Genomic DNA, 50,167 nt, shown 5'->3' on the forward strand with positions numbered 1-50,167 from the left:
CGGAGCTGCGCAAAGCAAGGGCTTGAGCTGCGAATCCCTCGTAACGCATGCGTGCCATGCGTTACGAGGCGGATATCCTCTTTGTGAGTGACTTGACGAACGCCCGGGCGTGCCCGGGCGTTTTCGCTGCTACTATGGCAGCGTTCATATGAGGGAAGGCGAAACATCATGGGATACGTCCTCGCATTCGATACGGCGAACGAGGCTGTCGTCGTCGGCATTGGATCCGTCGATGCGGATGGAGCAGAAGCGGGTCGCATCGTGTTGAAGGAGGCCCCTGCGCGCCTCGTTGCCGGAGAGGCGCGCGCCGCCCATCGCGCGAGCAACACCGTGCTCATCCCTATGATCGATGAGCTGATGGCCGGGGAGAACATCGAGAAGGACGACATCGCCGCCATCGTGTGCGGCCGCGGTCCGGGCAGCTTCACGGGCGTGCGCATCTGCATGGCCGCCGCCAAGGGAATCGCGTCGGGTCTTGAGGTCCCGCTGTTCGGCGTTTCGACACTTGATGCCGTGGCTTGGGGCGTGTGGGAATCGGGGTACCGGGGAGCTATGATCGTCGCTGCCGACGCGATGCGCAAGGAGGTCTATCCGGCGCTCTTCATGATCGATAGTGCAGGCGCGCACCGCCTGACGTCCGACGCCGTCGTGTCCGCGCGCGCGGTGCAGGACTGGATCGACGAGGCCCTCGCCGTCGCGCTTCCCGATGCGACGCCTGCTCGCTCCGACGTGCTCGTCTGCGGCGATGCGCTCGTGAAGTATCGGGGTTCCTTCGCCGAAGCGGGTTTTCCCGTCGCCGACGATGCCCTCTGGGCTCCGAGCCCCGAAGGCCTTCTGCGCGCCCGCCGCATCGGAGGCGACGCGGCGACGCTGCTTCCGGTATACACGCGGCTGTCCGATGCGGAGGAAAACGAACGGGTAAGGCTTTCCGCGCCGGAGGTGCGCAACCTCGCGTCGGGCGTGCAAGCCGAAGGCGCGCTCACGTTCCGTCCCCTCGATGCGGCGCATGCGTCCGATGTCGCGTCGCTTGAATCCCACGCGATGGGCACGGACGCCTGGAGCGAGGCATCCGTGCTCGATGAGCTTCCGCGCAAGGATCGTACCTGGTGGGCCGCGTTCGTAGGGGAGCGGCTCGTCGGATATTGCGGCGGTCTTGTCGTAGACGGCCAGGTCCAGGTGCTGAAGATCGCCGTCGAAGACGATATGCGCCGTCGGGGAATCGCGCGGCACCTGATCGGTCTCGTGGCGTCCGATGCGCGCGACCTCGGTGCGACCGAGATGACGCTTGAGGTGCGTGCATCGAACGAAGGCGCGCAGCGCTTCTATGGGGCGCTCGGGATCGAGCGCATCGGGGTCCGTCCCTGCTATTATTCCGATCGCGAGGATGCCGTCATCATGACGGGGCCGTTTCCGATGGTCGCGCGCGATGTCGCCGGCATGTCGCTTAAGATCGACGAGATCTCTCCTGCGGGGCATGCGGGCGCTTCGAACGGCGACGTCTCGGAAACCGATTCGGCCGCAGATGCCGCAGTGCCTGCGACCGTACCCGTTTCTACTCCTCTCATCTGCGCATTCGAAAGCTCATGCGACGAAACGGCCTCATCGATCATCGCAGGAGACGGCACGATCCTTTCGGATGTCGTGGCGTCCCAGGTCGATTTCCACGCACGGTTCGGCGGGGTGGTTCCCGAAATCGCGAGTCGCAAGCATATCGAAGCCATCTGCGGTGTCGCGGACGAATGCCTCGAGCGTGCGGCAGTCGCGCTCGGGCGTCCGTCTTTGCGCTGGCGCGATCTGGACGCGATCGCCGTCACCTATGCGCCGGGGCTCGTCGGGGCGCTCGTCGTGGGCGTCGCCTTCGCCAAGGGCCTTGCCTGGGGGTCAGGGGTTCCTCTTATCGCGGTCAACCATCTCGAAGGCCATCTGTACGCCAACAAGATCGCCGATCCCGCAATCGCTCCGCCGATGGTCGTTTCGCTCGTGAGCGGCGGGCACACGATGCTCGTGCATGTGAAGGACTGGGCGAACTACGAAACGCTCGGCTCAACGATCGACGATGCGGTGGGGGAAGCGTTCGACAAGGTTTCCAAGGCGCTCGGCCTCGGGTATCCGGGCGGTCCTATCATCAGCAGATACGCAGCGAAGGGCAATCCGCGCGCCATCGATTTCCCCCGCGCGCTCATGCATTCGGGCGATCTGCGCTTCAGCCTGTCCGGCCTGAAGACCGCGGTCATCACCTATATCCACAAGCAGCAGGAGGCGGGCATGCCGCTGAACATCCCGGACATCGCGGCCAGCTTCCAGCAGGCGGTTGTGGACGTCCAGGTGGCGAAAGCCCGCACAGCGCTTATCGAGACCGGTTCGCGCACGTTCTGTCTGGGCGGCGGCGTCGCCGCCAATCCCGCCTTGCGTGCGGCCTATGAGAAGATGTGCGCGAAGAACGGGTTCCGTCTGGTCATGCCTCCGCTGTCGGCCTGCGGCGACAACGCCGCCATGATCGCGGAGGTCGCGCTCGACCGCTTCGCGCAGGGCAAGCTCGCCGATTTCACGCTCGACGTGAAGGCCCATGCTCCGCTCGATGAGGCGTATTAGGCGCGTCCGCCATGTCAATCTGATGCCACGGCCTATCGCCTCGCACCAGATCTTCCGCCATTTGGTCAAAAGAAGAAAGGGGCCCGCTCGATCGAGCGGGCCCCTTCGCAATCTCGGATGAGATCGAAGTTACTTGAGCTGGGAGAGAGCGTCGTCCACAGCGGCCTTGACGCCGTCGGTGGTGATGGTGGCGCCGGAAACGCCCTCGATGTCGGAACCCTGGGCCTTTTCGATCTGGGCCTTGTAGGTGCCGTCCTGGATGGCCTCATAGCCGCCGATGCCCTGGGTCTCGTTGTCGCCCTTGATCTCGGAAACGGTGATGGTGCCGTCGGAAGCCTTCGCGAGGGTGACGGTGATCTCGCCGCCCTTGCCCTGGCCGGTGCCGGTTGCGGTCTGACCGTCGGCAGCGCCCGAGCCACCGCCGCAGGCGGTAAGGGCGAGGCAGCTCACGACGGCAGCGGATGCAGCAATCTTCGTAATCTTCATCCTAGATCCTTCTTTCGAATCGCCAACAGTAGGATGCGGGCAAGTGTATAGCATCGTTGCCAAGGTGCGTTCTGAAAAGGACGAAATCTCGACAATTATGGATGAAAAGGCATCACCCGCAGATAATTTCTCTATGCAACCAGGTGAAAAAGCTATTTCGAAGCGCTTGGGACGGTCTTGTCGACGACGTGCGCGACATTGTCGCGGTCGATGAAGACCGCCGTCGTGATTTCCGGCCTTGACCGGGCATAGTCCATGCCGTATTCGATGCCGAGCGCGCAGAGCGTCGTGGAGAATCCCTCGCAGTCGACGCTGCGGGGGCCAACGACCGTCACGCCTTCGACATCGGTTTCGACGGGCATGCCGGTCTGCGGGTTCAGGATATGCGCGAACCTGCGCCCGTCCTTCTCGAACATGCGCTCGTACAGGCCGCTCGTGACCACCGAGCCGTTCGCGATGGATACGGCGCCGAGGATCTGCGAAGCGTCGCGCGGATCCTTCACGCCGATGCGGAACGGCGTGCCGTCGGGGCGCCCGCCATGAACGGCAACATTCCCGCCCAGGTTGACGAAGAGATGCTCGAGCCCTTGGGATGTCATGAGATCGATCAGCCGGTCCGCGATCCAGCCCTTCGCCGTGCCGCCCACGTCGATCGAGGCCTCGGGGTCGGAAAGCGTCGCGATGCAGACGTCGTCGCCGTCCAGAAGCTTCAGCTTCTGCCATCCCACGTGCGCGACGGCTTCGTCGAGGGATTCCTGATCGGGGATGATGCCCCGATGGAAATCCCAGAGCCGCGTGACCGAGCCCATCGTGATGTCGAGCATGCCCTCGGACAGCTCGCAATAGCGCAGGCTGTGCGCCAGCACGTCGTAGGTGTCGCGTGCGATGACGACGCTTGCGCCGCGCGATTCATTGATGCGCGCGATGTCGCTGTGGGGAAGGAATCGCGAGAAGAGGCGCTCGTACGTTCGGCACGCATCGCGGCCGGCGAGAAACGCCGCCTCGACGGCGTCTCGGTCGCCTGATGCCTTGAAGGTGACGATGGTGTTGAAGGCGTAGAAATTCGCTTCATGGTAGCGATGCGGGTCGTCCGCGGATGCTTCCTTGAAGCGCCAGTCCTCTTCGCGCGGGATTATGTCAAGCGTGGCGTCGTTGGTGTCCATGCATCCATTGTAGGGTGCAGGGTATGCGAAGAGTTTACGAAAAGAAAACCATATCGAATTCCCTCAGGGGAAAGCGGGTATGCTTTTCGCACATGCGCATTTCTCGGGCGATTTCATGGTATGACGTGCGAGAAGCCGGATGCCGTCCCGCAGCGGGGCGCGTCCGCGCATCGAAAGAGGAAGTGGCAGGACGAAGGCGGATCGCGTCGTTCCAAGATGCCGGTCGTGCGTCTCGGATCGCGTCGTCCCCGGAAGGACGCTAGGGGAGTTAGGCTAGGACATGCAACTGTATTCGCTCGAGTTCGTCTGCTTTCTCTGCACGCTGCTCGTCGCATATTTCGCCGTCGGACGGCTGTTCGGACGCGGTCAATGGATCGTGCTTCTCATCGGATCGCTCGGGTTCTACATGGCCACGGGCTGGCAGCACCTCTTCTTCATCCTGCTGACGGCCGGTTCCACCTGGCTCGTCGGCCTGGCGTTCGGCAAGCTCGACGCGCGCTGCAAGGAACTGCGCAAAGCCGCGGAGAAGTCCGAGAAGAAGAAGATCAAGGCGAAGTTCGCCCGCCGCAAGTGGTACTTCCTGCTCGCAGCGCTCATCTTGAACTTCGGCGTGCTTTCCTACATCAAATACTGGAACACGTTCCTCGATACCGTGGGCGCGGGCGACAGCTTCCTGGCATCCAGTCTGCTTCTGCCGCTCGGCATCTCGTTCTACACGTTCCAGTCCGTCGGATACCTGATCGACACCTACAACGGCAAGGGCGAACCCGAACGCAATTTCGCGAAGTACCTCCTGTTCGTTTCGTACTTCCCGCAGCTTATCCAAGGCCCCATCAACCGCTTCGACGCGCTCGCCCACCAGCTGTACGAGCGCCATTCGTTCGACGCGGACAACGCCAAGCGCGCGCTTCTGCTCATCGGCTTCGGCATGATGAAGAAGTTCGCGATCGCGGACCTGCTCGTACGTTCGATCAATGGCTGCCTGAACCACATCGACGGCTCCACGCCGGGCTCCATCGTGGTGTTCGGCATCCTGCTCTACTCGGCCCAGCAGTATGCCGACTTCTCCGGCGGCATCGACATGGTGCGCGGCGTCTCCCAGCTCTTCGGCGTCAAGCTCGCCGAGAACTTCCGTCAGCCGTACTTCTCCATCTCGCTCGGCGACTTCTGGCGTCGCTGGCACATCACGCTGGGCGCATGGATGCGCGACTACGTCTTCTATCCGTTCGCGCTGCGTCCCTCGATGCAGAAGCTGGGCAAATGGTCCGGCGACAAGCTCGGCCGCCACTGGGGCCGCACGCTGCCGGCATCTATCGCGAACATCCTCGTGTTCTTCCTCGTGGGCCTCTGGCATGGCGCCGACGCCCACTTCATCTGGTGGGGCCTGTACAACGGCATCGTCATCGCGGCGGCCGACCTCGCATCGCCTCTGTTCGAACGCATGATCAAGCTATTCAGGGTGAATACCGAAACCGCGTTCTGGCACGTCTGGCGCATCCTGCGCACGTTCATCGTCGTCAACATCGGCTGGTACTTCGACCGCATCGAGGATTTCGGCGACGTGCTCACCGGCTTCTACAACACCATCTTCAACTTCAGGGCCGATCTGTTCATGTCGGTGCTGAAAAGCTACAGCGTCAATTACATCGGCATGTCCTTGCGCATCGCCATCATCGGATGCCTCATCATCTTCGTCGTGAGCGTCCTGCGCGAACGCAAGGTGGATGTGGCCGGCGAGATCCTGAAGCTCAACGTCGTCGCTCGCTTCGCGATCTATACGTTCGTGCTCGTGCTGACCATCGGATCGTTCGCGTATGCGCCGAGCGCAGGAGGATTCATCTATGCGAATTTTTAAGGCAGGGGCGAAGATCGTCGCCGTTCTCCTCTTCATCGTCCTTGTGAACTGGGGCTTGACGTTCGTGATCGAGCCGACCGGCTCCAAGAGCCAGGTCATGTGGCATGACTACTACGAGCAGTCCGATATCGACACCGTCTACGTGGGCACGTCCCAGGGCGAGCGCGGCTTCGATCCCGCGGTCATCGACAAGGAATGCGGCACGTCCTCGTACAACATGTGCACTCCCAGCCAGCTGATAGAGGAGTCGTTTCTCGGCATCAAGCAGGCGTACAAAGACCATCATATCAAGCGCGTGGTTCTGAGCTTCGAGGTGTCGCTCGTGCAGAGCGAGGACTCTCCGAGCCCGGGCGGCGCCTATATCCGCAACAAAGACCGCGGCAAGCCGCTGCAGTTCGCCAAAGACGCGCTCCCGTGCCTGACCGACGATCGCTTCTATGGCAAGAAGGATTCGATCAACTGGATGTTCCCTTGGGTGATCAACCATGTCGACGCGAAGCCGCAGAAGCTGTATCGCAACATCAAGATGAAGCTCGACGGTACCTCGATCGCCGATGCGGCCATGGAAAACGAGAAGGGCTGGACCTACTACGGCAAGGGCTACGGCAACTACGACAGGGTCTACGACTACAATCCCAAAGTCTATCGCAGCTACCTGGATACCTACGGCAAGAGCAAGCCGAACGACCGCAAGATGCAGACGCTTGCCGATATCTGCGACTATTGCGCCGATCACGATATCGAGCTCGACGTCATCTGCACGCCCCTGCCCGCTTACGACATCCTCGAGTACGACGGCTATTTCGACAAGCTGGTCGGCATCAAAAGCCTCGTCGAAGAGCATGGCGCGCACTACTACGACTTCAACCTGGCGCGCCCCGAGCTCTTCGATCAGAAGCCGGAGTATTTCGCCGACTATCAGCATATGAACACCGAGGGCGGCAGGATCTTCAGCGAAGGCGTCGCGAAGCTGTTCCAGCATATCGATGCGGGCGACGACGTGGACGGCCTCTTCTATGCGCCGGAGGACTACGCCTCGCACATCGACTATATCGACATGGTCACCTACAAGACCAAGAACAACGACGACGGCAGCACCAAGATCGACGCCAGCGTGCTTGCCGGCGAAGGCGTCCAGGCCGAATACCAGTTCCTCGTGAAGAACAAGGACACGGGCAAGTGGGACGTGCTGCAGGATTACTCCGATGAGTCGAGCTACACCTTCGACCCCGACAAGCCCGGCACGTACCGCGTCTGCGTCAATGCGCGCAAGGTCGGATCGACCGCCGAATACGAGCGCTGCAGGACGTTTTCCATCACGAAATAAGATAGGAGAAGGCATGAGAAACGTACTTGAGTGGCTGGAGTCCACGGCCGCCGTCTCCCCTGACAAGACGGCATTCGCCGATCCCGATTCGACGGTGGGCTTCGCCGAGCTCGTGGCGCGTGCGCAGGGCGTGGGAACCTACCTCGCCGCGCGGCAGGCGCCATGCACGCCGGTCGCGCTGTTCCTCGAGAAGAGCACCACGGCCATCTGCGGCATGCTGGGCGCCACGTACGCGCGCTGCCCGTATTCCGTGCTCGACGTCCGCCAGCCTCGCGAACGTCTGCTCGGCATCGTCGGAACGCTCGAGCCGGGCATCGTCCTGACCGACGCCGCCTATGCCGATGCCGCGCGCGAGGCATTCGAAGGCACGTCGCTCGATGTGGTCGAGCTGGAAGGCATCCTCGGCACCGCGGCCGACGCCGATGCCATCGCCGCTCTCCGCGCGTCGGCGCTCGACGTCGATCCGCTCTACATCAACTTCACGAGCGGTTCGACCGGCACTCCCAAGGGCGTCGCCGTGTGCCACCGTTCCGTCATCGATTTCATCACGCACTTCACGAGCCTTTTCGGCTTCACTGCGCACGACGAGATCGGCAATCAGGCTCCGTTCGATTTCGACGTGTCCGTCAAGGACATCTACAGCGGCCTTCTGACGGGCGCGACGGTCCACATGATCCCGCGCGATTACTTCAGCCAGCCGGCGAAGCTGATGGATTACCTGGTGGAACGTAAGATCACGACCTGCACCTGGGCGGTAAGCGCCATGTGCTTCGTCTCGATCATGGGCGGCTTCGACTACAAGGTTCCCGAGACGGTGAACAAGGTCATCTTCAGCGGCGAGGTCATGCCGGTCAAGCAGCTCAACGTCTGGCGCGCGCATCTGCCGCACGCCACGTACGTCAACGTGTACGGCCCGACGGAGATCACCTGCAACTGCACCTACTACGTCATCGACCGCGAGTTCGCGCGCGACGAGGTCATTCCTGCAGGTCGCGCGTTTCCCAACGAGAAGGTCTTCCTGCTCGACGAGGACGATGCCGAAGTCGTCGGCGCGGGGGAGCACGGCGAAGTGTGCGTGAGCGGAACCGCCCTTGCGCTCGGGTACTATAACGACCCGGCGCGCACGACCGAGGCATTCATGCAGAATCCCCTGAACGCGCGCACGCTCGAGATGATGTACCGCACGGGGGACATCGGCATGTGGGACGAGGCGGGCAACCTTGTCTACGTCGGGCGCAAGGACCATCAGATCAAGCATCTCGGCCAGCGCATCGAACTCGGCGAGATCGAAGCGGGCGCCCAGGCGGTCGACGACGTCGAACGCGCCTGCTGCATCTATAATGCGAAGAAGAAGCGCATCCTGCTCTTCTACACGGGCGGCATCGACAAGGACGCGCTGCTCGAGGAGCTGAAGTCCAGGCTTCCGCAGTACATGGTTCCGAGCAAGGTCTTCGAGGTCGAAAGCATGCCCATGACCAAGAACGGCAAGATCGACCGCAAGGTCCTGGCGGAGATGGGAGGCGTCAGATAATGATGACGAACGAAGAGCTTTCAGCCGTCGTCGCCGATTACGGCACGCCCGCATTCGTGTTCGATGCAGGCGCCCTCGAGCGCCGCATCGCGGCATGCAGGGATATCGTCGGCGAGACCGTCGGCCTATGCTACGCGATGAAGGCTAACCCCTTCTTCGTGCGCCCGGCCGCCCATGCCGCCGACCGCCTCGAGGTCTGCAGCCCCGGCGAACTCGACATCTGCAAGCGCGCCGCCATCGATCCGGCGAAGATCGTTTATTCCGGCGTGAACAAGCTGCCGGAAGACATCGGGGACGCCATCGACTACGGCTGCGGCGTATTGACCGCCGAATCGCTCCTGCATGTGCGCTACATCAATCAGGTTGCGCTCGAAAAGGGCCTGGTCGTCGACGTGCTGCTGCGTCTCAATGCGGGCAGCCAGTTCGGCATGTCCAAGGAAGACCTCGTGTCCGTCGTGGACGACCTGGGCGCCTGGCCCGGCATCCGTGTGGTCGGCATCCATTATTTCGTGGGCACGCAGCGCAAGAAGCTCACGCACCAGATCAAGGAGCTTGAAAAGATCGAAGCGTTCATCGACGAGCTCGCATCCGAGCACGATTTCGTCGTCGAGCGGCTCGAATACGGTCCCGGCTTGGCTGTCCCGTATTTCATGGACGACGATTTCTCCGACGACCTCGCGCCGCTCAAAGAGATGGCCGACGTGCTGAAGCGCGTGGCGACCAAGGCGGAGCTCACGATCGAGATGGGCCGCTTCTTCGCGGCTCCCTGCGGCGCGTACGTCACGCGCGCGATGGACATGAAGTCCAACAAGGGCACCAATTACTGCATCCTCGATGGCGGCATGAATCATCTGACCTATTTCGGCCAGATGATGGGCATGCACGTTCCGCAGATCGCGAACCTTTCGCACCTCGATCGCACGGTCGATGCCGGCAACGTCGCGGAATGGTGCCTGTGCGGCAGCCTCTGCACGATCAACGACATTCTGACGCGCGCGGTCGAGCTCGAGGACTTCCGTCCGGGCGATGTGCTCGCGTTCTTCAACGTGGGAGCCTATTCCGTCACGGAGGGAATCCATCTTTTCCTGAGTCGCACCATGCCGCGCATCGTCGTGCGCTATGATGACGGGAGCGTGGCGCTCGTGCGCGATTTCATCGAGACGAGCACCCTCAATTGGATCCAGCAGTAGCGAAGGAAAGAAGCATCCATGGAAGAAATCACGCTTGATGCGGTCATCGAAATGCTCGAAGACGTCAAGGAGGGCGTCGACTACCGCAACGCCACCGCGCTCGTGGACAATCGCGAGATCGACTCGTTCGATATCCTTGCGATCATCTCCGCGATCGACGACGAGTTCGACCTTTCGGTTCCCGCGAAGGACATCGTTCCCGCGAACTTCAACAGCGCCCAGTCCCTCTGCGCGCTGATCAACCGTCTCGCCGAAGAGGAATAGCCGCCCGGGCGCGCATGGCGTCTGAAATCGGGAAACGGAGGGCGTTCGGGCCGATGCGGCTCGAGCGCCCTTTCGGCTATGGCCGTTTGGTGGCAGAGCGCATCGCGCTCGGCCGTATCGGGTATACTGAACCGAGTTCATGCAGTGCCTTGGACGGGCATGGGCGGCGATATGTTTCGAACCTGGTCAGGTCCGGGAGGAAGCAGCCATAAGGAACCTCTGACGAGCGCCCTTGCCTGTCCAAGGCACTGCGTTTCTCGGCCTCGCCCGCGGTGCGGTGGCATCCGAGGCCATCCGACACAGGCAGGCGAACGTGGGCATCATCCGATTCTTCATCAATCTGCTGAGCGATCCTCGCACGGCCATCGCGGGATGGATCGTGTCATTGGGTCCGGCGCTCGTCTACGCTCCGCTCTTCCTCGTCGTGTTCGTCGAAACGGGGCTCGTCTTCTTTCCGTTCCTTCCCGGCGATTCCCTTCTGTTCGCCGCAGGCGTCTTCAGCGCCGGCGGCGGCGGGCTCAATATCGTCGCGACGCTCGTCGTCTTCTGGACGGCGGCCATTCTCGGCAACACGTCCAACTACTGGATCGCACGGTTCTTCGGATCGCGCATCGTCGATTCCGGCCGGGTCAAGGCCCTGACGCCCGAGCGTGTCGCCAAACTGGACGGGTTCTTCGCGACATACGGCGGGCTCACGATCGTGATCACGCGGTTCATGCCCTTCTTCCGCACGTTCGCGCCGTTCGTGGCGGGCATGGGGCACATGGGATTCGCGACGTTCACGCTTTTCAACGCCATAGGCGGCGTATCATGGGTCAGTCTGTTCGTGCTGGCAGGATATTTCTTCGGCGGGATTCCGCTCGTCCAGGCCCATTTCGAGGCCATCCTTTTGGGTATTGTGGCGGTGTCGGCCGCGCCGGCGGTCGTCGGCGCGGCGCGGTCTGCGCTCGCATCTCGGAAGAAGCGCTAGCCGACGGTGTTTTCAGATGCGGGACGTGCGAAGATGACGTTCCGGAGGTTCATGGCGAAGGCAGGTTTCTATGACAGAGGCGCTCTATAGGAAGTATCGCCCGCAGACGTTCGACGACGTCGTTGGCCAGATCCATATCGAACGCACGATCAAGAACGCGCTCGAATCCGATCGCGTGAGCCACGCCTATCTCTTCTGCGGCCCGCGCGGCACGGGAAAGACCACGATGGCGCGCCTGCTGGCGAAGGCGCTCCTGTGCGAGAAAGGTCCGACGCCCGCGCCCGACGGCGAATGCGAGCAGTGCCTCGCCATCGCCGAGGGCACGCACCCCGACGTCAACGAGATGGACGCGGCCAGCCGCACGGGCGTCGAGAACGTCCGCGAGGAAATCATCGGCCGCGTTCAGTTCGCCCCGGTCCGCGGACGCTACAAGATCTATATCATCGACGAGGTCCACATGCTGTCCACGGCCGCCTTCAATGCGCTGCTGAAGACGCTCGAGGAACCTCCGAGCCATGTGGTCTTCATCCTCTGCACGACCGATCCGCACAAGGTTCCGGCGACCATCCATTCGCGCTGCCAGCGCTTCGACTTCCACCGCCTCGCGAACGAGGAGATCATCGCTCGTCTCGGCGCCGTCTGCGCCTCCGAAGGCGTGGAGTTCGAGGCGGAGGCGCTCGAGCTCGCGGCCAAGCGCGCCCAAGGCGGGATGCGCGACGCGCTGACGACGCTCGAGCAGCTCATCGCGTTCGGCGAGGGCCGCGTCACGATGCAGGTCGCCCTCGACGTTCTGGGGGCGCTCGACTCGAACGACATGACGGACATCGTCGCGCGCATCGCTCGACGCGATGCGGCCGCGTGCTTCACATGGGTGGCGGAATATGTCGAAACCGGTGCCGATCTCGCGCAGTTCGCGCGCGATCTGGCATCGTACGTGCGGGATCTGTATGCGTTCATCCTGACCGACGGGGCGCTGGAGCCTCGGTCGTCGGCGACGAACGAGCAGCTTGCGGCTCAGGCGGGGCTGTTCGGTCCCGATCGGCTCGCGCATGTCCTTTCGATTCTGGGCGATGTGTGCGCCGAGCTGCGCTCATCGGCCAATCCGCGCCTGTCGTTCGAAATCGCGCTGACGCGCATGGCGCGCCCTGAAAGCGATCTGACGCTCGCATCGCTGGCGGCGCGCGTCGAAGAGCTCGAGCGCGCGTGCGCGCAGGGCGCCCGTCCCGTGGATGCGCCTGCCGTTCGTGTTGCGGCTTCGACGCTCGACTCGACGCCGGTCGCCGACGCGCCGATGGCTGCGTCCGCAGTTGCGGACGCACCTTCCGCATCCGGCCTTTCACCTTCGGTGATCGCGGCGGCGCGCGCGATCAAGGGGGGAGGGGCTCCGTCGTCCGCACCCGTCGTCGATACCGGCGCCCCGGCATCGGCTACGTCCGATGCGCCGGGATCCGGCGCATCTTCCGGCGCGGCTGCGGCTGCGCCTGCAGAACGCATTCCCGCCGTGCAATCGGGGCTCGATTCCTCGCCGGCGCCTGCGGCGGATTCTCCGTCGGCGTCTGAGCCGAAGCTGGCCTTCTCGTCCGCGGAGCCTTCCGAAGCCGTCCGCGCGAAGCTTTCGAATCCCGCCGCCCTGCAGAGAGGATGGCAGGCGGCCGTCGCCGAGGTCAAAAACCTGAGGACGGCATATGGCGCGTTGCTCCTGTCCGCAAGCGTGTCGCCCGTTCAGGGCGCGTCGGGCTTGGCCGTCGAATTCTCGCGCGAGAATTCCTTCGCGTTCTCGGCCGTGCAGAAGCCCGAAGTGTCCGAGATGGTCTCCGCCGCGCTCGCGCATGCGTTCGGAGGAGAGGTGCCCTTCGAATTCACGCAGGGAGGCGGCCGTCCCCAAGGCTCGTCGCGCACGAAGGGCGGCGATTCGGCTTCGTCCGCTTCGGTGTCTGATCAGTCGCGTTCTTCGGGACGTGCGGGCATGAGCGCCGCCGAACGCGCGCGCGCCGCTATGGAAGCGGCCCGTGCGCGCGGGGATATGGACGCATCCGTCGCGCCCGCGTTCGACCGTGCGACGACGCGTCCGATGCCGATTCCGTCCTCTGCGCTTCGGCCGGCCGTCGCGGAAGCGGCTGCGCCGCCCGACGGAGATGCCGTCCCGTATTCGGATGCCGACGCGGAATCCTACGCCGACGAGGCTGCCGCGCACGCCGTCCTGACCGTCGACGGTGCGAAGCCCGTCGATCCCGCCGAGGCAGGCAGGCGTCTCGGATTCGATTCCATGGTTCCCGCGCGCAGCGAGGAGATGCCTCCTCTCGCCGGATGGCCGATGCCCGAAGATGCCGCCGGAATGTCGGGCCCTGCACAGGAAAAGGCATCCGTCCCGGAGCCTTCGGCGAATCGTGCGCCGCATCCGTCTGCGATGCCTGCGAGGAAGGCGCCGGCATCGTCCGCGTCCGCCTCTGCTTCGGCCGATTCCGACCCGGCGGCGCCCGGCGTTTCGGGGCAGCAAGCCGGAGGCCGCTCTCGACCGTCCGATGCGGAGCCTCGGACCAAGAGTCGCCCTCGACCGCCCGCGCCGGCGTCTGAGCCTGCGCAGGATGCGGGGATGGATGCCGCGAGCATCTTCAGTGCGCTCGGCGTTTCCCTCGACGACGTGCAGGAAAGCTCGTAGGTCCGTCGCGACGGCGTGGCTGCCGCCGCGCGTCGTGGCGCGATTGCCGTCGGACGACGGACGATATGAGATAATCCGCTGCGGCGCCTGTCGGCGTCGCAGCCTTGGATCGAGACGAAGGAGCATTCCCATGCCCGATATGAAGCAGATGATGCGTCAGGCCCAGAAGATGCAGGCCCAAATCGCAGCCGTTCAGGACGAGATCAAGGACATGACCGCCGAAGCGACCGCGGGCGGCGGCATGGTCAGGGCCGTCGCGGGCGGCGACATGTCGATCCGCGAGCTCGTCATCGATCCGGCCGCCGTCGATCCCGAAGATGTCGACATGCTGCAGGACATGGTCCTCGCGGCATGCAACGAAGCGTTGCGCGCCGTCACCGCCAAAGGCGAGGCCCGTATGAGCATGGTCGCAGGCGGGATGCATATTCCCGGCCTTATGTAGGAAGGCGGCCGACCAGTGGAGGCCGCTCCTGCCATACAGACGTTGCTCGACGAGCTCGAGCGCATGCCGGGCGTCGGTCCTAAGAGCGCCCAGCGCATCGCGTATTGGATCCTGAATTCCGATAGAGCGACGGCCGAACGTCTCGCGCAGGCCGTGCTCGATGTGAAGAGCTCCGTGCATTTCTGCCCGCGCTGCTTCAACTACGCGCAAGGCGATGTCTGCGATATCTGCGGGTCTGCGAATCGCGATGCGCATACGATCTGCGTGGTGAGCGAGCCTCGGGACATCACGGCCATCGAACGCACGGCGGTGTACAAGGGTCTGTACCATGTGCTCGGCGGGGCCCTGTCTCCCATGGACGGCATCGGTCCCGACGATCTCAAGGTCGCGGAGCTCATGGCGCGCCTTGCCGCCGAAGATGTGACGGAGGTTCTTATCGCCACGAACCCCGATGTCGAAGGCGAGACGACGGCGACGTACCTTGCGCGTCTCATCAAGCCGTTGGGTATCGAGGTCTCGCGCCTCGCGAGCGGCCTTCCGGTCGGAGGGGACCTCGAATTCGCCGATGAGGTCACGTTGGGGCGGGCGATCGAAGCGCGCCGCGCGCTGTGACGGATGCGTTCGCGATTTCGCTCGGGGCGAAGCCTTGCCTGATGTGTAGAAACGTTGTAGAATAATCCTCGTTACAGAGGCGCGAGCTTCGGTAAGTTTGAGGACCTTGCTCATAGGAGGGGAAGCAAGGTCCTCTTCTTGTGTGCGGATGCGTTCGATTTCTTCGGCATGGTCGCATGCATTGAACATTCCATCTCGGGCTATAGGTGAGAATGCGCGCCCAGATCCCATCGGCGATCCGAACGCATCGGACGTTCCGTTCAGAGCGTATGCGATGCATCGAAGGCGTCCGGCGTGCATCCGAAGCATAAGGGCCATAGCCACAGGCCCAGCATGAAACGAAGAACGGCCTCGGAATCGTCCGAGGCCGTTGTGCATGCATGGTGGGCGATGAGGGGTTCGAACCCCCGACCTTGTGCGTGTAAAGCACCTGCGCTCCCGCTGCGCCAATCGCCCATAAGACAATCCATTTTCACATATCCCGACGTTCGTGTCATGGCTTTTCTCGGAACGTGATGAGAAGCGCATCGGATCCGACGGCCTTCTCCGCAAGAAGGGATCGCATCGCGCGGCGTATCCCCTCGTGCTTTCAGCAAGGCTTCGGATAGGGCGGCGCAAGGTCGTCGCGCTACTGTCTCTTCCACGCAACAGGCGAGGAGGAAGCGATGAGGAAACGAAGATCCCTGGCGTTCGGCGCGGCATGCGGGGTCATATGCGCCGCATGCATGGCGGCATATGGCAACCAGCTCGAAAGCGCGGTAGCCGACGAGCGCGCGGAGATGCTCGAAAGGTTCGGAGGCGAGCAGGTGGAAGTCCGCGTCGCGACGCGCGATATCGCGGTCGGCGAGAGGCTGAGCGATGCGAATTCGACGTCGCAGCTCTGGCTTTCCGCCCTTCTTCCCGATCAAGCCGTCATAGACGCGGGCGACGTGGCGGGGCGTTCCGTCACGACGCCCATATTCGAAGGGGAGGTCGTGTGCGCCCAGCGCTTCGACGAGACCGAGGAGAAGCCTCTGCAGGTTCCCGACGGCATGTGCGCGGTGAGCGTTCCGGCCGACACCCTCGCAAGCGTCGGCGGTTCGGTGGCCCCCGGGGCGCTCGTCGACGTGTATGCCTCGTCGGGTTCGTCGACCGATCTGCTCGCCCAGTCCGTGCTCGTGCTTTCGACGAGCGCATCGGGCCAGGCGTCCGCCTCGTCTGCGGCGTCCTCGCCTCTTTCCTGGGTGACTCTCGCGGTGGCGCCCGATCGCGTCGAGGAATTCGTTGCCGCCGCCCAAAGGACCGAGCTGTACTTCACCCTGCCGGCTTCCGGCGTTCGCGGATCCAAAGAGGGCGGTGCGCAGGGCGAAGACGGCGGATCGGCCGATGCCGATGCGAAACGGGAAGAAGGCTCGCCCGGCATGTCGGCCGGGACGGCAGGTACGGAAGGAAGCGCAGGGGCGGCATCGACCGATGGCGAGACCTCGCGCGCCGATGGCAAGGAGGGGAAATGAAGCGGCTCAGGCTTCTGTGCGCCGAGGAGGAAGTTCTCGCGCATCCAGAGATGATGGGGCTCGAAGGCGAGCGTCTCGATGCGCTCGAATGGGTCTTGTGCGTGCATGGCGCCGAAGAATGCCGAAGCGCGGCGGAATCGCTTCCCGATTCGGTCGGCGTATGGATCGTGTCATGCGACGACATGGATGCCGTGAATCTTGCGGCTGCGCTCAAACGGGACGATCCCGATCGAAACGTGTCTTTGGTCTCCTTCTCTCCCGACGGATCGCTTTCGAGCCGTGCATCGCAGGCGGGTATAGACGGCGTGCTCGACGAGGGCGCGTTCAAACGGGAATTCGCCACATGGAAGGCGATGATGCGAGGGTTCGTCGCCGCAGAAAAACCGATGCGCGAAGGCGTGTGGACGGTGGGGGAGCTTGCCGAGGACGATCCGTGCGACGCGCTTGAGGAGCGTACGATGCCTTCGCTCGAAGCCTCGGTGCCGCGCATGCTTTCGCATGCGCCTGATTCCGCCGAGGCTCGCGGCAAGGCTATAGGCATTCTGTCGGCGAGCGGAGGTTCGGGCAAGAGCACCGTCGCGGCCCTGTGCGCCATCCGGGCCGTCCACCTCGGCTTGAGCGCGGCGATCGTAGATGCCGATCTGCAGTTCGGCGATATAGCGTGCGCATTCGGCGTGAAGGGCCCTCTTTCCGCGGACGAGGCTCTGAGACGTCCTGACCTGGTCACGTCTTCGGTCGAGGGCGCACCGGCCGTCGTGGGGCCTCCTGCCTCGATCGAGGATGCCGAGGCGGCGGCCATCTCCCTTCCTGCGCTCGTTCGAAAACTGAAGGCTCGGTTCGACGTCGTCGTCATCAATACCGGCTCGTTCTGGACGGACGTGCATGCAGCGATCCTGGATTGCACGGATGCGGTCGTTTTCGTCCTCGACCAGCGTTCGACGTCGTTGAAGTCGACGGTTCGGGCGGTCGAGCTGTGCGGAAGGCTCGGCGCCGCCACGAGCTCGTTCTCCTTCCTCGTCAATCGATACGAGGAGTCCGGCCTGATCACGACTATGGATGCATCGTGCGCGCTGCACGGTGCGCACGTCGGCGTCCTTCCCCGTGCGGGCCGGGAGGTCGAGGAACTGTTCAGCTCGGGATGCCTCATCGAGCTCACGAAGGAACGCAACGCCCTGTGCGACGCGCTCGCCGAGGCCGTCGATCCGTTGCTTCCCGGCATCGAGCCTCGCGGCGCCCAGGAAGGAAAGGCGAAACGGTGGAGCCCGTTCGGGTTCCTTCGCAAGAAGGAGGCGTGCGCATGAGCCTGGCGCAACGGGTCGAGGAGGCGCGTTCATGCGCGTCCGATTCGGCGGCCGAGGGCGTCGCCGTCGACTTCGCCTTGCTTCGATCCGCCGTGTCTCGATTGCTCGATGCCGACGAGCTCGCGCGCATGGTGTCCGACAATCCCATGCAGGCGCGAAACGAGATCAGGGAGGCGTGCAGGCGCGTCTTCGCGCGTCCCGATTGGAACGGCAGGTCGACGGCGCTGAACGAAAGCCTCGTCCAGGCGCTGCTCGACACCGTTTTCGGCCTCGGTGCGATCCAGCCTCTTATGGACGACGGGGATATAACCGAGGTGATGGTGAATGCAGGGAGAAAGGTGTTCGTGGAGCGACGGGGCGTTCTTGAGCCCTGTGCTGCCCAGCATCTTGACGAGAAGCAGGTCAGAGCATTGATCGATAGGATTCTGTCGCCGCTCGGCCGTCGTGTGGACGAGTCGTCTCCCATGGTAGACGCCCGTCTTCCGAACGGCCATCGCGTGAACGTGGTCATTCCGCCGATAGCGGTCGACGGTCCGTGCATGACCATCCGCAAGTTCACCGCGCGCGTCATGACGCTCGATGAGATGCGAGGTTCGGGTTCGTTCGGCCGCGAGGAGCAGACGATGCTGGAATGGGCCGTCGCCCTGCGCAAGAACATCGCGGTCTGCGGCGGGACGGGAAGCGGGAAGACCGCGATGCTCAACGCCCTTTCATGCCTCATTCCTCAGGACGAGAGGATCGTGACCATCGAGGATTCTGCCGAGCTGCGATTCCTGGAGCATCCTCACGTCGTGCGCCTGGAAGCGCGGCCGGCGAGCTCGGAGGGGTCGGGCGCCGTCACCATTCGCGACCTGGTGAGAAATGCGCTGCGCATGCGGCCCGACCGCATCGTCGTGGGGGAGTGCCGCGGATACGAAGCGCTCGACATGCTTCAGGCGATGAACACCGGACACGATGGGTCGCTGACCACCCTGCATGCGAATTCGCCTGAGGATATGACGATGCGTCTTGCGGCCATGGTCCGTTTCGGATCCGATCTTCCGGTCGACGTCATAGAGGGCATCATCGCGTCTGCGCTGGACGTGGTCGTGCAGGTGGCGCGTTGGAGAGACGGTCGCAGGTTCGTGTCTTCGATCGCGGACGTCCTTTCTGCGGACGATGGAGCAGGCTGTCGCGTCGTGCGCGCATACGAAAGGGTCTCGCCGGATGCTCCGGGCGCATGGAGGGCCGTGCCGCGATGGCTTGACGAGGCCGCGCACGTGGATGAGAACCTGGGAGGGGAGGTGGAGGCGTGGATGCGCAGGTGCTCTTGGGCGGAGCCTGCCTTGCGGCGGGCATAGCCTGCGGAATCGTTGCGTCCCGCACGTTCGCCTGGGGTTCAGGGGTGCTCGTGCGCGCACGGGCGCAGGCGGATTCCTTTCGCGGTGAAGATCGATCGGGCGTCGGCGGCACGGGCAGGGCGCTTCGTATCGTCGGATACGTGACGCGAAACGGCGTTCCGGCGTTTTCGTGGGCGCGAAGGGCGGTCCTGTCCTTCCCGCGCGCGAGACGGCGCTTCGAAGGGGTCGCGGACATCGTGTCCCGATCATGCGGAGGCGCATCGGTCGAAGGGGTCTGCGAGGCATTCCTTCTGCTCCTGTGCATGCTCGGAACCGTGTCTTTGATCGCCGCGAGGTCCGTGATCTTCACAGTTTGCCTCTGCGCCCTGGCCGTCGCGTGCACCTTCGCGGCTGCGTCTCGTCGAAGGGATGCCGAGCTGCAGCGCATGCGCGAGCTCGTTCCCGATGCCCTGCGATGCATGGAAGCCTGCTTCCATGCAGGCCTTACGGTCCCCCAGGCGTTCGCAGAGGTCGCCCGTGAAACCAAGCCTCCTTTGCGCGACGCGTTCTCCATGGTTTCTCACGACATGGAGCTGGGCAGGTCGGTCGATGAAGCGCTCGAAAGGTTTCGACGGGCGTCGAGCCTTCCCGAGCTGTCGTTCGTCGCCATGGCGCTTGACGTGCAGCATGCATGCGGCGGCGATGCGTCGCGAATCGTGCAGAGCGCGCAGGAAAGCGTGGAGAGGGGAATCGAACTCAGGCGTTCGCTCAGGGTGCAGACCGCGCAGGCGAAGCTGTCCGCCCAAGTCGTCAGCATCATGCCGATCGCCCTGCTCGTCGTTCTGTCGGGCATAGACCCCGGCTTCATGGACCCGTTTTTCGAAAGCGGCGCAGGCATCGCCCTGCTCGTGTGCGCTGCGGCTATGGAGATCGCCGGCATCGCGATCGTGTCGCGCGTGCTTGACGTCGATATAGGATAGGAGGAATCCCATGAACGTGCTTCCGATGGCAGCCGTGCTCTTCGCCGCTGCAGGAGGGGTCGTCGTCTCGACGGAGGCGATGCGCTCTCGCGCGCGAAAAGAGCTCAAGCGTTCCGTGCTGCACGCGTCGTCGCTTCCCGAGCGTCCTGCCGAAGAAGGATCGCTCTTTCGCTTCCGGCCATTCGTCCCCACGTCGGGCGGAAAGCCCGATCTCAGGATCGAGCGGCATGCATCGGAGCTGTTCGATGCCGTTTCCCTTGGCATGAGGGCAGGACTTTCCTTCGATGCGGCCTTCGCCTTGTATTGCACGAGGTTCGACGACGAGCTTGCAGGGGTGTGCCGGGATGCGCACAGGGCATGGTCGACCGGCGTGCTGACCCGCGCCGAGGCGCTTGCCTCCATAGCGTCGAAAGCCCGAAGTCCCACATTGGAGCGCTTCGCCGCGAATGTGGAAAGAAACGCCCGGTTCGGAAGCCCCATGGGGCGCATGCTCGACGCGCTCTCCCGGGAATCGTCGGGCGCGTACCGCACGAAGATCGAAGAGCGCGTCGCAAAGGCGCCGATCGAAATGCTCATCCCGACGGCGACGCTCATACTTCCCGCGATGCTCATCGTGATTCTCGGCCCCGTGCTTCTCGACCTGACATGACGTATGCGTCATGCATCATCACGAATCTCTCAGGAAAGGATCTTCCCATGCATGAGAACCAGCTCCCTCATCTCTCTCCTGCCGCCTCGCGCGATGGAGCATCCTGCGTTTCGGCGCCGTCGCCCGCTCGTGCGCGCACGCGTGCGATCCGCATCGTCCAGAGCCTCCACGCGTCGGCGAAGGTGAAGCTTGCGTGCAGGAAAGGGCAGGGCACGACGGAATACGCGATCCTCGTGGGCGTCCTGGTGGTGATCGCCATCCTTGCGATCACGGTGTTCAAGCCCAAGATCCAGGAACTTTGGGATGCAATCGCGAGCGGCATAAACGGGCTATGAAGCGGTGCGGTGCGGATGCGCGCCGGCGGCTCGCGACGGGCCTGCCGCGCAATCCGATGGGCTTTTTCAGGCGTGCACGTGTCGGAGATGCGGGCCAATCCACCGTCGAATACGCCGTGGCCCTTTCCGTCGCGACGGCGATCTTCATTGCGCTCGGGGTCTTCTGGAGATTCTCTTCAGGGGAGGGTTTGTCCCAAGGGATCGTCGAATCCCTCATGAGCAGGATTCCAGGAGGTCTTGTCTATGCTGCGATGCTCTGACCTGCGTTTTCGATGTCTTGTTGGCGGAGCCTTCGGTCAGGCGACCGTCGAAGCGGCGCTTCTCATACCGGTGCTCTGCATTGCGGCCCTCCTTGTCCTTCAACCTTCGTTCATCCTGTTCGGACGCCTCGCCATGCAGGCATCGGCAGCCGATGGGTGCAGGGTTCTCGAAACCCTCGAACCTGGCCACGAGGCGTGGGCGAAGGATTTCATAGCGTACCGGCTGTCCGGAGTGCCGGATGTCCCGGCGTTTCATGCAGGCCCGTGGGACATCGCGGTCGAAGGGGACGAGACGTCCTCCGTCGTGCATGTGAGCATCGCGCACCGCGTGAAGCTCCTGCCCTTGCTGGGCTTCGCGGCCGGTGCGGCCGGGTTCGCGGATGCGGACGGATGCTGCGAAGTGAGCGTCGAGGATTCATTGACGAAAGACGAATGGCTGGCCGAGGTCGAGTCGGGGCTTGCGCCGTCGGTCTGGGTATCGCGTTGGGAGGAGAAGGTGTGAAGCACCGGTCGAAGCAGCGGCGCGCAGGATACCGCGTAAAAGGGGCGATGGGCCTGTTTTTCAGGGAGGATGGCTACACGACGGTCGGCGCGGCGCTGGCCGTTCTTCTCACGTGCTCGCTCGTGTGCATGTCGGCTTGGGCGTACGAGGCGCAATCGCGCACATCTTCCATCCAGTCGATCGCCGACGCCGCGGCGTTGGCGGCGGAGAACGAGGTCGCCGAGTTCGATAGAGCCGTCAAGGTGGCAGATGCCACGTTGCTGAGCATGTCCCTGACGGGAATCGTCCTGCTGGGAGTCGGCACCGTCTGCTGCTGCGTTCCTGCGGCCGCTCCTCTGGGAGAACGGCTCGTGGAAGCGGGAGCGAAGGTCATAGAGAAGCGTTCCGCGGTTGCGAAACGCTTCTCGGAATCCCTGAACGCGGCCCAGGCCGCGCTGCCCGCCCTCGCCGTCGCATCCGCCGAGGCGGTCATTCTGGAAAACGCTTCGGACGATCTGCATCTGTTGGGATACGTGGAGGTCGTGCCCTGGAAAGGCGAGGCCATAGACGTGCCCGACCCTGCTTCTCTCAAAGACGCCTCCGATACGGCCGAATCGAACGCCGAGGAAGCCGAGCGGCTGGCCAAAGAGGCGGACGAAGCGTCGACGCGCGCGAACGAGGCGCTCGAGCGCGGGTTCGAGGCGGATTGCGGGGCGTACCCAGGCGCATGCATGCGCGAGAGGGCCGAAACCCTGTCGACTATCCCGCCGATCGACAATCCTTTGTATGAATCGAGTGCGACCTGGACGTTCTCCGTCGCCCTCGAACGTGCGCGCGCATATTACCGATGCCGCTACGACCAGGAACGTCCTGCTTCGGCCAGCATGGAGGAAGAGGTGCGCAGCGCGCTGCGCAAGAGGTTCTACGATTTCGCGATAGACGAGCTCGCCCGCGGGAGGGCGTACGACGACGGCGTGTCGGAGCCCGACCTCTATTTTCCGCTGCTGCCGAAGAACGCCGACGAGTTGAAGCGCACGTCGCTGTACACCGACCCGCTCTTCCCGGTGAGCGGCGGTGCCCATCGATACCTCTGCGCCTGGTCGGGATGCCCGTCTCTTGCGGAATCCGGTTCGGCGGGCATGGGATCCCTCTCTCATATCGATGCGGGAACGCTCGAGGTATGTCCGCATTGCGGCGTGAACGCGTCGTACATGGGAAGGGTCATGGCGGCTTCGTCCTCGATCGATAATGGCTTCGAATACCACTATCGCATCGTCGCGGATGCCGCAGAGGAATACGAGTCGTCCAAGAAGGCCGCAGTCGAGAAGACGAACGAGGCGAAGGATCTCGTCACGAATACGTTCGACGCGCTGGGCCAGGCTCTTGCCGACGCCGTTTCGTATCGAATCGAGGCGTTTCCTCCCGGCAGGTTCGGCGTCGTCGTCGCCGTATCGGCCGATGCGAGCGCCGAAGCGCCGGCGGCGTTCGTCACCGCGCCCGGCGATCTGGGCTCGTTTACGGCCATCTCGGCGAGCACATGCGTGGAAGATCCGTCCGAGAACGTCATGGCGTCCTTGCTCGACGGAGCGCGCGAGGAAGTCGACTCCGAGCTCGTGGCGGGAGGAGACGTGGCTTTGGGAATCTGGGGCGTGATGATCGATGCGTACGGGGGAGGCGTGGACGCGCTCGCATCCGGAATCGAATCGATCTTGAACGGCATTCCCCTCATCGGACCGAGCGGACTTGGAACCTGGGCCTCCGATGAGCTGACGAGGCGCATTCGGGATATCGGCCTCGAGCCTGCGAGCACGGGGGCTCCGAAACCGGTGGTCATCAATACGAGGCATGTGCTCGACCGGGTCGACGGTCCCTTGGCCGAAGCGATCATGCGTGTGAAGGAGGCGGCGCCATGAGATCGGAGAAGCGCATAGCGGGTCAGATGACCGTCGAGTTCGCCGTCGCGTTTCCCGTTATCGCGATGATCGCGGCAATCGCCTGCCTTAGCGTCGCCTACATGGGGTTCTGCGCATCGTTCGACGGTGCAGCGAGGAACGCTATGCGGCTTGAGGCAGACGACGGGAACGACGCCGCGGCATCGGCTGAAATCGCGGATCGCATAGCGGCTGCGACGGGCATCGATCGATCGTGCATCTCGGTCGATCGGTCGCGCACGGGGCTCGGCCACATGCGGTATACGGCCACGTTCTCGTTCGATCCTTCCTTGGTGGGGCTTCATGTTCCCACAAGCATCTTCGGGATCGAGATGCCGATGCTCACGCACGAATGCAGCCTGGTCGTAAGCCCGTACAGAAAGGGGGTGGTCGTGTGATCGGGGATGCGGTCGTTCTTTTCCGCTGGACCGCGCGCCTGCGCGGACTGATCGCGCGCGATCAGTCGTGGAATGCGATGGTCGTGCTCGTGCCGTGCGGAAGCATCCACACGTTCGGCATGCGCGCCTCGATAGACGTCGCATTCTTCGATGCGCGAGGAAGGGCTCTCGCCTCCTTTCGAGGAGTTCCGCCGAATCGGCACCTTGCGGTGCGCGGCGCCCGATTCGTATGCGAACGATTCGCGCGTGAGGAAAAGGCCTGGTTCCTGCCGGGACAGAGCGCGTTTCGCGATTTCGAGGGCCGATGCTGCGCGTGCGCGGCCGGTGACGATTCCCCGTAATCGGGGCGGGCGGGTCGCGCCCGTTTCGACCGTGCGTCTTCAAGCGCGATGGCAGCTGAGGGGAAGGCGCCTCGACAAGGCCGAGGACGTCATGCGCGCAGCGTGCGCCTTCACGTGCGATCGCAGGCGGGGAAAGGCTTCGCTCTTCGCGAGCCGTTTTTCAAGATCCCATATCGATGAAGGAGAAATGAATGAAAGAGTGTCCTATATGCGGCTCGCGTTGCTTCGACGACATGGATAGGTGCTACGGATGCCTGCATGATTTCACGAGAGACGAGGCCGGTGCCGTGGAATCGGGCGTCGATGGCTCAGGAGCAGGAAGCGGCGAAGAGGCGCATGAGCTTCGACGGAGCGCCTCTCGGCAGGTATCTCATGCGCCGAGCGATCCGGGTTCGCCGGAGGGGGATGTACGGCCGGAACGTGCCGCGCCCGCCCTATCGTCGTTGAACCTCGGTTCCGCTTCGGGAGAGCTTTCGTTCGTCGTGAGGATCTCGCTCAGCCCCATGGCTTCTTGAGCATCTCGGGACGAGCCGTATGGAATAAATATCCGTAGTTTACTTTTTAGTTAGTTGAGGATTACTATAATGCCTTAGTTTGTCGAGTTTACTTCGCACGGCATTCGTGCGAAGGATGATGAGAAGGAGGTGCAGGCATGGAAGATACCGCTCTTTCCGCAGGCGCGCATAATGCATCGACGGGCGTCAGCATGCCGAGCATGCCGCTTTCGTTTCTTCATGTGAACGAAAGCGCGACCATCGTGAGCATCCATGCGGACGAGAAGCTCCACCACCACCTTGAGAACATGGGGTTCGTGGAGGGCGCTTCCGTGACGATCGCGTCCCAGAATGCCGGCAACATCATCGTGCAGGTGAAGGGCGCCAGCATCGGCCTCGATAAGAACATGGCTCGCAAGATCATCGTGGGCTAGCGTAACTCGTATTGCACGCCGCTTCCCGCAATGGGGGCGGCGTTGCGATAGCCACTATCCAATCGAAAAAGGAAGGGGGAAGAACGATGGAGACGAAACAGGTCACGCTCAAGGAGATTCCCGTCGGCGGCAAGGCCAAGGTCCTGAAGATCACGGGATCCGGCGCCGTCAAGAAGCACATCATGGACATGGGCGTCACCAAGGGCGCGGAAGTGTTCGTGCGCAAGGTCGCTCCTATGGGCGATCCGGTCGAATACACCGTGCGCGGCTACGAGCTCTCGCTTCGCAAGGACGAGGCTCAGAACGTCGTCGTCGAGCCGCTCGCGTAGCGGCGGCGAACGACGTCGGCCGTGAAACAAGATGCCGATGGGCAAGGACCGCTTCAAGCGGTTTTTTACGGCATCGGGGTTAACGAGAGTTGACCGAATAAGGTAAGGAAGGAATGAAATGGCTATCCGCATTGCTCTTGCAGGCAATCCCAATTGCGGCAAGACCACAATGTTCAACAAGCTCACGGGCGCGAACCAATACGTTGGCAACTGGCCCGGGGTCACTGTTGAGAAGAAAGAAGGAAAGTACCTACGCGACAAGACCGTGACCATCACGGACTTGCCGGGCATTTACTCTCTCTCCCCGTACTCGCCCGAGGAGATCGTCGCGCGCGATTACCTCATCGACGAACGTCCCGACTGCGTGGTCAATCTGGTCGACGCGACCAACCTCGAGCGCAACCTGTATCTCACCACGCAGATCGTCAGCCTCGGCCTCCCCGTGGTGGTCGCGCTGAACATGGCCGACCTCCTCGAGAAGAACGGCGACAAGATCGACCTGGCGAAGCTCTCGAAGATGCTGGGGTGCCCCGTCGTCACGACGAGCGCCCTGCATAACAAGGGCCTCGACGAGCTTCTCGACGAGGCGATCAAGGCGGCGAACGCCGGCGTGGCCGCCAAACCCGCCTTCAGGTTCGACGCCGCCGTCGAAGACGCGCTCGCCGAAATCGAGAAGACCCTGACCGCCACGCCGGATTACCTTCGTCGCTGGTACGCCATCAAGCTCTTCGAGCATGAGGAGCGCGCCATCGCGACGCTCAAGCCGGGCAAGGACGTCCTCGCGAAGGCCAAGGCCGTTCGAGAAGGCCTTGAGAGCCAGTTCGACGACGACGCGGAGTCCATCGTCACGTCAGAACGCTACGACGCCATCGCGCATATCGTCGATGAGACCGTCAAGCGCTCCGGCAAGACCCTGACCGCCACGCAGAAGATCGACCGCATCGTCACGAGCCGTTGGCTCGGCCTGCCGATCTTCATCCTGGTCATGTTCATCGTCTACTACGTCTCCATCTCCACGGTCGGCACGGGTGCGACCGACTGGGTCAACGACAGCCTGTTCGGCGATGGGTTCTTCATTTCCGGAGGCGACGGCTTCGAAGAGGCGACGGCGGCCGCCAAAGAGGCGGGCGCGGAAGCTCCCGATCCGTCCGAGTTCGGAACCTGGGTCAACGGCGTCCCCACCGTGGTGACCGGCGCCCTTGAATCGGTCGACGCCGCTCCTTGGCTCCAGTCGCTGATCATCGACGGCATCGTCGCGGGCGTCGGCGCCGTTCTCGGCTTCATTCCGCAGATGCTCGTGCTCTTCCTCTTCCTGGCGTTCCTCGAAGGATGCGGCTACATGTCGCGCGTCGCGTTCGTCATGGACCGCATCTTCCGCAAGTTCGGTCTGTCGGGCAAGAGCTTCATCCCCATGCTCATCGCCTCCGGCTGCGGCGTGCCTGCCGTCATGTCCACTCAGACGATCGAGAGCGAGAAGGATCGTCATATGACGATCATGACCACGACCATGATTCCGTGCTCGGCCAAGCTGCCGATCATCGCTCTGGTCTTCGGTGCCCTTGCCGGCGCCGAGGACAGCACGGTCTGGTGGGTCGCTCCGCTGTTCTACTTCATGGGCGTCACGGCGATCATCGTCTCCGGCATCATGCTGCGCAAGACGCGCCTGTTCGCCGGCGAGGCAACGCCGTTCGTCATGGAGCTTCCCCAGTACCATGTTCCCACGGCGCGTTTCGTCCTGCAGTCTTCGTGGGATCGCATCAAGAGCTACTGCATCAAAGCCGGTACCATCATCTTCCTATCCACGATCGTCATTTGGTTCCTGCTCAATTTCGGGTTCGGCGAGGGATCGTTCGGCCTCATCGATCGGGAAACCCAGATGGATTCCAGCCTGATGGCGTACCTGGGCAAGGGTCTTGCCTGGATCTTCATCCCGCTCGGCTTCGGCGACTGGCAGGCTACCGTCACGAGCGTCACCGGACTCGTCGCCAAGGAGAACGTCGTCGCCACGATGGGCATTCTCACGAGTCTCGGATCCGAGGTCGGCGAGACCGACCCGTCGCTGTGGTCGTCCTTCGCCGCCATGTTCGGCGGATCAGCCCCCGCGATCATGGCGTTCTGCGCGTTCAACCTGCTGTGCGCGCCGTGCTTCGCTGCCATCGGCACCATTTGGCGCCAGATGGGCAATGCCAAGTGGACGTGGATCGCGCTCGGGTATATGACCGGGTTCGCGTATGTCGTCGGTCTGATCATCTACCAGCTCGGCATGCTGCTCTCGGGCCAGGGCTTCGGCATCGGCACCGTCATCGCCGTCATCGCCCTCGCAGGCATCCTCTTCCAGCTCTTCCGTCCCATGCCTCATTTCGAGGACAAGAAGGATGAAGCGGCCGTAGAGAACGCGTAGCGATTCCGTCGTTTCTATCGGGCCCTGGGCGCATGCGTTCGGGGCCCGATGTACGTTATGCGATGAGAAAACGAACGATCCTGTGAAAGGAGGATGAGGTCATGAACTTCTCGACATTCATCATCCTGCTCGTGCTCATCGGTCTCGTGACCCTGTCTATCAGGTACTATCGGAAGAAGGGCACGTGCGGGTATAAGGATCAGTGCGGCCATCAGGATTGCAACGCCGAATATACCGGGGAATGCAGCGCGGCGGAGAAGATGATGGAAGACGTCCGCCGCGACCTTGAGTCGCATTCTTGACAGGAATGCTTAACGGGACGGAGATCCCGTCGTGCGTGCAGGAGGGGCCTTCGAGTCGTTGCCGCATGACGGGTCGAAATCTTCGGCCGCATGTTCCGTTCGAAGAATGCATTCTTCCGTCCGGCATTCGCAAACGCGGAGCTTGGCGGAAGGATTTCTTGCTAGAATGCAAGCAGTATCACCATCGTGCAGTATTACCGATGCGCCTCGAGGGTTCGAACCTGAGAGCCGCCGAGCCTCCACGGGGTCTTGCAGTCGCGTATTTCGCGTGAAGCAGGCATGCGTGGACGCAGGAAGGGTCTGACATGACGAACGCTCCCACCGAAACAATGCTCGAGTCTCGCGAAGACGAGGTCCTGAGCCATTCGCTCGAAGACTACCTCGAAGCCATCGTCGATCTTGCGGGGCCGGAACGCAAGCCCATCCGCGCGGTCGACCTTGCCAACAAGCTCGACGTCTCCAAGGCGTCGGTTTCCAAGGCCCTCACGACCCTCAAGGCGAAAAGCTATGTGGAACAGCCGTACTACGGCGACGTCACGCTCACCGAAGAAGGCGAGGAATACGGCTCGTATATCTGGCGCAAGCATAACAAGCTCTATAAGTTCCTGAACGAGACGCTCGGCATCGAACCGGAGCTTGCGAACTACGAGGCATGCCAGATGGAACACACCATCAGCCGCGATTCGTTCGCGAAGTGGGAAGCGTTCTTCGAAGGGCTTGAATCGAAGAACTGACGCTTCCGTTGCGGTTTTTCCGAATTACTTATGGGCGGCATCTTTCAGGTGCCGCCTTCTTGTATCGTGGCATGCATTCCGCTCGCTTCCCAGGCACAGAAGGATGGCCGTCCCATGCACGTAGAACTGCTGTACCATACGCCCGAACCCGAGCGCGCCATCGCCACGGCCGCACGCCTGTGCTATGCGCCCGTCGGCGCCGCCGAGCTGATGGAGACCATGCCTGCAGAGCGTGTGACCAGCGTGCTTTCAACGATTCTGAAAAGCGGCCACCATTCGACGCTCGAACACGCAAGCTATACGTTCGCGGTCGAAGGCGTCTCGCGCGCCTTGACGCACCAGCTGGTGCGTCATCGCATCGCAAGCTTCAATCAGCAGTCGCAGCGCTACGTCAAGTTCAAAGAAGGCGTCCCATACGTGACGCCCGATTCCGTATCGTCCGACCCTGAGCTCTCGCGCGTCTTCGATGCGGCCGTCGATGCGGCCGTGCAGGCCTACGAGAAGCTCCTTGCCGCGGGCGTCCCTGCAGAAGATGCGCGCTACCTGCTTCCGAATGCGACGGAATCCAAGATCGTCATCACGATGAACGTTCGCTCCTTACTCAATTTCTTCTCGTTGCGCTGCTGCAATCGCGCGCAATGGGAAATTCGCGAGCTCGCATGGAAGATGCTCGAGCTCGCGCGTCCGACCGCTCCGTTCATCTTCATGGACGCGGGCCCGTCGTGCGTGCGCGAGGGCTGCCACGAGGGGAAGATGACCTGCAAGAATCCGTATCCTAAGATCGTGAGGCCGTAACCTATGCCGAAAGCCCGCACCGAAAGCGATTTGAACAGGGCCTTCGCCGAAGACGGTCCGCTGAAGACGCATGTGGGCGGGCAAGCCCTGCTGGGCGGCATCATGATGCGCGGGAAATACAACTGGTCCGTGGCCGTGCGCGAGCCCGATGGCTCCATCTATACCGAGGAACATGACCTTGCAAGCGGCCGTCGCAGGAACTCCTGGATGCATTGGCCCGTCGTGCGCGGATGCCGTGCGTTCGTCGAAAGCCTCGCGCTCAGCTACAAGGCCTCGGGCATCGCGGCGGAGCATGCCTTCGCGGAATTCGCCGAGGATGCCGGCGGGGAATCGTCCTCCTCGTCGACGCCCGCTTCCATCGCGTGCGCCGGCGCCGACGGCGCGGTTCTTGCCGATATGCCGGCATCCCCGTCGACGGCGCCTTGCGCGGATGTCTTCGACGCCTCCGGCATGTCCGATGCCGACGGCGCGCCCGCAGCCTCGAAAGAGGCTCCATCCACGAAGGCCGGAAAGCGTTCGGGCGATGGCGGCTTCGGCGGCAAAGAAGTCACTATCTCCCTGGTCATCGGCCTTATACTGGGCGTCATGCTCTTCGTCGTGCTGCCTGCGTTCCTCGCGAACGCCATCGTCGGCGAGTACGATGCGCATACGTTCGCATGGAATATCGTCGACGGCATCGTACGTGTCGCCATCTTCGTGTTCTATATCTGGCTCATCGGCCATATGAAGGACGTCCGCGACATGTTCGGCTATCACGGCGCCGAGCACAAGACCATCCACTGCTTCGAGCACGGGCTTCCGCTGACCGCCGAGAACGCGCGGTCGTTTCCGCGACTGCACGTGCGGTGCGGCACCGCGTTCCTCATCATGGTCATGATCATCGCGATCATCGTGTATACCCTCACGCCCTTGAACGCGCTCATCTCCGCCTGGGGCGTTCCCGACGGCGCTCCTAAGCTTGCGCTGGTCATCGTCGTGCGGATCCTGCTCATGCCCCTCATCGCGGGCCTAAGCTACGAGATCACGGTGAAGTGGGCGGGCAGCCATCCCGATAATCCGCTGGTCAAAGTTATCTTATGGCCCGGCATGCAGATGCAGTATCTGACGACGAACGAACCTGACGACGGTCAGATCGAATGCGCCATCGCGGCCATGCGGCTCGTGCTCGAACGCGAGGAACGGGAGGAAGGCGCGGCCCATGCGTCCTGATACCCGTCAAACCGTTCAGCGTTCGCTCGTTCTCGAGGCCGTGCGCGCATCGAACGACCATCCGACCGCCATCGATGTCTTCGAGACCGTGCGCGGGAAGCATCCGTCCATCTCCCGCGCGACCGTCTATCGCAACCTGAACGTTCTCGCCGATGCAGGGCGTATCCAGCGGATCAGCGTGCCCGATGCCGCGGATCGCTTCGACTGGCGCCTCGATGCGCACGGGCATGGAATCTGCGTGCGCTGCGGGAAGGTGGTCGACGTGGAATTGAACGACGGCATCTCGATTCCATCCCTCGTTCGCGGCGACGCGCCGATGGACATCGATTCGTTCACGGTCGTATTCTCGGGCATCTGCGACGAATGCCGAGGCCAAGAATCGAATTCGCTCTAGGATGCGGGTACCCGGCGCATGCGCTCGGCCGCACGGGTTCGCACTTAGAAGATATTTCCCGACTCGGTGACCTCGGCGATGCCCTTCTTGTCGGCATATCCGCTCAAAAACAGCGTGAGCGCGCCGTCGCCCGTCACGTTGCAGGCGGTTCCGAAGCTGTCTTGCAGCGCGAAGATGGTAAGGATCAGCGCCGTGCCGGTCGCATCGAATCCGAGCACGCCTGCAACCAAGCCCAAGGATGCCATGACCGTGCCGCCGGGAACGCCGGGCGCCCCGAGGGCGAAGATCCCGAGCAGAAGGCAGAAGAGCACCATCGTCGCGATGTTCGGGATGAATCCGTAGAGCATCTGGGAGATGGTCATGCAGAAGAACACCTCGGTCAGGACGGAGCCGCACAGGTGGATGTTCGCGAACAGGGGAATGCCGAAGCGCACCATGTCCTTGCGCAGCGGCTCGGCCTTCTCGGCGCACTGGAGCGACACGGCGAGCGTCGCGGCGGAAGACATCGTGCCGATGGCCGTCAGGTACGCGGGTCCGTACCGCCTTAGCACGTTCAGCGGGTTCTTGCCCGAATACGCGCCGGCCACACCGTAGATCAGCGCAAGCCAGAGGTAGTGCCCGACGATGACGATGAGAATGACCGCGAGGAAGACAGGCAGCTGCTTGGTGATGGTTCCTTCGTACGACAGGCACCAGAACGTCGAGGCGATGAAGACGGGCAGCAGCGGGATGACGATCTTCATCACGATGGCGAGCACGATCTTCTGGAATTCGTCGAGCAGCTTCGCCATGGTCTCGCCGCGCGTCCAGACGGTGGCCAAGCCGAGCAGGATGGCCAGCACGAGCGCGCTCATGACCGGCATGATCTGAGGAATATCGAGCTGGAAGACGACGTTTGGAAGCTCCTTGAGGCCGTCGACTGTCGTGGCGATGGAGAGATGGGGGATGATCGCGTATCCGGCGACGGTCGAGAAGAGCGCGGCGCCGATGGACGAGAGGTAGGCGATGACGACGGCGACCCCCAAGACGCGCGAAACGTTCGAGCCGAGCTTGGTGATGGACGGCGCGATGAATCCGATGATGATGAGCGGCACGCAGAACATGATGATCTGGCTCAGCACGTATTTGACGGTGACCACGACGTTCATGACGGATTCGTTCGAGACGAGTCCGAGGACGATGCCGACGACGACGGATACGAGAAGGATGAAGGGCAGGCTCGTGACTATCTTCTTCATGGCATGCTTTCCGTGACGGGCGTGCCGTCTCCCTGCGGCCCGCGGATCGGTGCATAAATGTACCAGTTTCATCGGCAGGAACGTTCGAGAGCGCGACGAGCGGAGGAGGAAGGAGGGGCGGCTGCGGCGGAAATGCTACTCGGCGCCTTCGCCCGCATGCGTCTCGCGGCGCGTCATGGGCGCGATAGCCGTGATCACAGCGTCGATGACGTCGTTCGCATGCGCAGGGTCGTCGATGCTCAGGACGAGCTTGCCCTTGAATCCGTATTCGGTGATTTCGGAGAAGGAGGCATGAGGTCCCTCTGTGATGGGGCATACGGATTCGGCGGCCTGTTTGGCGGATGCTTCTATGTCCCGCTTCACGGCACGCATATCATGCGCGTCGCCCGTCACGGCGAAGGGCACCGAGACGCGTTCCGCCGGGGGGAGCTGGACGAGGGCGGTCGTCGCGATGACCGAGTTCGGTATGACCACCGTTTCGCCGAGACGGTTCGAAATGGTGGTATGGCGCCAGTTCACGTCCTGCACCACGCCGGCATCTCCGCCGACTTCGATGTGGTCGCCCGGCACGACGATGCCCATGAGCGTCATCTGAAGGCCGCCGATGAAGTTGGAGAGCGTGTCCTTCAATCCGAGCGATAAGGCGACGCCTCCGACGCCTAGGGCGGTCACGAGCGCGTTCACGTTCACGTCGAAGCAGGCATCGAGCATCACGCTGATGCCGATAGCCCAGATGGCACCGCGTACGACATTGACGATGAGGCTTGTGGACGGCAGGGGCGTCGCGTCTTTGTCCAACAGGTGGCGCAGAGCCTTGGCGGCGACGTGGGCGAGCGCCGCTGTGACGACGACGATGACGACGGCCATGAGAAGGTCGCGTGCGAACTCGCTTTCCGACGAGATGCCTAATGTCGCGAGGAACTGGGTCATGGCCTGCCTTCCGAGAAGCCGCCCGCGGGCGGAGAGATGGGCGAGATGCGGCCCGGCGCCGTAGGGGAAGCGCGCTTCGCCGTATTCGCGCCGTCGGGCCGTGTCAACATATCATGTCGGAATCGCTCGGTCGAATCAGCGATTGGCAAGGTTCGCGTAAGATAGGGGCGAACGGACCGCCATCGATCCTTAAGGAGCCGCCGTGCCGCCGAAACCGAAGCTTGCCATCAGCGCCTGCCTGATGGGGGAGCCGTGCACGTATCGGGGAGGCCACCATCGCCTGGATTGCCTCGCGCAGCTCGAGGCCGCGTTCGACCTGGTGCCCCTCTGCCCCGAGACAGCAGGCGGGCTGCCCGTGCCGCGTGACCCCGCTGAAATCAGCGGCGGACGGGTCATGTCGTGCGCGGGCGAGGATGTGACCGACGCGTTCGTCCGCGGGGCCGGGTCCTGCCTTGCGTATGCGCTCGATGCCGGCTGCACGCATGCCCTTCTCAAAGGCAAGAGCCCGTCGTGCGGATGCGGGAGCGTCTACGACGGGACCTTCTCGGGTCGGCTCGTCGCCGGCGACGGCATAACGGCCGCGCTCTTCAAGAAGGCGGGAATCGAGGTCTTTCCGGATACGAAGGCGCGCATGCTGATCGAAGTCGCCTCGACTGCGCGCGGATAGGTTTCGAGCGAGCATCGGGACCGAGCCTGCGACCATGACCGGCCCGGCTGCGCGCGCCCTCAGGCGGATGACGCAGGCGATTCCATACGGCGATGTCCGATGCCTTGTGCATGCGCGGCGGTAGAAAGCAGGGTTTCAGCAGGAATTTCGGAGGGTTTGGGGAAGGTCTCTTCGAGGGTGGGAGCGCATGGGGGCTATGGTACAATGCAACGGCTTGTCTGAGAGATGGCAGGCCCCGCATGCAAAAGCACGCGGGAACCGCAACTGTAGGCCCCCGAGACATGTTGTATTCAACCACCATGGCGAAGGGTCCCTGTGCTTGAAAGGGGTCCGTTTTGACCGACATCAAGAACACGTCCGTCATCGATTTCGAGGACATCAGCGACGAGCAGATGAACGCGATGATCGATGGCACCCTGACCGACTTCGACGAAGGCGATCTGGTCAAGGGCACCGTCGTGCAGATCGAGCATGACGAGGTTCTGCTCGACATCGGGTTCAAGAGCGAAGGCGTCATTCCTTCCCGCGAGCTCTCCATCCGCAAGGATGCCGATCCCTCCGAGATCGTCGCCCTCGGCGACGAGATCGAGGCCCTCGTTCTCCAGAAGGAAGACAAGGAAGGCCGTCTCATTCTGTCCAAGAAGCGCGCCGAGTACGAACGCGCCTGGATCAGCGTCGAAGAGAAGTTCAAGGCCGGCGAAGCCGTCACCGGCGAAGTCATCGAAGTCGTCAAGGGCGGCCTGATCATCGACATCGGACTGCGCGGCTTTTTGCCTGCATCCCTCGTCGACCTGCGTCGCGTCAAGGATCTCGACATGTATCTCGGCACCGAGCTCGAGGCCCGCGTCATCGAGATGGACCGCAACCGCAACAACGTCGTGCTCTCCCGCCGCGTCCTCCTCGAAGAGGGCCGCAAGAACGAGCGCGCCGAAATCCTCAGCAAGCTCACCAAGGGCATGCGCCTCAAGGGCACCGTCTCCTCGATCGTCGACTTCGGCGCATTCGTGGATCTCGGCGGCATCGACGGCCTGGTCCACATTTCCGAGCTTTCCTGGAACCACGTCAACCATCCCTCCGAGGTCGTCAAGGTCGGCCAGGAAGTGGAGGTCGAGGTTCTGGACGTCGATCTGAGCCGCGAGCGCATCTCCCTCGGCCTCAAGCAGACCACGCCTGATCCGTGGATCAAGCTCGTCGAGTCCTATCCGGTCGGCTCCGTCATCGACGGCAAGGTCACCAAGATCGTTCCGTTCGGAGCATTCGTCGAACTCGGCAGCAATGTCGAAGGCCTGGTCCACATCTCCGAGATGGCTCCTCGCCGCATCGAGACCCCGGCTCAGGTCGTCAAGGTCGGCCAGGAGGTCAAGGTGAAGGTCATGGAGGTCAACCCCGACCGTCGCCGCATCTCCCTGTCGATGAAGGCCGCCGCCGAAGAGCTGGGTATCGAAATCGAAATCGATGAGACCGTTCAGGCCGAGCCTCGCCAGCCCCGCAAGAAGGACCGCAAGGACGAAGAGTCCGAAGCCGCTGCGGAGTAAGCACCTCTCGCACCCATCGATCTGACCGTCTCATCAAGCAAGGCGGTCCGGTCTTGAAGAACCCGGCGTCCGTGCATCATGGACGCCGGGTTCTTCGTATGCGTAGATGAGGTAGTATCGCGTACCGAGGAAGAGATGCACGGCGCATCGAAAGGAGTCGGCGCATGAGCGGACGCGCGCCCATCGTCATAGTGGCAGGCGGGATCGGTTCCGGAAAAAGCCTGGTTGCGCGCCTCATGTCCGATTATGGAGCGGCGGTCGTCGATCTGGACGCCATCGGGCGCGACGTTCTGCGCGATCCTGACGTCGCGTTCGCCCTGGCGCATGCGTTCGGTCCGGACGTCGTCGATTCCGACGGACGCGTCGATACTGCCGCGCTTGCGCGTGCGGCGTTCTCGACGCCCGAAGGAACCGAGACGCTCAACGGGATAACGCATCCCGCCATCATCGAGGCTGCCCGCGCACGTTCCGAGGCGCTCGCGTTCACGCATCCTCTCGTCGCGGTCGAGGTGAGCGCAGGGGAAGCCACGCATGAACGGTATCCTTGGTCCGATGCCGTCGTCGCCGTCGTGGCCCCTCTCGAGACCCGTATCGCCCGCGTTGTCGCGCGCGGCCGGCAGCGCGAAGAGGATGCCCGTGCGCGGGCGTCGCGCCAGCCGGACGAGGCCACGCTGCGCGCATGGGCCGATTATACGATCGCGAACGACGGCCGCGTCGAGGACGTCGAGAAGCAGGTCCGCCGTCTCGTCGATGTTCTGACGGGGTCTTCCCCTGGTGCGCGCCGCGCATCCCCATCAGACGTACGATAAGCCGAAACGTTCCCGCCTGCACCGTGCAGGCGGGCGGACGCACGACGGAGGAGTTCACGCATGTCCAGCCATCTCAAGAACATCGAAGGCGCCGTCATGGAAGGCAAGCTTCCCGAGGTGCGCCTATCGAGCGAACCGTTCAAGGTCGTGTCCCCCTACGAACCGTCGGGCGATCAGCCTCAGGCCATCGCGTCGCTCGCCGAAGGCGTCGAGCGCGGTCTGCGCTATCAGACGCTTCTCGGCGTGACGGGGTCGGGCAAGACGTTCACGATGGCGAAGACCATCGAGGCCGTGCAGAAGCCCACGCTCGTCATGGCGCCGAACAAGACGCTCGCCGCCCAGCTCGCCGCCGAGCTCAAGGAGTTCTTCCCCCATAACGCGGTCGTCTATTTCGTCAGCTATTACGACTACTATCAGCCGGAAGCCTACGTGCCTCAGACCGACACGTTCATCGAGAAGGACGCCTCCATCAACGAAGAGGTCGAGAAGCTGCGCCATGCCGCGACCTCAAGCCTGCTCAGCCGTCGCGACGTTATCGTCGTCGCCTCCGTGAGCTGCATCTACGGCATCGGAAGTCCGATGGACTACGCCGGCATGGCCGTGTTCGTCGACCGGCAGAAGCCTGCCGAGCGCGACGACGTGATCCATCAGCTCATCGACATCCAATACGATCGCAACGATTACGAGCTGTCGCGCGGCACCTTCCGTGTGCGCGGAGATGCGCTCGACGTCTTCCCTCCGTATGCCGACAATCCGCTGCGCATCGAGTTCTGGGGCGACGAGATCGAATCCATCCAAGAGATCGACAATCTCACGGGCGAGATGCTGATGAGCTTCGAGGCTATTCCCATCTGGCCCGCATCGCACTATGTCACGGCGCGTCCCAAGATGCGGAAGGCGATCGGCACGATCCAGGAGGAGCTGCGCGGGCGCCTTGAGCAGCTGCGCGCCGAAGGCAAGCTCCTCGAGGCGCAGCGGCTCGAGATGCGCACCAACTACGATCTCGAGATGCTCGAAACCATGGGCTTCTGCTCCGGCATCGAGAACTATTCGCGCCATCTCGACGGCCGCAGCCCCGGCGAGCCGCCGTATACGCTCATCGATTATTTCCCGGACGACTTCCTCTGCATCATCGACGAGAGCCATGTGACGGTTCCGCAGATCAGAGGCATGCACGAGGGTGACCGCAGCAGGAAGGTCACGCTCGCCGAGCATGGGTTCCGCCTTCCGAGCTGCCTTGACAACCGCCCGCTGCGCTTCGACGAGTTCGAGGAACGCGTTCCTCAGTTCATCTACGTGTCGGCGACTCCGGGCGATTACGAGAACCGCGTGAGCGAGCGGCGTGTCGAGCAGATCATCCGTCCGACGGGGCTCCTCGATCCCGAAATCGAGGTACGCCCGATAGCCAGCCAGATCGACGACATCATCGACGAGGCGCGCGCACGCTCGGACGCCCATGAACGCGTGCTCATCACGACGCTTACGAAGAAAATGGCCGAAGATCTGACCGATCACCTTCTTGACCAGGGAATCCGATCGCGATACATGCACAGCGACATCGGTACGCTCGAGCGCGTGGAAATCCTTCGCGACCTGCGTAAAGGTGAATTCGACGTGCTCGTCGGCATCAACCTGCTGCGCGAGGGGCTCGACCTGCCGGAGGTCACGCTCGTCGCAATCCTCGATGCCGATAAAGAAGGCTTCCTGCGCAATCATCGCAGCCTGATCCAGACGATCGGCCGCGCCGCGCGCAACGTGTCGGGCAAGGTGATCATGTACGCCGACAAGATCACCGATTCCATGGATCTCGCGATCACCGAGACGCGCCGCCGCCGCGCCATCCAGATGGCCTACAACGAAGAGCACGGCATCGAGCCGAAGACCATCCGCAAGGCCATCAACGACGTCATGGGATTCATCACGGACGGCGACAACAACGAGGTCGGTACGGCCGAAGACGTGAACAAGGTGCTTGCGGAGCTTTCGCGCGGGGAAGTGATGCGCATCATTGCGGGCATGGAAGAGGAGATGGCCTCAGCATCCGAGTCGATGGACTTCGAAGAGGCCGCGCGCCTGCGCGACCAGGTGGTGAAGCTTCGCGCGCAGATGGAGGGGACGGACGAGCGCGATGTGCTCGCCGACCTGAAGAAGACGGCGCGCAAGGGAAGCGCGTTCGGAAACCGCAAGAACGCGGCTTACGGTTCGAGCCGCAGGTCATAAGATGTCCTTTGCATGCGAAGACGGCCCCGCATGCATCGCGGGGCCGTCAAAGGGGAAGGAGAAGCGGGTTGGGTGTATGGAGGTGCGGCTCTAGTCGATCGAGATGAGCTTCTTGGTCTCGACCTCGGGAAGCGCCTGCTTCTTCGGGACGGTGACGGAAAGGATGCCGTTCTCGAACTTCGCGTGGATGTCTTCCTCGGAGATGTCTTCTCCGACATAGAAGCTGCGGCGGCATTTGCCGGTGAAGCGCTCCTTGCGCAGATAGGTTCCGGCTTCGTCCTTCTCTTCGTTCTCGGATTCGGTGGATGCCTCGATGGTCAGGTATCCGTCCTCGATTTCCGCGTGGACGTTTTCCTTCTTGAAGCCGGGCAGGTCGATATCGATCTCGAACGTCGTGTCGGTTTCTTTGATATCGGTCCTCATCGTGGTGGGCAGGGGCTTGCGGGCGGTGCTGCGGGCAGGGGTTCCGAAGACGCTGTCGAACGGATCGCTCAGGAAGTCATCGAAGAAGCCGTGATTGCGGGGTACCAGCATCATGATCATCATCTCCTAGCAAGGGGTCGCGGCCATCGTTCAGGCCGCATTTCTTTTGACGCCTTGAAGCATAGGAGCTTGATTGGCACTCTGCAAGCGAGAGTGCCAATACGATACCGTTCTGTAATCTTCGTTTCATACACGCAGGAAATCTAAGTCTATATATTGAGATATTTCTCTTGAGGAGCGGTAGGAAGAGACGGCAGGGAAGGCCGGGGCATCGGCGCATTCGGTGAAAGAGCCCTCTACGAACGAAGCCCCGCAGAATGCGAGGCTTCGAATACGAGTGAATGGTTCAGACGCGGGAAACCCTTCTCGCGAAGCGTCCTTAGGCGTCTTCGTCGGCGAGCAGCGTCTCGGCGATGGGATTGCCCTGCTTCTCGTCCTTGACCGCGTCGTCGAGATGCGACGCATCGACGTGCCAGCACTCGGTCTGCGGCAGGCCGGGGATGACGTTCGCGACGAAGACCGGGTCGATGCCCTGGGCTTTTTGGGCTTCGTAGTCCTTGAGCGCGGCGAGCGCCCACTTGCCGAGGATCAGGATGACGATGATGTTGATGGTCGCCTGGATGCCCATGAAGATGTCCGCGAGGTTCCATGCGAGCGTGAGGTTGGACTGCGCGCCGAAGAAGATGACGATGCAGCACAGGATGCGGAAGACGTAGAGGGCGGGCTTGCTGCCGGTGATGTATTTGAAGTTGCCCTCGGCATAGAAGTAGTTGCCGATCAGGCTCGAGAAGGCGAAGAAGAAGATCGCGAGCGTCATGAAGTGCAGGCCCGCCGCGCCGAATCCGTTCTGCATGGCGGCCTGGACGAGCGTCATGTTGGTGAGCGCCGCCTCTCCGGTCGCGCCGCCCCAGGCGATGAGGTCCACGTTGTCGTTGACGAAGAACATGATCATGACGGCGGAGCAGGAGCAGATGATGATCGTGTCGATGAAGACGGAGAATGTCTGCACCAGGCCCTGTTTGACGGGGTGGGAGACCGATGCGGATGCAGCGGCGTTCGGAGCGGAACCCATGCCGGCCTCGTTGGAGAACAGGCCGCGCTTGATGCCCTGGACGACCATCGAGCCGGCGAAGCCGCCGACGACGGAGCTGAAATCGAAGGCCTCGGTCACGATGGTGGCGAAGATGCCGGGAAGCTCGCCAATGTTCATGATCGAGAGAATAATGGTCAAAAGGATGTAGCCGCCGGCCATGGTGGGAACGATGACCGAGGTCATGTAGCTGATGAGCCGTGTTCCGCCGAAGATGATGAAGGCGAAGACGACTGCGAGCAGGATGCCGAGGGCCATGGGGGCCGCGGTCTGCGTGTAGTTCGGGATGTACGCCTGGAGCGAGGAGCTCATGTTGTAGGTCTGCAGGCCGTTGAAGCCCAGGCCGAAGCAGAGCAGCAGCGAAATGGCGAAGACGACGCCGAGCGCGCGGCTGTGCAGCGCCTGCTGGATATAGTAGGCGGGGCCGCCTCGGAACTCGCCGTTCTCGCCGCGGACCTTCCAGATCTGCGCGAGGGTGGATTCGATGAATGCGGATGCGGAGGAGATGGTGGCCATGACCCACATCCAGAAGACCGCGCCCGGCCCGCCGACGGCGATGGCCGTGGCGACGCCGGCGATGTTACCCGTGCCGACGCGGGAGGCGGTGGAGACCATCAGGGCCTGGAACGAGGAAACGCTCTTCTTGCCGGGCACATGCTTGTGCTCCGTGAGATGCCTGATCATGTCTTTGAACCCGCGGAACTGGATGAACTTCGTGCGGATGGAGAAGTACAGTCCGGTGAAGATGAGGAGGAATACCAGGAAGTACGTGTACATATACGTATCGATGGTATCCGTTACGGCGACGAGTGCGTCCATGGACGGCCTTTCTTGTATGCATGCGGCTGCGCATCGCGGCGACATGCTCCTACAGTTACATAACGCGGTATTTTACCGTTCGATGACGCGTTTGTGCCGTTTCAAAGGAATTAAATCGACGCCGATGCGCAAAAAAGAGCCTTCGCGCGGATGTGCGGCCGCGCTGCGCAGGATGCTCATGCATGCGTCCTCACGTGCTCGACGGCGCATGCGCGGAGCAACCGGATCCGTCTGCACGGCGTTGCCGGCGCCAAGGCGCATGGGTGCGCATGGGCGCGGGCGGCCGCGGGATCCTCGCCACGCGGCTTCTTCCCGTCGCCTGACGCGCACGCCCATATAAAACTACAGAAGCTACATAGTTCGTGAAAAAAAGTCTTGACTTGATTTTTCTGCGTGCTTAAATATCAAGTTTGCATCTTTTGGTGCATCTCATCTGTTCACCAGCGGAAGGAAAACCTGTGGCCAAAGCAGAAAAGCGCACGCCAGCCAGCGTTTACCGGGATCGTCGCAGTTTCGCGAAGATCCCCGACGTCATGGACGTGCCCAATCTGATCTCCGTCCAGACGGACAGCTTCACGTGGTTCATGACCGAAGGCATCACGGAGGCGTTCAACGCCGTCTGCCCGATCGAGAGCTCCTCGAAGGACATGTTCGTCGAATTCGGCGCCCATGAGTTCGGCGACCCGAAGTACACGGTCGACGAATGCAAGGAAAAGGACGTTTCCTACCAGGCTCCTCTGTTCGCCGAGGTCCGCTTCGTCAATCGCGAGACGGGCGAAATCAAAGAGCAGCAGGTCTTCATGGGCGACTTCCCGCTCATGACCCCGCGCGGGACCTTCATCATCAACGGCACCGAGCGCGTCGTCGTCTCGCAGCTCGTCCGTTCGCCCGGCATCTACTTCTCCGCCGAGCGCGATAAGACGTCCGACAAGACCATCTACGGCGCGAAGGTCATCCCTTCCCGCGGTGCATGGCTCGAATTCGAGACCGATAAGCGCGACATCCTCTCCGTTCGCATCGATCGCAAGCGCAAGCAGCCGGCCACGCTGCTCCTCCGCGCGCTGGGCATCGCCGAAACGCGCGAGGAGATCATCGAGGTTCTCGGCGGCTCCGAGATGGTGCTGCGCACCCTCGATCGCGATCCCGCCACTACTAAGGAAGAAGCCCTGATCGAGCTCTACAAGCGCTTCCGCCCGGGCGAGCCGCCCACGCTGGATTCCGCTTCCACGCTGCTCGACGGCCTGTTCTTCAATCCTCAGCGCTACGATCTCGCGAAGGTCGGCCGCTACAAGGCCAACAAGAAGCTCGGCTTCGATCCCGACGACGAGCTGGGCGCTTCCTCCACGCTCACCGAGCGCGACATCATCTCCACGATGCGCTACGTCGTCTCGCTGCACGGCGGCGAGGAAGGCTTCCAGGTCGACGACATCGACCACTTCGGCAACCGCCGCATCCGCACGGTCGGCGAGCTGATTCAGAACCAGTTCCGCATCGGCCTGTCCCGCATGGAGCGCGTCGTGCGCGAGCGCATGGGCATGCAGGAATCCGACGAGATCACCCCGCAGTCCCTGGTGAACATCCGCCCGATCGTCGCCGCCATCAAGGAATTCTTCGGCTCCTCGCAGCTGTCGCAGTTCATGGACCAGTCCAATCCCGCCGCCGGCATCACGCACAAGCGCCGCCTGTCGGCCCTCGGCCCGGGCGGCCTGTCCCGCGAGCGCGCAGGCTTCGAAGTCCGCGACGTCCACAACTCCCACTACGGCCGCATGTGCCCGATCGAAACGCCTGAAGGTCCGAACATCGGCCTGATCGGCTCGCTGGCGACCTATGCGCGCGTCAACCCGTACGGCTTCATCGAGACGCCGTATCGCCGCGTCATCGACGGCAAGGTCACCGACGAGGTCGACTACCTGACCGCGGACGAGGAGGAGAAGCACACGATCGCCCAGGCGAACGACTTCTTCGATCAGGAGACCCGCGTCTTCGGCCGCACCGTGGACGGCGCGTTCGTTCCGTCCGATCGCGTGCTCTGCCGCACCCGCGACTCCAAGGGCGTCTTCGGCGAGCCTTCCGAAGTGCCTGTCGGCCAGGTCGACTACATGGACGTCTCCCCGCGTCAGATGACGTCGGTCGCGACGTCGCTCATCCCGTTCCTCGAGCATGACGACGCGAACCGCGCGCTCATGGGATCGAACATGCAGCGCCAGGCCGTGCCTCTGCTCAAGACCGCTGCCCCGTACGTCGGCACGGGCATCGAGCATCGCATCGCCGTCGATTCCGGCGAGGTCGTCACCGCCCAGAACCCCGGCGTCGTCGACTATGTCGACGGCTCCACGGTCATCATCCGCAACGATGAGGGCGAATTCGACGAATACCTGGTTCCTAAGTTCCAGCGTTCCAATCAGTCCGGCTGCGTGAACCACAAGCCGCTCGTCCGCAAGGGCGACGAGGTCTTCGCGGGCGACGTGCTGACCGACGGCCCGTCCTGCGACATGGCCGAGCTCGCGTTGGGCAAGAACCTGCTGGTCGCGTACACCACGTGGGAAGGCTACAACTACGAGGACGCCATCGTCATCAGCGAGCGCGTCGTCGCCGAGGACCTGCTCACGTCCATCCATATCTCGGAATACGAAGTCGACGCCCGCGACACCAAGCTCGGGCCCGAGGAAATCACCCGCGAGATCCCGAACATCTCCGAGGACATGATCGCCGATCTCGACGCCGACGGCATCATCCGCGTGGGCGCCGAGGTCGAGCCGGGCGACGTCCTGGTCGGCAAGGTCACCCCGAAGGGCGAGACCGAGCTCACCGCCGAGGAACGCCTGTTGCGCGCCATCTTCGGCGAGAAGGCCCGCGAAGTCCGCGACACGTCGCTCAAGGTGCCTCATGGCGCCGGCGGCCGCGTCGTCGGCATCAGCCGCTTCAGCCGTGAAAGCGACGACGAGCTCGCTCCCGGCGTCAACGAGCTGGTGCGCGTGTTCATCGCCCAGAAGCGCAAGGTCCAGCAGGGCGACAAGCTCTCCGGCCGTCATGGCAACAAGGGCGTCGTGTCCCGCGTCCTGCCGGTCGAGGACATGCCGTATCTCGCCGACGGCACGCCGGTCGACGTCATGCTCAACCCGCTGGGCGTTCCTTCCCGTATGAACGTCGGTCAGCTGCTCGAGTGCCATCTCGGCTGGGCCGCCAAGTGGGGCTGGTCCGATGCTGAAGAGACCTCCGAATCCGTCGACGGCCCGATCTACGTCGCCACGCCGGTCTTCGACGGCGCGACGGAGCAGGAGATCGCCGACGTCATCCAGAAGGCCAACCGCAATCTCATCAACCGGAACCACGAGAAGTTCGGCGACCTGGCGCGCGACGAGTTCGTCCCCCAGCTCGATTCCTTCGGCAAGACGACGCTTTTCGACGGCCGCACCGGCGAGCCGTTCCGCGAGCCCATCACCGTCGGGTATCCGTACATCCTGAAGCTCGGCCACATGGTCGACGATAAGATCCATGCGCGCTCGACCGGCCCGTACAGCCTCATCACCCAGCAGCCTCTGGGCGGCAAGGCCCAGTTCGGCGGCCAGCGCTTCGGCGAGATGGAGGTCTGGGCCCTCTACGCGTACGGCGCGTCCAACGTGCTGCAGGAGATCCTCACGATCAAGTCCGACGACACCGCGGGCCGCGTGAAGGCGTACGAAGCCATCGTCAAGGGCGAGAACATCCCGCCCGCGGAGGTTCCCGAATCCTTCAAAGTCCTGCTCAAGGAGATGAAGTCCCTCGGACTGAACGTCGAGATGATCGGATCCGACGACCAGGCCATCGATCTTGACGACATGGACTCCGAAGAACGCTCCGCCGACCAGGCCGCGCTCAAGACGATGATGAAGGAAGCCGAGAAGACCGAGGAGGAGCATGGGGACGCGCTGCGCGATATCGCCGCCGACCTGCGCACTCTGATGGCTGACGATTCTGCGTCGTCCGCCGATGCATCCGAGCTCATCGGCTCGGACGAATCTGCCGATGACGAAGGAGAGGATCGATAAATGACCGAATTCGACGTTAACAACTTCTCCGCGCTCAAGATCTCGCTTGCGAGCGCCGAAGACGTGCGCAGCTGGTCCCATGGCGAAGTCAAGAAGCCGGAAACCATCAACTACCGCACCCTCAAGCCCGAGAAGGACGGTCTGTTCTGCGAAAAGATCTTCGGCCCCACGAAGGACTGGGAGTGCGCCTGCGGCAAGTACAAGCGCATCCGCTTCAAGGGCATCGTCTGCGAACGCTGCGGCGTCGAGGTCACGCGCTCCAAGGTGCGCCGCGAGCGCATGGGCCACATCGAGCTCGCCACGCCGGTAAGCCACATCTGGTATTTCAAGGGCAGCCCGAGCCGCCTGGGCTACCTGCTCGACATTGCCCCGAAAGAGCTCGAGAAGGTGCTTTACTTCGCCTCTTCGATCATCACTTGGGTCGATGAAGAGGCTCGCGAAGCCGACATCGACGAGCTGCGCGACGAGCTCGAAGCCGACCTGCAGGAGCTCGACGCCGAGCGCGACCGTCTGGTCGAAGCCACGCGTCGCCTGTCCACCGAATACGTGCCCGAGGCCGACGACTTCGAGGACGACATCGCCGAAGAGGAGCGCATGTCCCCTGAAGAGGTCGAAGCCGAAATCGCCGATGTCTACGACGAATTCAACGAACGCAAGGCCCTGCGCAGCGAAGCCCTCGACGTCTTCCTGAAGATCGTCCCGAAGCAGCTCATCTCCGACGACGCCCTGTATCGCGAGATGCGCGTCAACTACGGCGACTACTTCCGCGGCGGCATGGGCGCCGAAGCCGTGCGCGACCTGCTCGACGGGCTCGATCTCGAGAAGGTTTCCGAAGAGCTCAAAGACGTCGTCGAGAACGGCAAGGGGCAGAAGCGCGCCAAGGCCGTCAAGCGCCTCAAGGTCGTCGACGCGTTCATGAAGTCCGACAACGCGCCGTCCGACATGATCCTGGACGTCATTCCGGTCCTGCCGCCCGACCTGCGCCCGATGGTGCAGCTCGACGGCGGCCGCTTCGCGACGTCCGACCTCAACGACCTGTATCGCCGCGTCATCAACCGCAACAACCGCCTCAAGCGCCTGCTCGACCTGGGCGCTCCCGAGATCATCGTCAACAACGAGAAGCGCATGCTCCAGGAGGCCGTCGACTCCCTGTTCGACAACGGTCGTCGCGGCCGTCCCGTCACGGGTCCCGGCAACCGTCCGCTGAAGTCGCTCGCCGACATGCTCAAGGGCAAGCAGGGCCGCTTCCGCCAGAACCTGCTCGGCAAGCGCGTCGACTATTCCGGCCGCTCGGTCATCGTCGTCGGCCCGAACCTGAAGCTGCACCAGTGCGGCCTGCCTCAGCAGATGGCGCTCGAGCTGTTCAAGCCCTTCGTCATGAAGCGACTGGTCGAGCTCGAGTATTGCGGAAACATCAAGGCCGCCAAGCGCGCGGTCGATCGCGGCGCGAGCTACGTGTGGGACGTCCTCGAAGAGGTCATCGTCGACCATCCCGTGCTGCTCAACCGCGCACCCACCCTGCACCGCCTGGGCATCCAGGCCTTCGAACCGGTGCTTGTCGAAGGCAAGGCCATCAGGCTCCATCCGCTGGTCTGCACCGCGTTCAACGCCGACTTCGACGGCGACCAAATGGCCGTGCACGTGCCTTTGGGCAACGAGGCCCAGGCCGAGGCGCGCATCCTGATGCTTTCCGCCAACAACATCAAGTCGCCGGCCCACGGCCGTCCGCTGACCATCCCGACGCAGGACATGGTCATCGGCATGTACTTCCTCACCACCCCGCGCGAGGGCTTCCCGGGCGAGGGCCATGTCTTCACCGACTTCGAAGACGCTCTGCACGCCTACGAGGCCCATGCCGGCGTCGACATCCAGGCGAAGGTCTACGTGCGCCTGGATCGCGACATGCTGGTCTCCCATGCGTTCGGCGAATCCGAGGAATACAAGGCCGGCCAGCGCCTCGAGACCACGATCGGCCGCGTGCTGTTCAACGACGTCCTGCCTGACGACTATCCGTTCGTCAACTTCGTCGTCGACAAGTCCCGCGTCGGCGATCTGATCGAGGACTGCTGCAACAAGTACGACCTGTCCGAGATGCCTCCGATCCTCGACGGCATCAAGAACCTCGGCTACCACTACGCCACGCAGGCGGGCATCACCGTGTCCGTCTACGATGCCACGATCCCTCCGAACAAGGAAGAGATCCTGGCGAGCGCCGAAGCCAAGGTCGCGGCCATCAACGAAGATTACGAGATGGGCTTGATGAGCGACGAAGAGCGCCATCGTCAGACCATCGACGTCTGGACGGACGCCAACGAAGAGGTCGGCAACGCGATGGACGCCAACTTCGACCGCCTGAATCCCATCTACATGATGGCCACCTCGGGCGCTCGAGGCAACGTCAAGCAGATCCGCCAGCTCGCCGGCATGCGCGGCCTGATGTCCGACCCGAACGGCGACATCATCGACCGTCCGATCAAGGCGAACTTCCGCGAAGGCCTGTCGGTGCTCGAGTACTTCATCTCGACGCACGGCGCCCGCAAGGGCCTGACCGACACCGCGCTGCGTACCGCCGACTCGGGATATCTGACCCGTCGTCTGGTCGACGTCGCTCAGGACGTCATCGTGCGCGAGATCGACTGCGGCTCCACCGAGGGTGTCGTGTACCCGCTGCACGACGACAAGGGCGAGATCGACGAGAACCTCGTCGGCCGCTGCCTGCTCGAAGACGCGGGCGCCCTCAAGGCCGGGGAATACATCACCTCGATGGATCAGCTTAAGAAGATGTCCGAGGACGGCGTCGAGACGCTGAGCATCCGTACGATCATGACCTGCCATGCCGAGCACGGCGTCTGCCAGAAGTGCTACGGCTGGGATCTGGCCACGGGCCGTCCGGTCAACATCGGCACCGCGGTCGGCATCATCGCCGCCCAGTCGATCGGCGAGCCGGGCACGCAGCTGACGATGCGCACGTTCCATGCCGGCGGCGTCGCGGGCGACGACATCACGCACGGCCTTCCCCGCGTCACCGAGCTGTTCGAGGCCCGCAAGCCCAAGGGCCTCGCGGTGCTCGCCGAAATCGCCGGCACGCTGCAGGTCTCGGGCGACAAGAGCACCAAGTCGCTCACGATCCACGACGAGAACGGCAACTACCGCGAATACGTCGTGTCCGCCCGCGCGCAGCTGCTCCCGGGCGTGCATGACGGCGACAAGGTCCGCGTCGGCCAGCAGCTGACCAAGGGCTCGGTCAACCCGCACGACCTGCTCCGCCTGACCGATGCGAACACCACGCTTCGCTATATCGTGTCCCAGGTCCAGGACGTCTACGTCTCCCAGGGCGTCGACATCAACGACAAGCACATCGAGGTCATCGCGCGTCAGATGCTGCGCAAGGTCCTCGTCGTGTCCGCCGGCGATTCGATGCTCCTGCCGGGCCGCCAGGTCAACCGCTATGAATTCGAGCGCATCGCCAACGAGCTCATCGCGGAGGGCAAGGAGCCGCCGGTCTGCCAGCCGCTGCTGCTCGGCATCACCAAGGCGTCCCTGGCCACCGATTCCTTCCTGTCGGCCGCATCGTTCCAGGAAACCACCAAGGTCCTGACCGATGCCGCCATCGAAGGCAAGGTCGACGGCCTTCAGGGCCTCAAGGAGAACGTCATCATCGGCAAGCCGATTCCTGCCGGCACGGGCCTGTCCCGCTACCATAAGGTCGGCCTGACCTACCACGGCACGCCGACGGCGCCGGTCGAAGGCGAAGATCTTCCCGAGAGCGCGCCTGCCGAGCTTCGCGAGATCGAGGACCTGCTGCCTCAGCCGCAGGACTGGGCTCTCGACGAAGGCTACGGCGCCTACGCGAACTATTTCGGCGCCAACGGCTATCGCGGTCATGGCAAGAAGCTCTCCGACGAGGATGCGCGTCTGTACCTGTACGATGATCTAGGAGTCTCCCAGCGCTGGGCCAATAAGTTCAGCGAAGCGGGCATCGATACGGTGGGCGATCTCGTCGGCTACACCGAAGACGAGCTTCTGCGCATCGAAGGCATCGGCGCGAAGGCCCTCGAGGAGCTCAAGGCCGGTCTCGAGGAACACGAGCTCTCGCACCTGCTCGATGACGAGCTCGCGGCCACGAACGATGAGATGAGCCAGCTGCTCGACATGGTGTTCAGCCCGGATGACACGGTGCTCATCGGCGGCGATCAGCCGGCGACGTTCAACACCGAAGGCGAGGAGATGCTCGGCGAGGCCCTGCCTCCGCACAGCTACCATCGCGATCTATCCGAGCTCGACGCGCTGCTCGGCGGTCTGGGCGATTTCGGGTTCGGCGAGACGTCGAAGCAGGACGAAGAGGCTTCCAACGCCGAAGACTCCGACGAGGAGTAACGGTGTGCGGCCGTAAGGCCTGAAACGAATCGCATGCGGCCCGGCGTATCCGACAAGGAGCGCCGGGCCGTTTCCGTTCGAGCGCAGCGTGTCGCAGCGTTGCGAAGAGGCGGCGTGTGCGAATCGCCTGCGCGGCCGAAACGCGCCGGCGCGACGGCGCGGTGCGAAGAGGCGAAACGGCGCGCCGCGCACGACGGCCGAAGAAGGGCGAGCCCCCTGCGTGCGGCGGTCGGCTCCACGAGGGAGGAGCCTGCGTCGTCCGGCTCGCGAGCCTCGCGCACGGCGGCCGGAAAAGGGGCG

43 protein-coding genes, 1 tRNA gene and 1 other RNA gene (1 of these 45 cut by a window edge) are annotated in these 50,167 nt (G+C 63.1%); 38 read left to right on the plus strand and 7 right to left on the minus strand.

The features are described from left to right. Together HMPREF1155_RS03710 and tsaD are read left to right on the plus strand one after the other, a co-directional pair. Window positions 1–26 carry the final stretch of a biotin transporter BioY gene (locus HMPREF1155_RS03710; RefSeq protein WP_009077164.1) on the plus strand. The gene continues 532 nt to the left of window position 1, outside the view, so only the last 26 of its 558 coding nucleotides appear in the window; its start codon lies beyond the left edge, outside the window; its stop codon occupies window positions 24–26. A 142-nt stretch (window positions 27–168) separates the two neighbouring features. Beyond that, complete coding sequence (gene tsaD, locus HMPREF1155_RS03715; RefSeq protein WP_009077114.1) at window positions 169–2,592, plus strand: tRNA (adenosine(37)-N6)-threonylcarbamoyltransferase complex transferase subunit TsaD; 2,424 nt, start codon at window positions 169–171, stop codon at window positions 2,590–2,592. 129 nt (window positions 2,593–2,721) lie between these two features. Here the strand turns inward: tsaD and HMPREF1155_RS03720 are convergent, their stop codons facing one another. After that, window positions 2,722–3,078 carry an FMN-binding protein gene (locus HMPREF1155_RS03720; protein ID WP_006362181.1) on the minus strand — a complete coding sequence of 119 codons (357 nt, stop codon included), beginning with the start codon at window positions 3,076–3,078 and terminating at the stop codon, window positions 2,722–2,724. Window positions 3,079–3,230: 152 nt separating this feature from the next. Continuing rightward, on the minus strand, window positions 3,231–4,241 hold the full coding sequence (locus tag HMPREF1155_RS03725; protein ID WP_009077130.1) for an FAD:protein FMN transferase: 1,011 nt from the start codon (window positions 4,239–4,241) through the stop codon (window positions 3,231–3,233). A gap of 280 nt (window positions 4,242–4,521) precedes the next feature. Here HMPREF1155_RS03725 and HMPREF1155_RS03730 point away from each other — a divergent pair, with 280 nt between their 5' ends. From HMPREF1155_RS03730 to recR, 10 genes are all read left to right on the plus strand, one after another. Continuing rightward, the gene (locus HMPREF1155_RS03730) at window positions 4,522–6,096 is read left to right on the plus strand and encodes an MBOAT family protein (RefSeq protein WP_009077395.1); all 1,575 of its coding nucleotides are present in this window, start codon (window positions 4,522–4,524) and stop codon (window positions 6,094–6,096) included. Then, on the plus strand, window positions 6,083–7,423 hold the full coding sequence (locus HMPREF1155_RS03735) for a hypothetical protein (protein ID WP_006362177.1): 1,341 nt from the start codon (window positions 6,083–6,085) through the stop codon (window positions 7,421–7,423). The genes HMPREF1155_RS03730 and HMPREF1155_RS03735 overlap by 14 nt, the downstream gene beginning before the upstream one ends. A 13-nt stretch (window positions 7,424–7,436) precedes the next feature. Continuing rightward, entirely contained in the window at window positions 7,437–8,954 is a 1,518-nt protein-coding gene (locus HMPREF1155_RS03740) for an amino acid adenylation domain-containing protein (RefSeq protein WP_009077235.1), read from the plus strand. Continuing rightward, window positions 8,954–10,144: an alanine racemase gene (locus HMPREF1155_RS03745; protein WP_006362175.1), complete on the plus strand. Its 1,191-nt coding sequence runs from the start codon at window positions 8,954–8,956 to the stop codon at window positions 10,142–10,144. The genes HMPREF1155_RS03740 and HMPREF1155_RS03745 overlap by 1 nt, the downstream gene beginning before the upstream one ends. 18 nt (window positions 10,145–10,162) lie before the next feature. Next, the gene (locus HMPREF1155_RS03750; RefSeq protein WP_006362174.1) at window positions 10,163–10,408 is read left to right on the plus strand and encodes a hypothetical protein; all 246 of its coding nucleotides are present in this window, start codon (window positions 10,163–10,165) and stop codon (window positions 10,406–10,408) included. A 151-nt stretch (window positions 10,409–10,559) separates the two neighbouring features. Beyond that, window positions 10,560–10,653, plus strand: an RNA gene (gene ffs / locus HMPREF1155_RS08785) — signal recognition particle sRNA small type. Then, window positions 10,641–11,378 carry a VTT domain-containing protein gene (locus HMPREF1155_RS03755; RefSeq protein ID WP_238319089.1) on the plus strand — a complete coding sequence of 246 codons (738 nt, stop codon included), beginning with the start codon at window positions 10,641–10,643 and terminating at the stop codon, window positions 11,376–11,378. Before ffs ends, HMPREF1155_RS03755 begins: the two co-directional genes overlap by 13 nt. A 70-nt stretch (window positions 11,379–11,448) precedes the next feature. Next, window positions 11,449–14,037: a DNA polymerase III subunit gamma/tau gene (gene dnaX, locus HMPREF1155_RS03760; RefSeq protein ID WP_009077387.1), complete on the plus strand. Its 2,589-nt coding sequence runs from the start codon at window positions 11,449–11,451 to the stop codon at window positions 14,035–14,037. A 130-nt stretch (window positions 14,038–14,167) separates the two neighbouring features. Then, a complete protein-coding gene (locus HMPREF1155_RS03765) occupies window positions 14,168–14,479 on the plus strand; it encodes a YbaB/EbfC family nucleoid-associated protein (protein ID WP_006362171.1) in 312 nt (103 codons plus the stop codon). A gap of 15 nt (window positions 14,480–14,494) precedes the next feature. Further along, window positions 14,495–15,091 carry a recombination mediator RecR gene (gene recR, locus HMPREF1155_RS03770; protein WP_009077332.1) on the plus strand — a complete coding sequence of 199 codons (597 nt, stop codon included), beginning with the start codon at window positions 14,495–14,497 and terminating at the stop codon, window positions 15,089–15,091. A gap of 381 nt (window positions 15,092–15,472) precedes the next feature. Here the strand turns inward: recR and HMPREF1155_RS03775 are convergent. Further along, window positions 15,473–15,547, minus strand: a tRNA-Val gene (locus HMPREF1155_RS03775). A 209-nt stretch (window positions 15,548–15,756) separates the two neighbouring features. On the opposite strand from HMPREF1155_RS03775, the gene cpaB reads away from it, so the two are divergent. From cpaB to HMPREF1155_RS03875, 19 genes are all read left to right on the plus strand, one after another. Further along, window positions 15,757–16,584, plus strand: coding sequence for a Flp pilus assembly protein CpaB (gene cpaB, locus HMPREF1155_RS03780; protein ID WP_009077104.1), 828 nt, complete (start codon window positions 15,757–15,759; stop codon window positions 16,582–16,584). Next, entirely contained in the window at window positions 16,581–17,885 is a 1,305-nt protein-coding gene (locus tag HMPREF1155_RS03785) for a cobyric acid synthase CobQ (protein WP_009077347.1), read from the plus strand. The genes cpaB and HMPREF1155_RS03785 overlap by 4 nt, the downstream gene beginning before the upstream one ends. Further along, window positions 17,882–19,225, plus strand: a complete 1,344-nt coding sequence (locus tag HMPREF1155_RS03790) for a CpaF family protein (RefSeq protein ID WP_039993287.1) — start codon at window positions 17,882–17,884, stop codon at window positions 19,223–19,225. The genes HMPREF1155_RS03785 and HMPREF1155_RS03790 overlap by 4 nt, the downstream gene beginning before the upstream one ends. Beyond that, the gene (locus HMPREF1155_RS03795) at window positions 19,177–20,184 is read left to right on the plus strand and encodes a type II secretion system F family protein (protein WP_009077364.1); all 1,008 of its coding nucleotides are present in this window, start codon (window positions 19,177–19,179) and stop codon (window positions 20,182–20,184) included. Before HMPREF1155_RS03790 ends, HMPREF1155_RS03795 begins: the two co-directional genes overlap by 49 nt. Before the next feature lie 10 nt (window positions 20,185–20,194). After that, a complete protein-coding gene (locus HMPREF1155_RS03800; RefSeq protein ID WP_009077326.1) occupies window positions 20,195–20,833 on the plus strand; it encodes a type II secretion system F family protein in 639 nt (212 codons plus the stop codon). A gap of 47 nt (window positions 20,834–20,880) precedes the next feature. Beyond that, the gene (locus HMPREF1155_RS08860; protein ID WP_238319091.1) at window positions 20,881–21,168 is read left to right on the plus strand and encodes a class III signal peptide-containing protein; all 288 of its coding nucleotides are present in this window, start codon (window positions 20,881–20,883) and stop codon (window positions 21,166–21,168) included. Then, window positions 21,165–21,428, plus strand: a complete 264-nt coding sequence (locus tag HMPREF1155_RS03810) for a hypothetical protein (protein ID WP_006362159.1) — start codon at window positions 21,165–21,167, stop codon at window positions 21,426–21,428. Before HMPREF1155_RS08860 ends, HMPREF1155_RS03810 begins: the two co-directional genes overlap by 4 nt. After that, window positions 21,412–21,930 carry a TadE family protein gene (locus HMPREF1155_RS03815; RefSeq protein ID WP_009077493.1) on the plus strand — a complete coding sequence of 173 codons (519 nt, stop codon included), beginning with the start codon at window positions 21,412–21,414 and terminating at the stop codon, window positions 21,928–21,930. Before HMPREF1155_RS03810 ends, HMPREF1155_RS03815 begins: the two co-directional genes overlap by 17 nt. After that, complete coding sequence (locus HMPREF1155_RS03820) at window positions 21,927–23,822, plus strand: hypothetical protein (RefSeq protein ID WP_009077227.1); 1,896 nt, start codon at window positions 21,927–21,929, stop codon at window positions 23,820–23,822. The genes HMPREF1155_RS03815 and HMPREF1155_RS03820 overlap by 4 nt, the downstream gene beginning before the upstream one ends. Beyond that, the gene (locus HMPREF1155_RS03825) at window positions 23,819–24,238 is read left to right on the plus strand and encodes a hypothetical protein (RefSeq protein WP_006362156.1); all 420 of its coding nucleotides are present in this window, start codon (window positions 23,819–23,821) and stop codon (window positions 24,236–24,238) included. The genes HMPREF1155_RS03820 and HMPREF1155_RS03825 overlap by 4 nt, the downstream gene beginning before the upstream one ends. Next, window positions 24,235–24,579 (plus strand): hypothetical protein, encoded by a 345-nt coding sequence (locus tag HMPREF1155_RS03830; RefSeq protein ID WP_039993291.1) that lies wholly within the window; start codon window positions 24,235–24,237, stop codon window positions 24,577–24,579. The genes HMPREF1155_RS03825 and HMPREF1155_RS03830 overlap by 4 nt, the downstream gene beginning before the upstream one ends. A gap of 652 nt (window positions 24,580–25,231) precedes the next feature. Continuing rightward, window positions 25,232–25,507, plus strand: a complete 276-nt coding sequence (locus HMPREF1155_RS03840; RefSeq protein WP_006362152.1) for a FeoA family protein — start codon at window positions 25,232–25,234, stop codon at window positions 25,505–25,507. 86 nt (window positions 25,508–25,593) lie between these two features. Next, window positions 25,594–25,836, plus strand: coding sequence for a FeoA family protein (locus HMPREF1155_RS03845; RefSeq protein WP_006362151.1), 243 nt, complete (start codon window positions 25,594–25,596; stop codon window positions 25,834–25,836). A 118-nt stretch (window positions 25,837–25,954) separates the two neighbouring features. After that, a complete protein-coding gene (locus HMPREF1155_RS03850; RefSeq protein WP_009077453.1) occupies window positions 25,955–28,237 on the plus strand; it encodes a ferrous iron transporter B in 2,283 nt (760 codons plus the stop codon). Between the two features lie 101 nt (window positions 28,238–28,338). Continuing rightward, entirely contained in the window at window positions 28,339–28,539 is a 201-nt protein-coding gene (locus HMPREF1155_RS03855) for a hypothetical protein (protein ID WP_009077087.1), read from the plus strand. A 305-nt stretch (window positions 28,540–28,844) separates the two neighbouring features. Then, window positions 28,845–29,273 (plus strand): metal-dependent transcriptional regulator, encoded by a 429-nt coding sequence (locus tag HMPREF1155_RS03860; protein ID WP_006362147.1) that lies wholly within the window; start codon window positions 28,845–28,847, stop codon window positions 29,271–29,273. A gap of 114 nt (window positions 29,274–29,387) precedes the next feature. Beyond that, window positions 29,388–30,068, plus strand: a complete 681-nt coding sequence (gene thyX, locus HMPREF1155_RS03865) for an FAD-dependent thymidylate synthase (protein ID WP_009077393.1) — start codon at window positions 29,388–29,390, stop codon at window positions 30,066–30,068. Window positions 30,069–30,071: 3 nt separating this feature from the next. Then, window positions 30,072–31,277: a DUF1385 domain-containing protein gene (locus HMPREF1155_RS03870; protein WP_009077428.1), complete on the plus strand. Its 1,206-nt coding sequence runs from the start codon at window positions 30,072–30,074 to the stop codon at window positions 31,275–31,277. Beyond that, on the plus strand, window positions 31,267–31,671 hold the full coding sequence (locus tag HMPREF1155_RS03875; protein WP_006362144.1) for a transcriptional repressor: 405 nt from the start codon (window positions 31,267–31,269) through the stop codon (window positions 31,669–31,671). The genes HMPREF1155_RS03870 and HMPREF1155_RS03875 overlap by 11 nt, the downstream gene beginning before the upstream one ends. Window positions 31,672–31,715: 44 nt before the next feature. Here HMPREF1155_RS03875 and HMPREF1155_RS03880 read toward each other — a convergent pair whose 3' ends face one another. Together HMPREF1155_RS03880 and HMPREF1155_RS03885 are read right to left on the minus strand one after the other, a co-directional pair. Beyond that, complete coding sequence (locus HMPREF1155_RS03880; protein ID WP_009077442.1) at window positions 31,716–32,909, minus strand: dicarboxylate/amino acid:cation symporter; 1,194 nt, start codon at window positions 32,907–32,909, stop codon at window positions 31,716–31,718. Window positions 32,910–33,044: 135 nt separating this feature from the next. Continuing rightward, complete coding sequence (locus tag HMPREF1155_RS03885; RefSeq protein WP_009077278.1) at window positions 33,045–33,839, minus strand: mechanosensitive ion channel family protein; 795 nt, start codon at window positions 33,837–33,839, stop codon at window positions 33,045–33,047. 202 nt (window positions 33,840–34,041) lie between these two features. Between HMPREF1155_RS03885 and HMPREF1155_RS03890 the strand changes: the two genes are divergently transcribed. From HMPREF1155_RS03890 to uvrB, 4 genes are all read left to right on the plus strand, one after another. Then, entirely contained in the window at window positions 34,042–34,506 is a 465-nt protein-coding gene (locus tag HMPREF1155_RS03890; protein WP_009077270.1) for a DUF523 domain-containing protein, read from the plus strand. Window positions 34,507–34,898: 392 nt separating this feature from the next. Then, window positions 34,899–36,041: a 30S ribosomal protein S1 gene (rpsA, locus tag HMPREF1155_RS03895; RefSeq protein ID WP_369791716.1), complete on the plus strand. Its 1,143-nt coding sequence runs from the start codon at window positions 34,899–34,901 to the stop codon at window positions 36,039–36,041. Window positions 36,042–36,205: 164 nt separating this feature from the next. Next, entirely contained in the window at window positions 36,206–36,850 is a 645-nt protein-coding gene (gene coaE / locus HMPREF1155_RS03900) for a dephospho-CoA kinase (protein WP_009077116.1), read from the plus strand. A 60-nt stretch (window positions 36,851–36,910) separates the two neighbouring features. After that, window positions 36,911–39,070 carry an excinuclease ABC subunit UvrB gene (gene uvrB / locus HMPREF1155_RS03905; RefSeq protein WP_009077252.1) on the plus strand — a complete coding sequence of 720 codons (2,160 nt, stop codon included), beginning with the start codon at window positions 36,911–36,913 and terminating at the stop codon, window positions 39,068–39,070. Between the two features lie 90 nt (window positions 39,071–39,160). Here uvrB and HMPREF1155_RS03910 read toward each other — a convergent pair whose 3' ends face one another. Continuing rightward, window positions 39,161–39,616 (minus strand): Hsp20/alpha crystallin family protein, encoded by a 456-nt coding sequence (locus tag HMPREF1155_RS03910; protein WP_006362135.1) that lies wholly within the window; start codon window positions 39,614–39,616, stop codon window positions 39,161–39,163. A gap of 316 nt (window positions 39,617–39,932) precedes the next feature. Further along, the gene (locus HMPREF1155_RS03915) at window positions 39,933–41,462 is read right to left on the minus strand and encodes a sodium:alanine symporter family protein (protein WP_006362133.1); all 1,530 of its coding nucleotides are present in this window, start codon (window positions 41,460–41,462) and stop codon (window positions 39,933–39,935) included. Window positions 41,463–41,995: 533 nt separating this feature from the next. Between HMPREF1155_RS03915 and HMPREF1155_RS03925 the strand changes: the two genes are divergently transcribed. The 3 genes from HMPREF1155_RS03925 to HMPREF1155_RS09110 form a co-directional block, all read left to right on the plus strand. Beyond that, window positions 41,996–45,490 carry a DNA-directed RNA polymerase subunit beta gene (locus tag HMPREF1155_RS03925; RefSeq protein WP_238319096.1) on the plus strand — a complete coding sequence of 1,165 codons (3,495 nt, stop codon included), beginning with the start codon at window positions 41,996–41,998 and terminating at the stop codon, window positions 45,488–45,490. Further along, on the plus strand, window positions 45,491–49,867 hold the full coding sequence (locus HMPREF1155_RS03930; protein WP_006362130.1) for a DNA-directed RNA polymerase subunit beta': 4,377 nt from the start codon (window positions 45,491–45,493) through the stop codon (window positions 49,865–49,867). It begins immediately after the preceding gene. Between the two features lie 114 nt (window positions 49,868–49,981). Beyond that, a partial coding sequence (locus HMPREF1155_RS09110; RefSeq protein WP_238319093.1) for a hypothetical protein occupies window positions 49,982–50,167 on the plus strand: 186 nt, incomplete at its 3' end.

The organism is Slackia sp. CM382, from assembly GCF_000293015.1.
GTDB classification, from domain to species: Bacteria; Actinomycetota; Coriobacteriia; order Coriobacteriales; family Eggerthellaceae; genus Slackia; species Slackia exigua.

What these genes read in the sequence shown, in the direction of transcription:
- HMPREF1155_RS08860 (WP_238319091.1), top strand. Translation starts at nt 20,881, where the DNA reads ATGCATGAGAACCAGCTCCCTCATCTCTCTCCTGCCGCCTCGCGCGAT.
- cpaB (WP_009077104.1), top strand. Translation starts at nt 15,757, where the DNA reads ATGAGGAAACGAAGATCCCTGGCGTTCGGCGCGGCATGCGGGGTCATA.
- HMPREF1155_RS03815 (WP_009077493.1), top strand. Translation starts at nt 21,412, where the DNA reads ATGCTGCGATGCTCTGACCTGCGTTTTCGATGTCTTGTTGGCGGAGCC.
- HMPREF1155_RS03870 (WP_009077428.1), top strand. Translation starts at nt 30,072, where the DNA reads ATGCCGAAAGCCCGCACCGAAAGCGATTTGAACAGGGCCTTCGCCGAA.
- HMPREF1155_RS03915 (WP_006362133.1), bottom strand. Translation starts at nt 41,462, where the DNA reads ATGGACGCACTCGTCGCCGTAACGGATACCATCGATACGTATATGTAC.
- HMPREF1155_RS03740 (WP_009077235.1), top strand. Translation starts at nt 7,437, where the DNA reads ATGAGAAACGTACTTGAGTGGCTGGAGTCCACGGCCGCCGTCTCCCCT.
- HMPREF1155_RS03925 (WP_238319096.1), top strand. Translation starts at nt 41,996, where the DNA reads ATGGACGTGCCCAATCTGATCTCCGTCCAGACGGACAGCTTCACGTGG.
- HMPREF1155_RS03800 (WP_009077326.1), top strand. Translation starts at nt 20,195, where the DNA reads ATGAACGTGCTTCCGATGGCAGCCGTGCTCTTCGCCGCTGCAGGAGGG.
- HMPREF1155_RS03910 (WP_006362135.1), bottom strand. Translation starts at nt 39,616, where the DNA reads ATGATGATCATGATGCTGGTACCCCGCAATCACGGCTTCTTCGATGAC.
- coaE (WP_009077116.1), top strand. Translation starts at nt 36,206, where the DNA reads ATGAGCGGACGCGCGCCCATCGTCATAGTGGCAGGCGGGATCGGTTCC.
- HMPREF1155_RS03725 (WP_009077130.1), bottom strand. Translation starts at nt 4,241, where the DNA reads ATGGACACCAACGACGCCACGCTTGACATAATCCCGCGCGAAGAGGAC.
- rpsA (WP_369791716.1), top strand. Translation starts at nt 34,899, where the DNA reads ATGAACGCGATGATCGATGGCACCCTGACCGACTTCGACGAAGGCGAT.
- HMPREF1155_RS03720 (WP_006362181.1), bottom strand. Translation starts at nt 3,078, where the DNA reads ATGAAGATTACGAAGATTGCTGCATCCGCTGCCGTCGTGAGCTGCCTC.
- dnaX (WP_009077387.1), top strand. Translation starts at nt 11,449, where the DNA reads ATGACAGAGGCGCTCTATAGGAAGTATCGCCCGCAGACGTTCGACGAC.
- HMPREF1155_RS03855 (WP_009077087.1), top strand. Translation starts at nt 28,339, where the DNA reads ATGAACTTCTCGACATTCATCATCCTGCTCGTGCTCATCGGTCTCGTG.
- HMPREF1155_RS03745 (WP_006362175.1), top strand. Translation starts at nt 8,954, where the DNA reads ATGATGACGAACGAAGAGCTTTCAGCCGTCGTCGCCGATTACGGCACG.
- HMPREF1155_RS03790 (WP_039993287.1), top strand. Translation starts at nt 17,882, where the DNA reads ATGAGCCTGGCGCAACGGGTCGAGGAGGCGCGTTCATGCGCGTCCGAT.
- HMPREF1155_RS03735 (WP_006362177.1), top strand. Translation starts at nt 6,083, where the DNA reads ATGCGAATTTTTAAGGCAGGGGCGAAGATCGTCGCCGTTCTCCTCTTC.
- HMPREF1155_RS03810 (WP_006362159.1), top strand. Translation starts at nt 21,165, where the DNA reads ATGAAGCGGTGCGGTGCGGATGCGCGCCGGCGGCTCGCGACGGGCCTG.
- HMPREF1155_RS03875 (WP_006362144.1), top strand. Translation starts at nt 31,267, where the DNA reads ATGCGTCCTGATACCCGTCAAACCGTTCAGCGTTCGCTCGTTCTCGAG.
- HMPREF1155_RS03845 (WP_006362151.1), top strand. Translation starts at nt 25,594, where the DNA reads ATGGAGACGAAACAGGTCACGCTCAAGGAGATTCCCGTCGGCGGCAAG.
- tsaD (WP_009077114.1), top strand. Translation starts at nt 169, where the DNA reads ATGGGATACGTCCTCGCATTCGATACGGCGAACGAGGCTGTCGTCGTC.
- thyX (WP_009077393.1), top strand. Translation starts at nt 29,388, where the DNA reads ATGCACGTAGAACTGCTGTACCATACGCCCGAACCCGAGCGCGCCATC.
- HMPREF1155_RS03765 (WP_006362171.1), top strand. Translation starts at nt 14,168, where the DNA reads ATGCCCGATATGAAGCAGATGATGCGTCAGGCCCAGAAGATGCAGGCC.
- HMPREF1155_RS03840 (WP_006362152.1), top strand. Translation starts at nt 25,232, where the DNA reads ATGGAAGATACCGCTCTTTCCGCAGGCGCGCATAATGCATCGACGGGC.
- HMPREF1155_RS03885 (WP_009077278.1), bottom strand. Translation starts at nt 33,839, where the DNA reads ATGACCCAGTTCCTCGCGACATTAGGCATCTCGTCGGAAAGCGAGTTC.
- HMPREF1155_RS03880 (WP_009077442.1), bottom strand. Translation starts at nt 32,909, where the DNA reads ATGAAGAAGATAGTCACGAGCCTGCCCTTCATCCTTCTCGTATCCGTC.
- HMPREF1155_RS03860 (WP_006362147.1), top strand. Translation starts at nt 28,845, where the DNA reads ATGACGAACGCTCCCACCGAAACAATGCTCGAGTCTCGCGAAGACGAG.
- HMPREF1155_RS03850 (WP_009077453.1), top strand. Translation starts at nt 25,955, where the DNA reads ATGGCTATCCGCATTGCTCTTGCAGGCAATCCCAATTGCGGCAAGACC.
- HMPREF1155_RS03825 (WP_006362156.1), top strand. Translation starts at nt 23,819, where the DNA reads ATGAGATCGGAGAAGCGCATAGCGGGTCAGATGACCGTCGAGTTCGCC.
- uvrB (WP_009077252.1), top strand. Translation starts at nt 36,911, where the DNA reads ATGTCCAGCCATCTCAAGAACATCGAAGGCGCCGTCATGGAAGGCAAG.
- HMPREF1155_RS03930 (WP_006362130.1), top strand. Translation starts at nt 45,491, where the DNA reads ATGACCGAATTCGACGTTAACAACTTCTCCGCGCTCAAGATCTCGCTT.
- HMPREF1155_RS03730 (WP_009077395.1), top strand. Translation starts at nt 4,522, where the DNA reads ATGCAACTGTATTCGCTCGAGTTCGTCTGCTTTCTCTGCACGCTGCTC.
- HMPREF1155_RS03785 (WP_009077347.1), top strand. Translation starts at nt 16,581, where the DNA reads ATGAAGCGGCTCAGGCTTCTGTGCGCCGAGGAGGAAGTTCTCGCGCAT.
- HMPREF1155_RS03750 (WP_006362174.1), top strand. Translation starts at nt 10,163, where the DNA reads ATGGAAGAAATCACGCTTGATGCGGTCATCGAAATGCTCGAAGACGTC.